The organism is Actinotignum inguinis (assembly GCF_051265835.1).
Taxonomy (GTDB): domain Bacteria; phylum Actinomycetota; class Actinomycetes; order Actinomycetales; family Actinomycetaceae; genus Actinotignum; species Actinotignum timonense.
On sequence record NZ_JBOZDP010000009.1, the window covers coordinates 1 to 57,671 of the forward strand.

The following is a 57,671-nucleotide window of genomic DNA, read 5'->3' on the forward strand; positions in this document are numbered from 1 at the left end:
AGATGTCCGTGGCCTACCCTGACCGGTTTAATAAGTATTTATAAACAATGCTCACACACAAACAACTTGACACACTCGACGAATGAGATAGATAGCATCATCCTGGTACTTCGAAAAATCTGAACGAATTGAGAAAAGATAATTTAGATCCCTACCTTGAATTCCCGTAAGAATAATATTTTCCTCACCTGAGGGATTCGCCTCTTCGACTACCTCATAGCGAATATCCTGAAATCCAATACCCCTCGTCTGCGATTGCAGCTGTGCGAATTGTTTGCCTTTTAGTCGAAATACCGTGCGGCCCCTAGTCCAGAAAGCAAATTCCGCTTTTTTGCTATTCTGATAAGTGCCAGCCTCATCAAACGTCCAGTTCGAGATATCTATAATCGTTATATTCTCCGCATCTCGGAACATCCACCGGAAATTCGCCTTAGTATTAGGCTTCCACCTCGATACATCTGGATTAGCTCCAGCCTCCCAAAACATTTGCGTGAAGTTTGTACAGTTACTAACATCCCAGTTGGAAACCTCTGGATTAGCCCTGTGGGTTTGCGCAAACATTCCCCTCATATTCGTAACACCGCTAGTGTTAATACCGTAAGGCGGAAAGTAAATCTCGGCATTAAAACAGCCCTGAAACAAGATAGAGGAGTCAGCCGGAAAAATAATGTCACTACCCTCTTTCGGAGCGAAAAGTATTTTCCTTGGCTCCGCTTTCCCCTGCGTGGCACAGTGTTGTTTTTTCAGATCCATCCACTGTTTACGGTCGAGTTCGCCGTGGCCAGCTACGGTGAGTGTTTTTGTGGTGGAATCCCAGGTGGCGGTGAGGTTGGGGCCGACGGGGATACCGGCAGCGCGCTCCGTTGCACGCGTTTCTCCCCCATCGGAAGTGTCGGGTGACGCGAGGCTAGGAGCGGCTACCCCCCCCCCGCTAAAACAGCAAGCGCGGCAATAACGGCAGCCGCTCGTTTGATCAGCTTCACTACTAACCCCTCACCAATTGATACCGTTACAGGCAAACATCCCACACCCGTCGCGAAACCATTTTCACGTTCAATAAGGAATAGGAATGAGTACGACTGCATAGTCGCTTTCTTGATTTACCTTAGCTAATTTCTACAGTTTCCACCACGGGTGACGTTCAGGATAATTCCAGCACGAACCACGCAGTAGTCAGACTTTTCCGCTTATTTATGCGGCAATAGGTAGCTACTTGTGACTAAAGTCTCGAGCGGAAACGTCTTTTGTAACCAAAATTCAACAGAGCGAAAACGAGCCCACCATAGCTCGATTACTTGCCGAATACACCGTCGATTTATACATAATAATTAGTTTTCTATGCGGCCTAACAGTGACTATTTCTATCTATTATTTTCACTGTCGCGAAAACTGGAAGCATATACCACCCCGTAAAAATGCTATTTTTTAGCGTTCATGCACCGCCAGACCAAAACGCAGTTCAGCTCCGTGAAGGTATATCCAGAATTCAACGGCGCCACGCCCGCTGGCAGCAGGGGCTTCCGGCCGCCGCCGGCGGATCTCGCTCCCCGCGCGATTCGGCTACCCGCGTGATCCGCTAGGGCACCAGCTACCGCCCGGCTTCGCTGTGGCCTTCCATCCGGGCCATGGCGATGTCCTCCGATTCGGTCACCTGGTCCACCCGCACCCGGTCGATGCGCCGCCCGTCCAGGGACTGTACGGTGAGCTCCACCGCGCCCAGCCGGGTGGAATCCCCTACCTGCGGCATGCGCCCCAGCTGGGCGATGATATAGCCGGCCAGGGTATCGAAAGGCCCCTCGGGGAGCTCCACCCCGAGCATTTTGAGCACCTCGGGACGGGTGGAGAGCCCGTCCATATCCCGCACTCCCCCGTGTACCTGCACCTTGGGGACCTCGCGGTCGTATTCATCGCGGATTTCGCCCACGAATTCTTCCATCACGTCCTCAATGGTGACGATGCCGTCCGTACCCCCGTATTCATCCACCACGATGGCCAGATGAGCGTGGGCTTTCCGCAGATCTGAAAGAGCCTCCAGCACATCCTTACCCGTGGGGAAGAACGTCACCGGGCGCACCAAATCGCTCACCCGTTGAGCCGTGGGAGCGGGAGCGAGCATATCGCGAATGTGTAGGAAGCCGATCACGTCGTCGTCGTTCCCACCGCGGCGCACCGGATAACGCGAGTGTTCCAGGGCCGTAACGAGGGGGCGTGCTTCGTCGAGGGAAAGTTCCGCGTCCAGGAATTCCACTTCGGTGCGCGGCGTCATAACCTCCTGGACGGTGCGGTCCGAAACGGACAGCATCGAGACGACCATATCGCGTTCCTCGGTGCCAATCGTTTCCTGGCTGGCCACGAAGGCACGCAGCTCCGCGACTCCCATTTCTTCGCGCTGCTCTTTCGGGTCGCGGCGCAACAGCCGCAGCACCCCGTTCACGCTCGCGCCTAGGAACCAAATGACCGGGCGCAGCACCGCGGTAATAAAAGCGAGGGGCCGAGCGGCCAGCGTGGAGATAGTTTCCGCCGATTGCAGGGCGATGCGCTTGGGCACCAGCTCCCCGAACACAATGGAAATATAGGAAATCACGAGCGTGGTGAGCACAAAAGCCAGGGTGGTGGCCCCGTTTTCGGACATCCCCCAAGCTCTGAACGTGGGCGCGATCTCCGGGGCGATGGAGGCCGCACCGAAGGAGGCGGAGAAGAACCCGGCCAGGGTCACGCCCACCTGAACTGCGGAAAGAAACTGGTTGGAATCCGAGGTTAGGCGCTGGATCGTTTTCCCGGAGGCGGAGTTCTCCGCCATCTCGTCGATCTGCGTTTGCCGCAGGGAAACCAGCGCGATTTCCGAAGCGGCGAAAAACGCGCCGATCAGCGTGAAAACAACAACCCAGATAATGTTCATAGCTAAGGGACTCACTCCACCAGTATGGACGAGCCCGCGCCCACCAGGCCCACCGCGTCTCAGAAACAAGCGGCAAGCGAACACGGGAGGGGTGCAGTGGCACAGCGACGGCGCAGCGCCTGCGTGGTGGCGTGCCAGGGTGCTGCGGCGTCGTTCTTAAATAACGGGGGGCGTGAGGGCGAAACGCGCAAGGAAAAAGAGGGCTGCGGCCAGGAGGAGGAGGGTGGCGGCGTCGGTGATGCGCGAACGCACCGAGGGGACGTAGCCGGTGGGTAGGGTCAGGCGCGCCACCGCGAGGATCACGAAACTGCCCGCGAGCGCGAGGATGGCTACGCGCGGGTCGGCGAGGAAGGCGAGGGCCACGATGATGCCGATCCAGGCCGCGCAGGCCCAGTAGACCAGCGGGTGGGAAAAGTGCGCATTCACGTGAGCCAGTATAGCCCGCGCCCGGGCGGACGCTCGCGGCCTGCGCGGTGCTACCCCGGGCATGGGGTGCCCAGCCTGCGCGGGCGCCCGCCCGCAGCTACATGGTGAAGAGGTGGAAGAAGGCGCCGATAAAGCGGATGTCTTCAACCGTATGCGTTTTGAGATTGACGGTGAGGAGTAGGGCCACGATCCCCCAGGCCACCGTGAGGCTCACCCAGGCCCAGCGCCGTATCCGGTAGCGGCCTGTGCCGCGCGGCAGGGCGTGGCGGCGGGTATGCAGCGCGTGCCGAGGCACGTAGCGGGGGCGGCGCACCAGGGCTCGCCCGCGCACAATACTCCCCGCGGCCAGCAGCGCGAAGAGCAGATAGGCGCCGGCGACGGTGGTTTTTTGGGTCATCCACCCGCGGGTGGCCACCACGCTTTTCGCTCCGCCCGCCCGATCACCATTCCACCACTCCAGCGCCCCGGGCAGCTGTTTTTTCCAGGTGTCCCAGGAGTGCCCGCCGTTCGGGTCCAGGTGCACGGTGGTTTTCAGGCGCGGGTTCTTGACTTCCTCCAGGCCGCGCGCCAGTTCCACCGGGTCGTTATCGGTGCGGGTGCCGGTGAAGTACATGGACTGCGGCCAGCTCGCTTTTTTCATGAGGTTGGTGACGGTGAATTGTTCGCGCAGGCCGGGGGCTTGGGTCAGGCCGATAACCGGCACGTTGTACCCGGAAAAGGAAATCACCGAGGCGAAGGTTTGCGGGTTGTACAGCCCGAGCACCGGCGCGCACCAGCCCCCGTAGGAGGCCCCGGCAATGGCCCAGTCGCGCCGATCCGCGGAGACGGAAAAATTCTTGCGCACCATCTGCACAACATCGCGGTTCACCCAGGTTCCCACCGCGGGCCGCCCGGATAGATCCACGCAATCGGGCTGCTGGTTATCCACATTGAGGGAGGGGACCACCACGATCGTATCGGGCGCGCTCGCCGGCATCGTATGCTCCAAATCCAGCACTCCCGGAATTTTCTCCGTCTGCGAGGGAAAGCCCTGGATCATGACGATCACGCGGTAGGTGCGCTCCGGGGAATAATCCGGGGGCAGGTACACCCATACGGGCAGCTCAAGGCCGGATTCGGGGCCGCGGAAGACGGTTCCCACCACCCCGTGCCCGGCCGGGGTGAAATCGGCTTTCCATTCTTTGCCTTCCGGCATGGGGATCTCACCGGATTGCCCGGCGTATTTGGGGAGCTCGCTCGTCACCGCGGTCACGGAAGCCTTGCCGCCGCTTTTCGTGAAAATGGTTTTGACATCGCTCCACGTGCTTGCGTACTGCAAGTTGAGGTTCATGCCCACCCCAATAGCGACGACGCCGCATACGGCTGCCACCACCATGGCAAGCACCGGAATCGCGGTAGCCAGGCGGCGGGTACGCGGGATGGTGCGCACCCCCAGCGCCAGGAAAGCCAGCGAGCAGAGGCCGGCAGCCAGGAGCGCCCCGTGCGTATTGGGTTGAAGCATAGGCAAAATTTTAGGCCGCTCGGGCACCTCCGCGCGCCGTTATTTCACTCTATGCCCAGCTCTCCTGTTATTTTTCCTCACTTTTCCCACGCTCCTCCCAGTCAGCGGCGGCCGGCTGAGAAGATGCTGGTTCCGCAGCGGTCGCGGCGGTAGGAGCCGTGACCGCGGCATCCGCTGTGGTGGCGGAAGTGGGCGCTGCGGGGTGGGCGGCGTCGTCGTTCTGCTGCGGGGCGGGGCGCAGGGCGCGCCGTACCCGGTAGCGTTCCCACAAGGCGCGCACCCACGCCCAGAAGTCGCGCGCGCCGTAACCGAGCGCGAAGGGTAGCAGCACCGTGAGCGCCACGCAGCCGGTGAGGAGCGGGGCGCGGGTGCCGACCTCGAGCATGCGGCCCGGGCCGATCCCGCCGGTGGCGAATTGCCCGGCCAGGGCCACGAGCACCAGGAGTTCCAGGGCGCCCACCGCGGCGCTCACCCAGTCGCGCGGGAGCAGCGAGCGGATAATTCCCCAGGCCAGGCCCGTGAGGATGGGGATGATGAGGAGCCAGGCGGGGCGCAGGGCCGGGTCGGGCAGCAGGCCGAACACGGGAAGGCCGGGGATGGGGGCGAAACTGCCGCCCAGGGCCGAGAAGACCGCGCCGCTGCCCACCGTGAAACCGGCGCCGGTCACGTAGGCCAGTGCCCATACCGCCAGCGCGGGAGCGAAAAGCAGCTGGGTGAGGGTGAAGAGAATCGTGCCGGTGAGATCGGTGAGGTAGGCGGCGTGCAGGGCCTGGGCGCGCCCGAAGCCGAGCACCACCGCGGCAAGAACCAGGAGGAGGCTCACTACCGCCAGGGTGGCGGCGAGCGGTGCAATGAGGCGCCAGCCGCGTTCCAGGATGGCCACGCCGGGCCAGGCCGGGCGTTCCAGCCAGGCGCATTGGCTGGCGGCGAAGCCGAGCACCGCCCCGCCCACGAGGGCGTGGAGCAGGGATGATTGCGGGAGGGAGAGTAGGCAGATCACGCCGGCGCTGCCCGCTCCGCTCAGCGTGGCGATGGCTACGTCCCACCAGTCTTCCACCACGATGGCACGCAGGAAACGCACCGTGAGCCAAGCGATAAGTGCGGTGAGGAGCAGGGGCATGAGGCCGATATGCCCGCCCGCGCTCACCAGCGGCGTGCCGAGGGCGAGCAGCCACAGGGAGCCGCCCAGGCGTGCCGCGCCCTGCCAGGTTACGTCCCCGAGCAGCGGGGAGGCCGCGGTGAGGGTGTATCCGAGCAGGCAGATGAGCACCACCGTGATCCAGGTGAGGACCACGGGCTGGATAACGGCCAGGGCGAGCGCCACGCGGCGCGAATACGTTAACATCCCTTCCATGGTGGCGCGCGATGGGTGCCGGGCCGCGGAAGATGGCCCGGCGTGTTGCTCACCGCACCATATCGCGCGGCCGCAGCGTGCTCGCGGCGGGGCTTTCGCTCCGCCGCACGCGCGGAGCCTGCGCTCCGCTACGCGCAGCGGCACCTTCGCGGCGCTTAGCCGAGCGCGCCCTTGAGCTCGCTCACCCGGCCGGCGATATCCGCGGCGATCTGCTCCGCGCCCTTTCCGGCCGCCGCCAGTTCGTGAATCCGGGAAACCAGGGCCGATCCCACGATCACCCCGTCGGAGAGCGCTCCCATGCGGGCGGCCTGCTCCGGGGAAGAAATCCCGAAGCCAATCGCGCAGGGAGTATCCGTGACCGAGCGGATCTTCTTTACGATGGCCCCCACATCGGTGGTGATATTCGAGCGCATGCCCGTCACCCCCATGGAGGAGACCACGTAGAGGAAGCCGCGCGCGGCCCGCGCAATCGCTTCGATCCGGTCCTCGGAGGTAGGCGCGATCAGCGAAATGAGATCAACGTTATGCACAGCCAAAGCCCCCTCGAATTCGGCCTTCTCCTCGAAAGGCACATCGGGGAGGATCACGCCGGAGACCCCAACTTCCGCGCAGCGGCGCGCGAAGCGCTCCGGGCCGTAGGAGAAGACCACATTAGCGTAGGTCATGATGACGAAGGGGCACTCCAGATCCGGGCGCACCTGGCCGATCATCTCAAAAATTTTGTCCGTTGTGGCTCCCCCGCGCAGCGCCCGCTCCGAGGAAGCCTGGATGACCGGGCCCTCGGCGGTCGGATCAGAGAAAGGCACGCCGAATTCGATGAGATCTGCACCGGCCCGGCCGGCCGCGCGGATAATGTGCGCCGTCGTACCTAAATCTGGATCCCCGCAGGTGAAGAACGGAATAAAAGCTTTGCCGCGGGAAAAAGCCCGGGCGATGGGTACCTGTTTAGTCATGGATATCTTCTCCCCGGTAGCGCGCGATGGCCGCGACGTCCTTATCCCCGCGGCCCGAGAGCGTGACGATAATAATCTTGCCCGGCATCTCCGGGGCGATCTTCATGGCGTGCGCGAGGGCGTGCGCCGATTCAATCGCGGGAATGATCCCCTCGGTGCGCGAAAGGTATTCGAACGCATCCACGGCCTCCGCATCGGTGACCGGGACGTATTCCGCGCGCCCGATATCGTGCCAGTAGGCGTGCTCGGGGCCAATCCCCGGGTAGTCCAGGCCGGCCGAGATGGAGTACACCGGGGCGATCTGCCCGAATTCGTCCTGGCAGAAATAGGATTTCATGCCGTGGAAAATGCCTTCGGTGCCGGTGGCGATGGTCGCGGCGGTATCCGGGGTATCCACGCCCCGCCCGGCCGCTTCCGCGCCGATGAGGCGCACGCCCGCATCATCTACGAAGTTGTAGAAAGAACCGGCCGCGTTCGAGCCGCCGCCCACGCAGGCGATGACGGCATCGGGCAGGCGCCCCTCAGCTTCCAGGATCTGGGCGCGGGCCTCGCGGGAAATAACCGCTTGGAAATCACGCACGATCGTGGGGAAGGGATGCGGGCCCATAACCGAGCCGAGGCAGTAGTGGGTATCGCTCACCCGCCCGGTCCATTCGCGGAAGGCTTCGCTGGCGGCGTCTTTGAGGGTGCCGGTCCCGGATTTCACCGCGACCACATCCGCGCCCAGCAGGCGCATGCGGTACACGTTGAGGGCCTGGCGGCGGGTATCTTCCTCCCCCATGAACACCACGCATTCCATATTGAAAAGCGCGGCAGCGGTGGCGGTGGCGACCCCGTGCTGGCCGGCCCCGGTTTCCGCGATGAGGCGGGTTTTGCCCATTTTCTTGGCGAGCAGCGCCTGGCCGAGCACGTTATTGATTTTGTGGGCGCCGGTGTGGTTGAGGTCCTCGCGTTTGAGGTAGATTTTCGCGCCGCCCAGGTCGCGCGTCATCCGCTCCGCGTAGTAGAGGAGGGAGGGCCGGCCCGCGTAGTTATTGAAAAGATCGGTGAGTTCGGCGTTAAATTCCGGGTCGTCGCGGTAGTGCCGGTAGGCGGCGTCCAGTTCTTCGATGGCCGGCATGAGAGTTTCCGGGATGAACTGCCCGCCGTGGATGCCGAAACGGCCCGGGCGCGCGGTAGCGCCGGCCGGCGGCGTGGAGGTTCCCGAGGTGGAGCTTTCCATCGTGTGTCCTTCGGTCATGGTTACTCTTTCTCCTGTGCGGGGGCGACGACGCGCGCCGCGGCCTGGCGCCACTGGGCCAGGACTCCTACTTTATCGGCGCTGCGCATGAGGGCTTCGCCCACGAGCACCGCGTCGGCACCGCCGGCCGCGAGCGCTTCCACGTCCGCGGCCCCGCGCACCCCCGATTCGGCGACGACGAGTGCCGTACTCTCGATACGGGCCCGCAACTGGCCCGCGGTGGCCAGATCAACCGAAAAATCTTTGAGATTGCGGTTGTTGATTCCGATAATGCGGGCACCGGCCGCCTGGGCGGAGTCAATTTCCGCGGCGTCGTGGGTTTCCACCAGGGCCGATAGCCCGAGGGAATGCGCCAGCTGGAGGTACTCGCGCAGGATCGCGGTATCCAGGAGCGAGCAGATGAGCAGCACCGCGCTGGCCCCCAGCGTTTTCGCCTGGTAGATCTGGTAGGAATCCACCACGAAATCTTTGCGCAGGCAAGGGGTAGCAACCGTGCGGGTGATTTCCTCCAGGTAGCTATCCGAGCCGAGGAACCACTGCGGCTCGGTGAGCACGGACATGGCTTCCGCCCCGGCCGCTTCGTAGGAGCGGGCAATATCGAGGTAGGGGAAATCTTCGGCGATGATGCCCTTCGAGGGCGAGGCTTTTTTCACTTCGCAGATGAAGCCGAGCCCGGGGCCGCGCAGGGCGGCCTCGAAGGGGAAGCTGGCCGGATCGCTCCCGGGTTCGCTGCCGGGGGCGGCGGCGAGTGCTTCGGCGGCAGCGGGGGCGGCGGCGCGTGCAGGCGCGGGTGCGGCGGCAGCGGGTGCAGGCGCCGCGGCGAGTGCTTCGGCGAGTTCGCGCATGCGGGCCGCGGGGATCTGTTCTTTATCGCGGGCCACCCGCTTTCGGGTGGCGGCGGCGATCTGCTCGAGAATATTAGGCACGCGAAGCCTCCACGAATTCGTCGATCTTGCGGTAGGCGCTGCCGTCGTCAATGAGGTCGCCGGCCATATCCACGCCCGCGGCAATGGAGCGGGCCTTACCGGCAATGTACAGGCCGGCACCGGCATTGAGCTGGACCACGTCACGCTTGGGGCCGGTGATTTTACCGGAGAGGATATCGCGGGTGATCTGGGCGTTTTCTTCCGGGGTGCCGCCGAGCATATCGGCCGGGGTGGCCCGGTTGAAGCCGAACACATCCGGGGACATTTCGAAGGTGCGGTATTCGCCGTTGCGTACTTCGCATACCGTGGTGGGGGCGGAGAGGGAAATCTCATCGAGCTTATCCTGGCCGTAGACCACCAGGCCGTGGTGGACGCCCAGGTCATTGAGGACGCGGGCGAGGGGCTCCACGAGGTATTCATCGTAAACGCCGAGGACCTGGTATTCGGGGTGGATCGGGTTGGTCAGCGGCCCGAGGATATTGAAGACGGTGCGGAAGCCGAGCTCCTTGCGGATTGCCCCCACGTTCTTCATGGACTTGTGGTAGAGCTGGGCGAACATGAAGCACATGCCCACCTCATCGAGGAGGCGCCGGCAGGTATCCGGATCCTGGTTGATATTCACCCCGAGGGCTTCCAGGCAGTCGGCGGTACCGGACAGCGAGGAGGCGGCGCGGTTACCGTGCTTGGAGACCTTGACGCCCCCGGCGGCCAGCACGAACATCGAGGTCGTGGAAATATTGAAAGAGTGGGCGTTATCCCCGCCGGTTCCCACGATTTCCAGGGTGGGGAAAGGAACCTCGAAGTAATCAGCGTGCTCGCGCATCGCAGTGGCGCAGCCGGAAATCTCATCGGTGGTTTCTGCCCGCGCGTTCTTGGTGGAAAGCGCGGCGAGGAAGGCTGCCGTCTGGGTGGGAGTGCTTTCCCCGCCCATGATCTCGTTCATAACGGTGTAGGCCTCGTCATAGGTGAGATCCTGCTTGGACACAACTTTAATAATGGCTTCTTTAATCATGACAACTCCGTACTTTGGAAAGTTTGTGTGGACTGCGGTGCTGAGCGGGCTGCGCTAGGCGTGCTGTGCTAGGCGGGCCGCGCTGAGCTAGGCGCCGCGCGCCATCGCCCCCGTGCGGCTTTCCACCAGCGGCAGCGCAGCTGGGCGCGGGTGGAGGCAGCCATGGCGGCAGCCGTAGCGGCAGTAGCCGGCGTGGCGGAAGGCGCCATGATGGAGACAGTGAGTGTGGTGGAGTGCCGGCGATGCGTGGATAGGGCATCGGGGACATAGTGCTCAGGTGAATGCGGTAGGTCCCGTTGCACGGGATTCTCCTCTCAAGTGGTTGGGGCGGCGTAGTTGCGCCGCAGGGGAACGCTTCTTAGGCGCGCCACCATCGCCAGGCCGCACCGGCCTGACCCTGTACCTTGAGATCCTGCTGCATAGCTGTGAGCTTAGCCCACCCCGGGTGACGCCCCCGCCCCGGTCCATCATGCGGACAGGTAAGGGCGGCAGCCAGCTAGCGGCGTCGTCGTACTACCAGAAGTGAGCGAGAGTGCCGCAGCTACCAGGCACGCAATTATTCTTATTGACTTTTCACCCAGCAATTCCCGGGATTTTTCGCGACGTTTCGCAGATTTGCCCTAGTGCTTTATGCGTGCATCGGTTAACATATTCAGGTCCCGAGTAAAGAAACCCATACCTTACATGCTTTCGTGATTGAAGAAGGACACCATGAAACATTCTGTTAAGTTGGCCGCGATTGCCGCGGCCGGGGCTTTGGCACTCACATCCCTGACCGGCTGCGCCACCGAAAACAAGGGCGCATCCGAATCGCCGGCCACCGACTCCTCAAAGGCCGCGGGCCTGTCGGTGGTGGCAACTACCGGTTACCTCGAAGATGTTATTCGCAATGTCGCTCCCGAGGCTAACGTAACCACCTTGGTCAAGCCCGGCGGTGATCCTCACACCCAGGAACTGACCACCCAGGATACCCAGGCCATCGAAAAGGCCGATCTTGTGGTGTGGACCTCCCACGATATGGAACACAAGATGATGGGCCAGCTCGAGAAGCTCGGCGACCGCCAGATCGCGGCCGCGGAAGCCATCCCGGAAGATAAGCTCCTCCCCTGGGAAGAAGACGGCAAGATCGAAGGCCACGACCCGCACGTGTGGAACTCCCCGGAGAACTGGCAGTATGTGGTGACGGCCACCGCCGCCAAGCTCGGTGAGATCGACGCCGCGAACGCGGACCTCTACAAGGCCAACGCGGAAGAATACAACAAGAAGATCGCCAAGGCCGCCGATGAAGCCAAGGCCAAGTTCGATAAGATCCCGAAGGAAAACCGCGTGCTCATCACCGGGCATGACGCCTTCAACTACCTGGGCGCTTCTTTCGGTATTGAAATCCACGCCACCGATTTCGTTTCCTCCGAATCGGAAATGTCCGCGGTGGAGCTCAACGAGCTCGCCACCCTCATTGCCGAGCGCAAGGTTCCGGTGATCTTCCAGGACAACCTCAAGAACCCCGAAGTCATTAAGCACCTCCAGGACGCGGTGCGCGAAAAGGGTTGGCATGTTGAGGTCTCCGATAACGAGCTCTTCGCCGATACCCTCAGCTCCGAAGCTCCCACGAATACCTACCTGGGCGCTTTCAGCTACAACGTTGATTCCATCGTCAGCGCGCTTTCGCAGAAATAGGTGATATCTATGGGATCCGCTACCACGCTGGCCTGTCAGATTGACCACCTGAGCGTCGCCTACCAGGATACGATCGCGGTGAGCGATGTTTCGCTCCGCGTCAGTCCAGGCCAGGTGGTGGCGCTTCTCGGCCCGAACGGCGCGGGGAAATCCACCGTCATGAAGGCGGCCCTGCGCCTTGTTCCGGCCCTCGCCGGGGAGGTCACCTTCTTCGGCGAACCACTCCCCCGGGTGCGTTCGCGTATTGCTTACGTGCCGCAAACCGCCACCGTGGATTGGGATTTCCCGACCACGGTGGGCGACGTCGTGCTCATGGGTACGTACGCCCAGCTGGGCTGGCTGCGCCGCCCGGGCGTGCGCCAGCGCGAAGCCGCCGCCGCGGCCATGGAGCGCCTGGGAATTTCCAATCTTGCCCACCGCCATATCAACGAGCTGTCCGGCGGCCAGCAGCAGCGCACCTTCGTGGCGCGCGCCCTGGCCCAGCACGCCGAGCTCTACCTCATGGACGAACCTTTCGCGGGTATCGATATCACCTCCCAGCAGGCGATTATGACGCTGCTGCGCGAACTGGTTGATGAGGGGAAAACCGTGATGATCGTGCATCACGATCTGCAGACGGTCCCCGATTTCTGCGATAGCGTGGTGCTGCTCTCTAGCGGCAAACTGGTGGCGAGCGGAAGCGTGGAGGAGGCTTTCACCGCGGAGAATATCGCGCGGGCGTACGGCCTTTCCATCGCCCTCGAACGCAAGTGAGGGCGCGGCGCAATGATTGATTTTATTTCCCCGCTGGAATTGTGGGGAACCTATATTTTCCGCACCATGCTCATCGGCACCACCCTCATCGGGGTGTTTTCCGGAATCGCTGGTTGCCTGCTCTACCTGCGCCGCCAGTCCCTGGTTTCCGACGTTATCGGGCACAGCTCCATCCTCGGTGTGGTTGCCGCCTTCACGGTGGCCACCCTGCTGGGCATGGATGGGCGCTCGATGGTGGTCCTAGTGCTCGGGGCAAGCGCGGCGGCGATGTGCGCCGTCGTTCTCACCAATATCATCGTGGCGCATTCGAAAGTGAAGGCGGATGCCGCCATGGCCATCTGCCTTTCGCTGTTTTACGGGGGCGGGATGGTGTGCCTGCGGCTGCTCACCCATTCTCACCTGCCCAATCGCGGCGGGATCGACAGCTACATGTTCGGCAATGCGGCGAATGTGCGCGCCGGGGACCTGGTGACCATCGCGGTATTCGGGCTGCTCACCGTTGCGGTGATTCTCGCTTTCTTCAAAGAAATCAAATTGGTGACTTTCGATCCGGTCACGGCGCAATTGCAGGGTTTCAGCCCGCGCGTGCTCACGCCGCTCATGCTGGTGCTCGTCACCATCGCTATCGTGATTGGAATCAAGGGCGTGGGGCTTATTCTCATGGTCGCTTTTGCGATTATGCCGGCCGCGGCCGCGCGCCAGTGGACGCACCGCATGTCCTCGATGATGGTGCTGGCCGGGATTTTCGGTGGGGTTGCGGGCGCGGCGGGCGCGTATCTGTCCGTCTGCCTGGGCAAGGTTCCCACCGGCCCGATCGTGGTGCTCCACCTCTTTGTTATTTTCGCGTTCTCGCTGTTGGCCGCGCCGCGCCGCTCCATCGTGGTGGTGGCCCTGCGCCAGCGCCGCTTACGCGGTGATCTTGCCACCCGGGCGCTGGCTTCCGCGGAGGTTCCTGTTTCTGCGGGCGCGCCAAGATCGGCGACGACGACGGCGCCTGCGGCGCCGGAGGCTCTGGCAGCCGGGGGTGCTTCGGAGAGGAGCGGGCAATGAGTTTCATTGTGGCAGTTATGTTGCTCGCGGTGGTGACCGCGGTGACCTGCGCGCTTCCGGGGGTGTTCCTGGTGTTGCGCGGGCAGTCGATGCTGGTGGACGCGATGTCGCACGCGGTGCTCCCCGGGATTGTGGTGGGCACGATTCTTTCTGGTTCCACGCATTCCCCGATCATGGTGGTGTGCGCGGCGCTCATGGGTTTGGTGGTGGTGCTGGGTGCCCAGCAGCTGGATCGCACCCGGTTGCTGACCGGCGATGCCAGCCAGGGCGTGATTTTCCCGGTGCTTTTCGCCCTGGGTATTTTGCTGCTCTCAACCACCCTTTCTCATGTCCATATTTGCCAGGACACCGTGCTCACCGGGGACCTGAATCTCATGGCTTTGAGCCCGGAACATATCATCATCGGTGGTTACGATATTGGCCCGCGCACCATGTGGCAGTTGCTCGCGGTGTGCGCACTCAACGCGATTTTCATCGCGGTGTTTTTCCGGGTTCTCAAAACCGATACTTTCGACGGTGATTTCGCGGCGACTATCGGCTTCCCGGTGCGGGCGGTGGAGCTGGGGCTCATGATGCTGGTGTCGCTGACCGTGGTGGCGGCTTTCAACGCCGCGGGCGCGATCCTGGTTATTGCCCTCATGGTGGTGCCGGCGGCCACGGCTATTCTTTTCGCCCGCTCGCTGCGCCACCTCCTGGTTCTCACTCTCCTGATTGCGGTGGCCGAGGCGCTCCTCGGCTTCGTGCTGGCCCTGTACCTGGATTTGGCGACCTCGGCGATGATGGCTTTCACCGACGGGGTGGTGTTCCTGAGCGCGCTGGCCTGGTACAAACTGAGCGGGCGCGCGGCGGCGCGTAGCCACCGGCGCACCCTGAGCGTGCCGGCCGCTGCTACTTCTCCACTTTCGTCAGCGGAGCGAAGCGCAACATCAAGCGTTTCGTGACCGAGCCGAAAGCGACCTTCGCGGTGGTGGACTTTCCTCGGCCTTCGAAGCCGAGGATGGTCCCCCGCCCGAAGGAGCGGTGCTCCACGGTGTCGCCCACCGCGAAGCCCTTGGTATCCGCGGCGTCGGCCGCGCCCACCGCGCTAGGTGCGCCCGGGGCGCCTGAGGTGCCTGGGGTGCCGCTCGAACCACCAATCGCGGAACCACCCGAACCGCCGGCCGCTGTATGCGCACTACCGGCGGAATCCGCCCGGGAGGCCGAGTTCGAGGTGGCGGGCACCCCGAGTTTCCCGGGTTTGAATGTACCTGAGCCGATGACAGGCCCGGCGTCGTCGTCAAAGAAAGAAGGTGCGCGCCGTTCCCGGCGCCCCCACCCGTAACCGGAACCAATGCCGGAACCAATGCCACCACCGCGCACCAGATCCTGCGAGGATTGTTCCCGGCGCCAGTCAATAAGTTCGGGCGGGATTTCTTCAATAAAACGCGAGGGCGGGAATTCCTGGGGCGCCCCCCACGAGGAGCGCGCTGCCGCGCGCGAAATATAGAGGCGTTCACGCGCGCGGGTGAAGGCCACGTAGGCGAGGCGGCGTTCTTCGGCGAGTTCGCGCCGGTCATCCAGGGAACGCATATGCGGGAAGGTGCCGTCTTCCAGGCCGGTGACGAAAACAACCGGAAACTCCAAACCTTTGGCGGTGTGAACCGTCATGAGGGTGGTTTCCCCTTCGGATTCGCTCCCCTCGGGAAGCCGATCCGTATCTGAGACCAGCGAAATCTGATCCAGCCACTCCCCCAACCCAGCATCCGGATTCTGGGCGGAGAACTCCACCGCGACCGCGTGTAATTCGGCCAGGTTTTCCACCCGGCTGAGATCCTGCGGGTCTTTGGATTCTTGTAGCACGGCCAGGTACCCGGATTCATCCATGAGGTAATCGAGGATATCCGCGGGTTTGCCGCCCGCGGCGGCATCCTGACGCGCGGTTTCGAGGATACGAGCCAGATCGGCGACGGCGCTGCGGGCCCGAGCCGTCAGCCCCGCAACTTCGCCGCGCTCCCGGTTCGGGGTAGCCACATCGGCCACCGCTGCACCGAAGGAAATATTCCAGCGTTGGGCGTGGGTGGCCAGGTGGCCCTGGGCGGTATCCCCCACCCCGCGTTTGGGTTCATTAATGATGCGGCGCAGCGAAACGGTATCATCCGGATTGGCTACCGCGTGCAGGTACGCGAGGGCGTCCTTGATTTCTTTGCGCTCATAGAAGCGGGTGCCGCCGATGACCCGGTAGGGGATCCCGGAGCGCACGAACATTTCTTCCAGGGCCCGCGCCTGGGAATTGGTGCGGTAAAACACCGCCACATCCCCGTAACGCACCCCGTTATTATCCCGGAGCCGATCAATTTCCGTGACAACGAAATGGGCTTCGTCGCTTTCCGAATCGGCCACGTAGCCGGTGATCTTTTCCCCGCTCCCCGAGTCCGTCCACAGCTTTTTCGGCCGGCGCCCCTCATTATGGGAAATGACGGCATTGGCGGCAGAGAGAATATTTTGGGTGGAGCGATAGTTTTGCTCGAGGACCACGCTGGTAGCATCCGCGAAGTCCTTCTCAAAATCCTCAATATTGCGGATGGTGGCCCCGCGGAAGGCGTAAATGGACTGATCGGCATCGCCCACCACGGTGAGCGCGGAACGTTCCGGGCCCTGCCCGGCCAGGGTGCGTACCAACACGTACTGGGCGTGGTTGGTGTCCTGATATTCGTCCACCAGAATGTGGCGGAAGCGGGTGCGGTAGCGCTCAGCTATATCCGGGTGGGAGGTGAGCACCTCCACCGTGCGCATAATAAGATCATCGAAATCCAGCGCATTGGCGCGCTCGAGGCGATCCTGGTAGGCGGCATAGGCCTGGGCCAGCACCTGGCCGTCCCTATCGGTTGCGGCCGCGGCCTGCGCGGCCGGGGTGACCAGTTCATCTTTGAGATTGGAGACCTGGCGGCTGAGCATTTTGGGCGGGTAGGCCCGGATGTCGATATTTTCTTCCCGGCACACCATGGTCATGAGGCGCTGGGAATCCGCGGCATCGTAAATGGTGAAGGTGGATCGCATCCCGAGCGCGCGGTGTTCGGCCCGCAGAATCCGCACGCAGGCGGAGTGGAAGGTGGAGATCCACATGCCGCGGGCCAGGCCGCCGAGCATCCCTTCCAGGCGTTCGCGCATTTCCCGCGCCGCCTTATTGGTGAAGGTGATGGCGAGGATATTGGCGGGGTGGGCCTGCCCGGTGGCGATGAGGTAGGCGATACGCGAGGTGAGCACCCGGGTTTTACCCGAGCCGGCCCCGGCGACCACGAGCAGCGGGCCGCCGCTGTGAATCACGGCTTCCCGCTGGGCGCTATTGAGGCCGGTGAGAATACGCGCCGCCGCGCCCGAGACCTCCGGCATGCTCGAAACCTCCGGCGCAGCCGCAGCCGCCGCCCCGCCCTGACCTGTAGGCGCGCTTTCAGCAGCCTGAGCCGGCGCGGGCACACCCGGGCGCCGCCCCACGGTAGCCCCGGCTTGTTGAGCGGCCGCCACGCGTTCCCGCAGCCGCGCGATTGTTGCTTTGTACGATTCCTCCATAGCCCTTCTAGGGTACGACACCACCCCGACACAAAAAACGCCCCCGAACTTCGCGTTGCTCTCACTCCGGGCACCGGCGGATGGCATGCGGCACCTGCCTGCCCGGCCGGCCCCGCGCCAACTAAGCTGCGGCGTCGTACCTATCGCGCCGGATGGACGCGCACCGCATGCTCGTTCGTGAAGGCGCGCAAACCCCAGGCGCCCTCCTCGCGGCCGTAACCGGAACGATTAATCCCACCAAAAGGCCAGGTGGGCGCCGATTCGCGGTGCTTATTGATAATGGTCATCCCGGCCGCGAGCCGCGCCGCGAACCGCTGCGCCTTCTCCAGGTCCTGGCTCCACACCGAGGACTGCAAACCGTAGGCGGTGCTATTGGCCAGCTCGAGGGCTGCTTCCTCATCCGCCACCCGGTAGAGCGCCACCACCGGCCCGAATAATTCGTTGCGAGCGATATCGTGGTCGGCGGGAATATCGGTGAGCAAGGCCGGGGTCATATAAGCGCCCGGCCGGTCAATTTTGTGACCTCCGTAATGGCGGTGCGCTCCAGCGGCGACGGCGCTCGCCACCCGCCGCACCACCTCGTCCCTGGCGGCAATCGAGGACAGCGGCCCCATATCCGTGGCCGGGTCGTCATAGGGACCCACCACGATGCTCGCGATCTCCGCGCGGGCCGCCGCGAGGAATTCTTCGAAAACGCTATCCAGCACGATAATGCGCTTATTCGAGGTGCAGACCTGCCCGGCGTTGAACACGCGGGTGCGCACCGCCTCCCGGGCCACCGCTGCGATATCGGCGGCATCCAGCACCACCATGGCATCATTGCCGCCCAGCTCCAGGAGGGAACGTTTCGTGTACTTCCCGGCCAACTGCGCAACCGAGGATCCCGCCCGCTCCGAACCGGTCAGCGATACTCCTTTGACGCGCGGGTCCGCCAGGACTTTCTCCGTATCCGCAATATCCAGGTAGATATTCTGGTACACCCCATCCGGCAGGCCGGCCTCGCGCAGCAGCGCCGCGAACGCAGCCGAGGAACGCGGGCAGATTTCCGCTTGTTTCATGAGAATCGTATTGCCGACCATGAGTTGGGGCAGCGCGAAGCGGGCGATCTGGGAATAGGGGAAGTTCCAGGGCATGATGCCCAGCAGCACGCCCAGCGGCTGGTGGAGCACGTAGGTGGGGATGCCATCGCCGGCATCCAGCGCGGTGGGTTCGAGGTAGCGCGGGGCGTTATCGGCGAACCAGTGGGCGTGCTGGCTGACGGTGGCGAGCTCGGCAGCGCCATCGCGCAGCGGTTTGCCCATTTCCCGCCCGATAATATCTGCGAGCTCCGCCGAGCGCTCCGTGATGAGCTCCCCGAAGCGGTGCAGGATCGCGGCGCGGGTGGCCATCGGGGTATCCCGCCAGCTGGTGAAGGCATCCCAGGAAGCGCTGATCACGCCCGGGATCGCGGCGGCGGGCAGGGAGGGGAAGCGTTCTTCCACCTCGCCGGTATTGGGGTTATGCACGCGGTAGTGAGTCATGAGTCTAGCCTACTGTGTTGCGGCCCACTGTGCCGGGCGAACCCGGCTATCATGGGGACATTAGTCCTAAATTGAGAAAGGAGTGGTGAACGTGGGAGATTTCTTCACCGGGGAAAGCGCCCCGGGAATGATTGATTGGGCGTCGATGCCCACCTACAACACCATTATGGCCATCGCGGCCGGAGTGGGCCTGATCTTGGTTGGCCGGCTGCTGGTGCACTTACGCAGCGCGGTTCCAGCGGGAGCTGTGGGAGCTGGCGCTGCCGCGAGCACAGCTGACACTCCGGGTGCTACCGCCGCCGCGCATGCCGCGGGCGCGGATGCCGCGGGCACCGATGCCGATAAGGCCGTGAGCCTGGACGGCTACACCCTCGGCTTCCTCGTAACCGGCCTGATCCAGACGCTCACCGGCCTGCACATGTCCCTCACCTGGCCGTTGGCCGCCGGCGGCTTCCCCTTCGACAATATTATCTTCGGGGAAACCTGCCTCGGCTTCGGCGTGCTCCTGCTGGCGGCGAGTTTCATCCTGTGGAAGCGCGGGGATCGCATCCTCGCCTCCGCCACCCCATTCAACACTTTCGCGCGGATCGCCCGCCCGGTCTCCATTTTCGCGCTGGCAATGGGCTTGGCGCTGCTGGCGATTATGTGCGCCGGGATGGTCTACCAGTTCTTCGCCGCCCCTCCCCAGGAGCCGATTTCCGGGTCCTTCGCGGCCTACCCCTGGTTGGAGTCGATTGCCCTCTCCGCGGTCTTTGGCCTGGCCGGTGTGGGTGCGATTCTCTTCTTCGCCGCGGTGCGCCCGGACGCCCGCGGGCAGGTGCGCGGCGGCGTGGTCAGCGCCGCCTACTGGTGCCTGGTCATCAGCGGGGTCATCTTCATGCTCTTCGGTGCCATGAACTTCTATACCCATATCGGGCTCGTGGTCAATACCATGTAATACCGCCACGCCGGCGCGCACACAAAAGGGCCGCATCCCTTTCGGGACGCGGCCCTTGGCGTCATCCGTAGCGTTTAGAAAGCCGGGGTGTTCAGCCCCAAGCGCCGGAAGTGCTCCCGCGCTTCTTCCACGGCTTGTGGTGACGGCGGTACGACGTCTTCCAGTTGGTAGTCATAGCCAAGTGAATGCCACTTGTCTCGCCCCATCTGGTGGAACGGCAGAACTTCAACGCGGCTCACCGCGTTCTTCCACCGTGCAACGATCTTCGCAACGTTCTCCACGTTCTCCGGATCGTCTGTCAGCCCGGGCACGAGTACGAAACGTACCCAGATTTCCTTGCCCGCGGCAGCCAATCGATCACCAAAATCAATGGTCGGTTGCAGTTCGCGGCCGGTCGTGCGCTTATATACTTCCTCGGATCCCGATTTCACGTCGAGCAACACCATGTCGATGTAATTCATCATTTCGTCGTCGACGTTGCGGCCGAGATATCCGGAGGTATCGATACACGTATGGATTCCCATTTCCTTGGCGCCGCGAAGCACGGTCTTGAGGAAGGCGGGTTGCATTAAGCATTCGCCACCCGAGATCGTGATTCCGCCGCCCGTCGCCTTGAACATGCGACGGTAGCGCTTCCAGCGCCGCAGCAATTCATCGGAATCCACCGGCTGACCGTCCTTCATAATGAAGGTGTCAGGGTTATGACAGTACAGGCACCGCAGGGGGCACCCTGCCATGAAGACTGTCATTCGGGTCCCGGGCCCGTCCACCGCGGTCACAAGTTCCCACGAGTGGACGGAACCGAGGGTTCCCTCGCGCATCTTGCGAAGCCGTTCTTTGCGTTCGATGTCGTCGAGGACATCGATGCCTCCCAGACCGGCCCCCTGCAACCGACCGGTCGGCGCTTCGAAATCTTGAAGGCCGACCGGTGCTAGTCGCAACTCAGCAGACAATGGTTATGCCGAGTGATGGAAGGTACGCGACAGAACGTCGAGCTGCTGTTCGCGGGTCAGCTTCACGAAGTTCACGGCGTAGCCGGAAACGCGAACGGTCAGGTTCGGGTACTTCTCGGGGTGATCAATCGCGTCCTCGAGGGTGGAGCGATCCAGCACGTTGATATTGGCGTGGTACAGACCCTGCACCCCACCGTTATCTTCGCGAGCAGCCTTCATCGACTCGAGACGCTCTTCGTAGGTCTTAGCCATTTTTTACCTTCTTTTCTTTGTTGGGGGTTGAATCTTAGAGTTTTAGTCTTCTTCAGCCATGAAGCCGGCGTCCATAATTCCGACCAGGTTCTTGACCTGCTCTTCCTTATTGCGGCCGAGGCCAGCCGGCGTAATGGTATTCGTCAAGGAAATACCATCGAGGGCATCCTTGTAATCCAGCTTACCAACGGACATCATGGACGCCACCATACCGTGGGTATCCATGCCGTTCTCCGGGTTCGCGCCCGGGGAGAACGGGGTGCCAGCCTTGTGGCCGGACGGGAAGGAACCCGTGGCCTTGCCGTACACCACGTTGGAGGTAATGGTCAGCACCGACTGGGTCGGGATGGCATCGCGGTACATCGGGATCGCCTTGATCTTCGCCATGATGGTGTGAACCACGGTTGCCGCGATGTCATCAGCGCGGTCATCGTCGTTACCGTAGATCGGGAAGGTGCCTTCCGTCTTGTAATCGACAACGAGGCCGGTTTCGTCGCGAACCGGGTAGACCTTCGCGTACTTGATCGCGGAAAGCGAGTCCGCCACGATGGACAGGCCGGCAATACCGCAACCCATGGTACGGATGATCTCCGAATCGTGGAGAGCCATCTCCACCGATTCGTAGGCGTAGCGATCATGGCAGTAGTGGATGATGTTAAGAGCTTCAACGTAGGTGCCAACCACCCAGTCGAGCATCTCTTCGTACTTCTGCCACACTTCGTCGAAGTCGAGCGGGCCATCGCCCTCAATCGGGCTGAACAGACCCGGTTCGGTCACCTGCTTGCCGGTCATCTCATCGCGGCCGCCGTTGATGGCGTAGAGCAGGGCCTTAGCGGAGTTCACACGAGCCCCGAAGAATTGCATCTGCTTGCCCACCCGCATCGGGGAGACGCAGCACGCGATGGCGGCGTCGTCGCCCCACTGGTTACGAATCTGTTCGTCAGATTCGTACTGGATGGACGAGGTTTCGATGGAAATGGCCGCGCAGAATTCCTTGTAGCCTTCCGGAAGCGCCGGATCCCAGAAAATGGTGATATTCGGTTCCGGAGCCGGACCCAGGTTACGCAGGGTCTGGAGCAGGCGGAAGGAGGTCTTGGTGACGAGGGTACGCCCGTCATCACCGAAGCCGGCATCCGACCAGGTGGCCCAGTAAGGATCACCGGAGAAGATCTGATCGTAATCGATGGTGCGCAGGAAGCGGACGATACGCAGCTTCATGACGAGGTTGTCAATCATTTCCTGCGCGTCGGTTTCCGTAATGGTTCCGGCGGCCAGATCGCGCTCGAAGTAAATATCGAGGAAGGCGGAGAGGCGGCCAATGGACATGGCCGCGCCGTCCTGGCTCTTCACGGAAGCGAGGTAGCCGAAGTACAGCCACTGCACGGCTTCGCGCGAATTCTTCGCCGGGCCGGAAATATCGAAGCCGTAGATCTCACCGAGGGTCTTGAGCTTCTTCAGAGCCTTGATCTGCTCGGCGTGTTCCTCACGGAAACGAGCCCAGTGCTCGGAGAAGGGCTGATCGGCCACGGAATCCTTCATGGCCTGCTTCTCTTCGATGAGCTTATCCACACCGTAGAGGGCCACGCGGCGGTAGTCACCAATAATGCGGCCACGGCCGTAAGCATCCGGAAGACCGGTAATAATGTGCGAGGAACGGGCCGCGCGAATACGCGGGGTGTAAATATCGAAGACCGCGTCATTGTGGGTCTTGCGGTAGCGGGTGAAGATCTTCTTGATCTCCGGGTTGACTTCCTTGCCCGCTTCCTTGATGGCGGTTTCCACCATGCGCCAGCCGCCATTGGGCATCATCGCGCGCTTGAGCGGAACATCCGTCTGCAGGCCGACGACGACGTCGTCGTCTTCGGAAATGTAGCCGGCGGGGAAAGCGTCAATATCGGCCGGGGTGTCGGTGTCGACGTCGTACACGCGACGGCGGCGCTCCTCGGAGAGGTAATTTTCCTCAAGAGACTCCCACAGCCGGGTGGTCTTCTCCGTCGGGCCGGCCAGGAACGAAGCATCCCCTTCGTAGGGGGTGTAGTTCTTCTGGATGAAGTCACGAACGTCAATGGCTTCATTCCAGATGCCGGACGTGAAACCCGCCCAGGCTTCCTCTGTTGGGGTATCGGTAGCAGTGCGCTCCATGTGCGTCTAACTCTCCTTGTGTCGTGTCAGTACCCGTTATTATCCAAGCATAAAGCAATTTGCAAGCGGAACGGATGTTCCGTAAGAAATTGCCGCACGCTTGCGTCCGCACCGTATCCACGCCTTCGCGTGAATCGCTACGGCACCGAGGTAACAAGTCCTGATTCTTTTACCTGTTGTCCGTATCAATCGGTCAGGCACAAGCGACTCTCGATTGTATTGTCCGGCACGGGCGGCGGGCGTATATCACTCGCTGTCCGCGCCTACATTTATCCTAACGCGCTTGCGTGAAAAAACATTCCCAGACACGTGAGATGAGCGGCGCACATTCCCGCGACGCCCCCGGCGGGCGCGCCGATACGCGACTTCACGTCGCCACCCCTCTCACATGTGTGAGGAATCACTTTTTAACTGCGAATGTTACTCCCATTCAATTGTTGCCGGCGGCTTGGAGGTCACGTCCAGAACCACGCGATTAACTTCCGCCACGGAGTTCGTGATGCGGTTGGAGATATGGGCGAGCACATCGTAGGGAACCCGGGCCCAATCGGCCGTCATCGCATCTTCGGAGGAAACCGGGCGCAGCACGATGGGATGCCCGTAAGTGCGGTGGTCACCCTGCACGCCCACGGAATGCACCTCGGCGAGCAGCACCACCGGGCACTGCCAAATCTCAGCATCCAGCCCGGCCGCGGTGAGTTCTTCGCGGGCGATGGCATCGGCTTCGCGCAGGATACGCAGGTTATCTTCAGTGACTTCACCGATCACGCGGATCGCCAGGCCCGGCCCCGGGAAGGGCTGGCGGGCCACGATTTTCTCCGGCACGCCCAGTTCGCGCCCGATGGCACGCACCTCATCCTTGAAGAGGCTACGCAGGGGCTCGATGAGTTCGAAATTCATATCTTCGGGTAGGCCGCCCACATTATGGTGGCTCTTAATATTGGAGGCGCCTTCTCCCCCACCGGATTCCACCACGTCCGGGTAGAGGGTTCCCTGGACAAGGAATTTCACATCTTCCCCGCCGCCGAGCTTATCTACCAGCTGACGCTGCGCGCTTTCGAAGGAGCGGATAAATTCGCGCCCGATAATCTTGCGCTTTGTTTCCGGATCGCGCACGCCGGCCAGCGCGGAGAGGAAGCGCTGGGATTCATCAATGGTGAAGATGCGAATGCCGGTGCTTTCCGCGTAATCGCGTTCTACCTGCTCGCGTTCGCCGGCGCGCAGCAGCCCGTGGTCAATAAAGAAGCAGGTGAGCTGGTCACCAATCGCTTTGTGCACGAGCGCCGCGGCAACCGAGGAATCCACCCCGCCCGAGAGCGCGCAGATCACCTGCGCGGAGCCGACCCGCTCGCGAATCTGAGCCACCTGCTCATCAATGATGGAGGACGGAGTCCAGTTCGGGCTAATTCCCGAGCCTTCGTAGAGGAAGTTTTCCAGAGCGGCCTGGCCGCGCTGGGAGTGGAGCACTTCCGGGTGCCATTGCACGCCGAAGAGCCGGCGCTTGCGATCTTCAAAAGCGGCCACCGGGGTTTCATCGGTGGCGGCCGTGACGGTAAAGCCTTCCGGGGCTTCGCTCACGGCATCCCCGTGGCTCATCCACACGATTTGCTTATCTTCCAGGCCGGCGAAGAGGCAGGAATCGCCGGCGGTGCGGGCTTCGGTGCGCCCGTATTCGCGGGTGCCGGTACGCCCCACGCGCCCGCCCAGGGCCTGGGCCATCGCTTGGAAGCCGTAGCAGATACCGAGGATAGGCACCCCGGCCTCAAAAATGTCCTTATCGATTGCGGGCGCACCTTCCGCGTACACGGATGCCGGGCCGCCGGAAAGGATAATGGCCGCGGGCTTTTTCGCCAGCATATCCGCGGCGGACATGGTGTGCGGAACAATTTCTGAATAAACGTGTGCTTCACGAACGCGCCGCGCGATGAGCTGAGCGTACTGCGCACCAAAATCGACAACAAGAACCGGGGAATTATCGCTGGTATTCACGCTGTTCATTCTAGTGATTAAAACGCGCCGGCGCCTACTGGGAGCCGGCCCGCACCCGGAAGGGTTCTAGGACCTTCGTCACCGGATAGGAACGACGACGCCCACCCGCCCGCGTGGACCTGAGCTGGGCATGCACATCAGCTCGCAAGATGTGAGATTATTTGAAGGGATATCCCGGCGTGGATACGCCTATTTTTTCAAGGGTCCTCACGGGCCGGAAGGATAAGAAAGTGACCTACAGCGTATATTTCACCGCGGTAGAAGGTAATGCGGGCACCCAGGCGGTGGCCAGCGCCTACGTTGATGTACTCACCTCTACTTACAAGAACGTCGGGGTGTTCCGGGCGTTCACCAACGGAAATATCGAAAATGACTCCGCCTTCCTTCAGCTGCTCGACCAGGTTGGCCGCGGCGAGGATCGCGATATTGCTTGGGGTTCGAGCCGGCAGGCCTACGTGGCTGACGAAGAAGAAGCCATGACCCAGCTGGTGAATCGCTACACCGATTACGCCCAGAATTTCGATGCGGTTCTCATTCTCGGCATTCTGGATGGGGATCCCATTAATCCCGGGATGCTTTCGCGTACCGGCCGCACCATCGCCAACCTGGGCACCACCGGCATCGTCGCCGTGTCAGCGGCTCAGCGCAGCGCCGCGCAGGTGGAGGTTGTTGCCCAGCTTTCCGCGAAGGAAATCAAGGATCGGTACGGCACCCTGAGCGCCCTCATTGTTATTGACGCTGATGAGAACGTCCCCACCACCATGCGTGACCTGGGTATTCCTACTATTTATCTACCCGATGGCGAGGCGCGTTCCTTCACCGATAAGGATCGGGCCACCCTCGTTGCCGCGATGGAAGAGGAATCCTCGGTTATTACCCCGCTGTCCTTCCAGGCTTCCCTGGCGGCCCGGGCCCGCAAGGCAAAGAAGCGCATTGTTATGCCGGAGGCCGAAGATGACCGCATTCTGCTGGCCACCGCCCAGATTCTGGCCCGCGATATCGCGGATATTACCCTGGTTGGGGATAAGGATGAGGTTCTCGCCCGCGCCGCTGAGCTTGGCGTGGATGTCTCCGGTGCGGAAATTATTTCGATTGATGATCCGGAGCGGGTGCGCCGCTACGCGGAGAAATTCGCTGAATTGCGCGCCAAGAAGGGCGTGACCTACGAGCAGGCCGTGGAGAAGATGAAGGATCCTTCCTACTACGGCACCATGATGGTCTACATGGGCGATGCCGACGGCATGGTTTCGGGTGCGAACCACACCACCGCAAATACCATCGTTCCCTCCTTCCAGACCATCAAGATGAAGCCCGGCACGAAGACGGTTTCCGGTGCCTTCCTCATGCTCATGGATGATCGCGTCTACGTGTACGCCGATTGCGCGGTCAATACCAATCCCACCCCGGAAGAGCTGGCCGGCATCGCTATTGATTCGGCCCGCACCGCCCAGCAATTCGGTATTGAGCCGCGCGTGGCCATGCTCTCCTACTCTTCGGGTACCTCCGGCAAGGGCCCGGATGTGGATGCGGTGCGCGAAGCCACGGAGCTCGCGAAGAGCCTGGCACCCGAGGGCGTGCTGATTGACGGCCCGCTCCAGTATGACGCTTCGGTGGATGCTGCGGCCGCGAAGAAGAAGCTGCCGAATTCCCCGGTGGCCGGCCGCGCCACGGTTTTCGTTTTCCCGAACTTGAATGCCGGCAATATCGGCTACAAGGCCGTGCAGCGTTCTTCGGGCGCGGTCGCCGTGGGCCCGGTGCTCCAGGGCCTGAATAAGCCGGTGAATGATCTTTCCCGCGGCGCGCTCGTGGAGGATATCGTCAATACCGTGGCGATTACCGCGATCCAGGCGCAGGAATAACCAGCACCAACCGGAAACAACCTGCAATTCGCGGGAATCCGCAGGCATGAGCCGGAACAACCCGTATCCGGCATTACACTGAAGTTATAGGGGTGGGCCTCCACCCGGTCACAGACACAAGGAGATCATTTTGTCCGTTCTCGTAATTAATTCCGGCTCCTCCTCGATCAAGTACAAGGTCGTGGATCCCGAATCGGGTGAGGAACTCGCCTCGGGCCTCGTGGAGCAGATTGGTCTGCCCTCCGGTCACGTCAAGCACGAACACGGCGAGGACGTGCGCGAATGGGAAGGCCCCATTCCCAACCACGAAGTCGGTATGGAGAAGGTGCTCGAGTTCTTCGACGCCGCCGGCCCGTCCCTGCATGATGGCTCCATTCGCGCCGTCGGGCATCGCGTGGTCCAGGGTGGTAAGTACTTCGATGGCCCGGCTCTTATTACCGATGCGGTGCGCCAGAAGATCGAAGAGCTCCAGCCGCTCGGCCCGCTGCACAACCCGCCGGCCCTGGAGGGCATCAAGGTGGCGCAGCGCCTGCTGCCGAATGTCCCGCACGTGGCGGTTTTCGATACCGCGTTCTTCCAGAGCCTTCCGGAAGAAGCGGCACGCTACGGTCTCAACCGCGAGATTGCCGATAAGTATGAGATCCGCCGCTACGGCGCGCACGGCACCTCGCACCAGTATGTTTCCGGTGAGGTAGCGAAGATCCTGGGCCGCGATGATCTCAAGCAGATCGTGCTGCATATCGGTAACGGTGCCTCGGTGTCCGCGGTGGATTCGGGCCGCGCGGTGGAGACTTCCATGGGCCTGACTCCGCTGGAGGGCCTCGTTATGGGTGGGCGCACCGGCGATATTGATCCGGCTGCCGTCTTCCACCTGGCTCGCCAGGCGAAGATGTCCATTGATGAGATAGATAAGCTCTTCAACCGCCAGTCCGGTATGGCCGGTCTGACCGGCTCTTCCGATCTGCGCGATGTGCACGCGATGGTGGAGAAGGGTGATGAGAACGCGAAGGAAGCGGTAGATATTTACGTCCATCGCATCGTCAAGTACATCGGCTCCTACACCGCGATTCTTGGCGGCCTGGATGCCCTGACCTTTACCGCCGGTGTGGGTGAGAATGACGATATCATCCGCAAGGAAGTCCTTGACCGCCTGGCTCCCTTCGGTGTCAAGTACGACGCCGAGAAGAACGCCACGCGCTCGAAGAACGCGCGGGAGATCTCCACGGAGGATTCCACGGTGCATGTGCTCGTGGTCCCCACCAATGAGGAGCTGGCCATCGCCCAGCAGGCTATGACGCTCGTCTAAGCACGCGCCCGTTATTTTCGGGTACGACGACGCAGTGGGGGGAGCAACCGTTCCGGTTTCTCCCCCCACTTATTGGGCTACGTGGTGATTGAGGAGTGATTGCTAGCCGAGGCTGGCCCCCATATCCGGGGCTGAGGCTGGCACCTATTTTCAGGACCGGGGCGACTAACTAGCTATTGGTTTTCGGGGGCCGGGGCTGCGACCCGCTTCCGGATGAGGGTAATGAGCTCGGGAAGCACCGTGTAGAGGTCTCCGACAATTCCGTAATCGCAGAATTCGAACATTTCCGCTTCGGGATCATTATTGATCACCACGATGACTCCGGAATCCGTGACTCCCGCGGTGTGATGCGGCTGGCCGGAAATACCGATGGCGATATACAAATCCGGGGCGATAACCGTGCCCGAGAGCCCCACGTAGGAATCGCGCGGGAGCCAGGCATCCCCTTCGGCCAGCGGGCGGGTTGCGCCTTCCGCGGCATCGAGCACCTCGGCGAGTTCGTGGAAGAGCCGCAGGTCCTCCTTGGCGGCGAAACCGCGGCCGGCACCGACCACCCGGGTGGCGGTGGCCAAGCGCCGTTCGGACACATCTTCCGATTCGGCTGCCGTCAGCTGCCCGCGGGTTGGTTTGCGGCGCTATCGCGCCGCCCGGAGCCGCCACCTCAGCTACCGAGGTGCTGCCAGCACCCGCCGCATCACCAAAGCCCGAGGCAGCTCCAGCACAAGCCGCCGTACCGGGCAGCGAACCGATCACGCCCACGAAGGTTACTCCCGCGCGCGCGTAGGTTTCCAGGGAAATAGCCCCGAAACGCCCGCTGACCACGTGTTCGGCGCTGACTTCGCGCACGTCGGTGAGGATGGGCCAGCCGCGCCGGCCGGCGATCTCCCCGCCCAGCGCGCGTTCGCTTGGCTCATTGGGAACCAGCACAATATCCCCGGGCTGGGCATCCACGAGCTCCGTGAGCGCGGCGCTCAGGGCCTCGGCCGGCGCATCACTCGGGTGCGTGATGACCTGCACGCTGGTGGCATCCGGGAACGCGGGCAGCTGCGCGCTGTCTCCCGCTTCTCCTTCGGGAACGAGGGCGATCACGTGAACCGCGTCGTAGCGACGCAGGGCCGGAAGGAAAGGCGAAATAGTCGCGCCGGCGCTAATAATCCACACCGCGTGTTCCGGAGCCGAACCGGTGGAGGAAGAAGCTTCCGCGCCCGAAGTACCAGCGGCGTGAGGGGCGGCGTCGTCGCCAGAAATAACGGGGGCGCCGGTGCTCGCGTTGCTAGCGATTCCGGTGGCAGCGATTCCGCCGGCAGCGTCGCCAGAAATACCCGTGGAACCGGCGTTCGGCAGCAGGCCGCGCCGATCCAAGATCCCGACGAGTTCAGCCACGGCGCCGGGGCCGTCGAGGATTTGGTGGAGGCGGCGCTGGACGGGCGGAACCGCGCGCGCGATGGGGTCGAGGGTGCGCCCTTCCATATCGCCGAGGTCGGCGGCGGTGAGGAGCTGGGCGGGTTTCTTGGCGGCGTCGAGGATATCTTTCATGGCCGGGACTTTGACGGCCGCGGCGTCGGAGGTGACCGCGATGACCACAGGGCCGGCCACGCGCACCTCGCGGCGCTGCCCGCCGGTGTGCTGGGTAAGGAGGAGTTCCTCCCCTGCGGTGCGAATCGCGGAAACATCCTGGAAAGACGGCCAGCCCAGCGCCCCGGCGATCACACCGGAGACCATTTTCGAGCCTTCGTCGGTGGAACCCGGGCCGGTGATAAGCGCTGTGATGGTGCCGTCGCGCTGCACTACCCGCGCCAGGGCTTCGCCCACCGCGGTGGAATTCCAGCTGGTGGTGGCATCATCACTCACCACGAGCAGGCGGTCCGGGCCTTTGGACAGCGCGTTTTTGCGCAGCGCCGGGGTGCCGATGGAGTCGGGGCCCAGGGTGATACCCACAACCTCGGTGCCCAGGGAGTCGCCGAGTTCCCGCGCTGCCCGCATGGCAACGGCGTCGTCGTCGCTAATGGAGAGGCGCGCGCCGCTCCAATCCACCACACCGGAATCCAGTACGTGCGCTGAACGTGGATCGCCGGCAATTTTGTAGGCAACCGCAATGGTCATAAGTGTCCCCTGACGTAGGCGTTAGGCTTGCACATAATCTTAGCTCTCCCGCGGCGCGGTGGGCTGCGCATCCTCATCGGGCAGGCGCGAGCCGAGCGCTTCGGAGAGCACCTGCGGGGCGGCGGCGCTGCGGCCGGCAAAGAAGAGCGCCACGATCATCATGGCCAGGCCGGTCCACAGGTTGAGGTTGATGCCCGCGGCTTTGGCCAGGTCCTCCTCGGTCACGAAGAAGAGCCCGTAGCCGGCCAGCATCGTTCCGAAAACCCCGAACATGATGGCGATCCAGGTGCGCAGGTCGAAAAGCGAGAGCCGCCCGAGGCGCGCCTCGGGGAGGTGCGGCGCCGGCGCCGAAGCGGACTCGCCGCCCGCTGCACCCGCGTGGCCCGATTGCACGGGCGCCGAAGCTGGCGCGGCGCTCCGCCGAGCTGCGTCGTCGTTCATAGATTCGTATCCCTTCATTTACAGCACCACATTGAGGACCGTGCACACCGCGAGCACCGCGATGCCCAGCGGCACCGGTTCTTCCCACCAGTGCAGTTTTTCGCCGGTGAGGGCGCGTTCGCGGGCTTCGGCCACCCGGGCTTCGTGCAGTTTCGGGGCCGGCTGGGCGCCCTTAATATCCATCTTGACGCGCCCCCACACCAAGCCGTCGAGTTCCTCGATGGGCTTGGGGCGCGTGACCTTCGTGACGAGCACCGACACGATGAAATCGGCAATAAAAGCGACACCGGAAGCCGTGAAGGAAGCCGCCTGGGAAGAATTGAAGTCCAGCAGCCCGTTCGCGTAGCCCAGCTGGATAAACCCGGCTCCGGCCGCGCCGGCCACCAGGCCCCACAGCCCGGCCTGCGGGCTCATGCGCGCCCAGAACATTCCCATAATGAAGGTGGCGAAAAGCGGGGCGTTGAAAATGGACTGCAACATCTGGGTGTAGTCCTGAATATTGGAGAATTCCGCCGCGATAAAGGCCGCCCCGATGGCGATAAGCACCCCGATAATCGTCAGGCGGCGCCCGATTTTAATGTAGTAGGTGTCCTTGCGGCCCGGGCGCACGTACGTTTCCCAAATATCGTAGGTGACCACGGTATTGAAAGAAGAAACATTCGCCGCCATTCCAGCCATAAAGGCCGCGATCAGCCCGGCCAGCGCCATGCCCAGCAGCCCGTGCGGGAGCACCTCCCCCATAAGCGCCGGGAAGGCTTCGTTATGCGTGATCTCGCCGGTGTGCAGCTGCGGGATGAGAACCGCGGCAATCAGCCCGGGCACGATAATAATGAGCGGCAAGAACATTTTCGGGATCGCCGCGAGGATCGGGGTCAGGCGTGCGGAACGCATATCTTTGGCGGACAGCGCGCGCTGCACCTCGGTGAAATTTGTGGTCCAATACCCGAAGGAATTCACGAAGCCCATCCCCAGCAGCAGCGCGATCCAATTCCCGTACGGGTTCGTGGTGTTCCCGAGTCCGGTTCCGCCCCACACATCCAGGCCGTTCGGGCCGAGCACCTGGGTTTCGTTGAGGGCGTTGACCAGCCCGGCCGGTCCGCCCACCCGCGCCAGCCCGGCGATGGTCAGCGGGGTGAGCACCGCAACGATGAGCAGGAATTGCAGCACCTCGTTGTACATGGTGGCGGTGAGCCCGCCCATCACCGTGTAGACCAGCACCACGCCGGCCGCGATAATAATCGAAGCCCACAGCGGCACCCCGATAAGCACATTAATGAGGAGGGCGAGGGCGAAAAGATTGATGCCGGCCACCAGGATGGTCGCCACCGAGAAAATCACCGATTGGTAGAGGTGGGTGGGCCGGTCGAAACGCAAACGCAGGTATTCGGGAACCGAACGGACCCGCGAGCCGTAATAGAAGGGCATCATAATGAGCCCGAGGAAGATCATGGCCGGCACCGCGCCGATCCAGTAGTAATGCACCGTGGGCAGGCCGTATTGGGAGCCGGAGGCCGCCATCCCGATGAGTTCTACCGCCCCGATATTCGCGGAGAGGAAAGCCAGCGCGCAGATCCACGCCGGCAGCGAACGCCCGGAGAGGAAAAAATCCTCCGAGGTAGTGACTTTGCGCCGGGTGACCACGCCGATGACGAGGACCAGCACCAGGTAGAGCACCACGAAGCTGTAGTCGAAAGCGCTCGCGTCGAGCCGCAAATCCATGTTTTAGCCCTCAATTTCGGCCAGGGATACCACGCGGTGCTCGCGTTGCGATAACCGCACGGCTTCCGCGATGCGCAGGGAGGCGACGGCATCGTCCACCGTGGCAGGAATCTCCCCGCGGCCCGCAACCACCTCCAAAAACGCCTCGATTTCGCGTTCGTAGCAGGCGGCGAAACGGGCGATGAAATCCACCCAGGCGGACTCCTCCGGATAGGACACCCCATCCTCGAGGGAGCGCACGGGGAGTTTGCTATCGAAGCCGACCGCGAGGGTCTGCTCGGTGCCGTGCAGCTCCATGCGCACGTCGTAGCCGTGGCCGTTGAAACGCGAGGATTGCGCGGTGGCGAGCACATCGCCTTCCAGGCGCAGCACCGCCGCGGTTTCGCACACATCGCCGAAGTCACGGAAATCGGCCAGGCCCAGATCGGTGCCGAACGCCATGACCTCGGTGACTTCGCGCCCGGTGACCCAGCGCAGCATATCGAAATCGTGGATGAGGCAGTCGATGTAAATTCCGCCCGAGGCCGCCAGGAATTCGCGGGCGGCCGGGGCCTGATCCATGGTTCCCATGCTCAGGCGGCGCAGCTCGCCCAGGCTTTTTTCGCGCACCGCCGCGCGGGCCCGGGTGTAGGCGGTATCGAAGCGGCGCTGGAAGCCGACTTGGATGCGGGCTCCGCGCGCGCGGGCGGCTTCGCGCACTTTCAGGGTCGAGGCCAGCGAGGTGGATACCGGCTTCTCGGTGAACATAGGAATGCCCAGCTCCATGCCGCGCAGCAGCTGTTCGGCATGCACATCCGTGGGGCTGGTGAGGACCAGGGCGTCCAGGGTGACATCCGTGAGGGTAGCCTCCACGCTGGCTTCACTGATGCGGGCGCGAGTTGCAGCCTCACCTTCCAGTTCGGAAACGACGGCGGCACTGCGCTCAGGTTTCGGTTCGGCAATAACAAGTTCATCAACACGGTGGGCGAGAATGCGCGCGTGCATCAACCCGGCGCGGCCCGCTCCCAGTAAACCAATTTTCAACAGGGATTCCTTCCAAACGTGTCATTAGCCTAGATCAATTCCCCCGAGGCGTGCGAGATGTGAGTCATACCTCATAGCACTTGCAGCAGAGTCGGTTCTGTGGTTCATTAGTTATGTAACTAACCAAGGAGGGAGGGCGTGATGGAGTTCAGTTCAGCGGTGCCAATCTATGTGCAGCTGGCCGAAGATCTGCGTCGTCGTATTCTCTCCGGCGAACTCGGGCCCGGAGAAAAGGTCATGTCTACCACCGAATACGCCGCCACCTACCGCATTAATCCCGCCACCGCGAACAAGGCTTTTTCCCTCCTCGTGGAGGAAGGAATCCTGGAAAAGCGCCGCGGGATCGGCATGTTCGTGACCGCGGGCGCCCAGGCAGCCCTGCGCGAGCGCGGGCGCGCCACCTACCTGAGTGACACCCTCGCCCCGGCGCTCGCCGCGGGCCGGGCACTAGGGCTCAGCCCCGCGGAAATATCCGCACTCGTCTCGACCTATTGGGAGGAGAACCAATGATTAGCATCGAGAACCTGAGTTTCAGCTACCGGCGCGGGGCTCGCGCCCTCGATGATCTCAGCGTGGAGATCGGCCACGACACCATCACCGGCCTTTTCGGCCGCAACGGCTCGGGCAAATCCACGCTCGGGATGCTCATCGCCGGGCTCCTCCCGATTCGGCGCACCCGTGGGCGCGCCGCGGGAAGCATTTTTATTGACGGGCATCCGGTGGATGAAAACCCGGAGGTCATGCCGGGGGTGGCCTATATTCCGGCCCGCGTGGAGGTGATTTCCGGTTCCCCGCTCGCCATGACGATGGATCTGTGGCGCATGGCCCGCCCCACCTGGGATGAGGATTTCGCCCGGGAGCTATTCGAGCTTTTCGAGCTGGATCCCACCCGCGTGATTGACGGGCTATCCGTAGGCCAGCGCTCCACATTTTCCGCGATTCTGGGCCTGGCATCCCGCTGCCCCATCACCATTTTCGATGAGGTCCACCTGGGGATGGACGCGGTGATGCGCGAACTGTTCTACCGGGTTTTGCTCAGTGATTTCGCCGAGCACCCCCGCACCATCATCCTCTCCTCCCACCTGCTCGAGGAGGTGGAGAACCTGGTGGATACCGTGGTGTTCCTGCACCGCGGGAAACTGCTCGAGGCCGGGGACGCCGATGAGGTTCGCGCGCGCCACTCCACGGATAGCCTCGCTTCCCTCACCGATGTTTTAGTTACGACGACGCTCTCCCCCGCCCAGCGCGCCCGCCTGGCACAGCCGCTGGGCGCGCAGGCGCCCCGGGCCGGAAGCCTGCTGGCCCCCGCGGCGGCTGCCGGGGAAGGCACCCAGGAAGCCACCGCGGAAGCATCCACCCGCACCCAGATTGGAGTCGATCATGATTAAGCTGTATCGCCGCGCGAACGCTCTTATCTACCTGGCGGCGCGCCGCGCGATTGGGCGGCGCGGACCTTTCTCCTATTTTTATCGCAGCTTCTGGTTGATTGCGGGATGTTTCCTGGTCGTGGCAACACTGTGGCTCCCCTTCACCAATACCGAGACGCATCTACCCATCGGAGGCATCGACAACCCCGTTCTCAACTGGGTTGCGCTGGCATGGTTTGTGCTCAGCGGGAGCCTGATCTTCGGTGGGGTGATATGCACCCTCTCCATGCGGGCGCATCTGCAAGCGGGGAGCACGCGGCGGCAATTCTTTAGCAACCTGACGCGCAGCGCCGCGCGGATGAGCGCCGAATACCTGGCGGTTACCGCCGTGATTATCCTCGTGGTGCTCACCATTGTGCGCCGCCCGGATGGTTCCTGGGCTCTGGATGCCGCGTTTTCCCCTGAAGGTACCGCTATGCGATCGGGCAGTGTGTGGTTCATGTTCCTACCTACCTGGCTCTGCTGTATGGCCGTGTTCTTCGGGGCGGTGCTGGTGACCACCTTCTTGCTGCGCTGGTCGCTGAGCACGGTGGTACTGGCTGTCGCGGTGGTTATCGCTTTCTTCGCCGGGCTCTCCCTGGTGGGCTACCTTGTTGGTATCACCGGGCTGGCCGGATTCATCTACCGGCTCTGGATTCCCCATTGGGAAAGCTTCTACGCCTGGGCCGCCCGCACCGGCACCGATTTCGCGCATTGGGTGGGGCGGGTGAGTGACTCGACCGGCTTCACGGATTTCCTTACCGCCAATCAGGGCTTCATCGGGCTCCTCGCCTTCTCCCTCATCTTCGGCACCTGCGCGGTGATCGCCTGGGCGCTGGCGCGGCGTTCCACCGGCCGCTTGCATCTACTGCGGCTCTAACTGGGAGCGGGACCGTGCTGCGGGGCGCGCGGTGGCGCGGCCCGCAGCGCCGTCGTCGTACTACCTAGGAGCAGCGCGCACGCGCGCCGTAGACTAAGCACATGATTATTGGCGTTCCCACAGAATTGAAGAATAACGAATACCGGGTCGCGCTCACCCCGGCCGGTGCGCGCGAACTGGCCGCGGCCGGGCATACCGTCCTGGTGCAGGCCGGGGCCGGGGCAGCCTCCGGATGCGCCGACGCCGCCTACGCCGCCGCCGGGGCCCGTATCTGCCCGGACGCGGCCGAGGTGTGGGGCGCCGACGCGGTTCTCAAAGTCAAGGAACCCGAAGCCGAAGAATACGGGTATTTACGCGAGGACCTGGTGCTTTTCACCTATTTGCACCTGGCTTCCCAGCCGAAACTGGCCCGCGCGCTCCTGGATGCCGGCACCACCGCCATCGCCTACGAAACCGTGCGGGAACGGAAAGCGCTGCCGCTGCTCGCGCCTATGAGCCGGGTGGCCGGGAAACTCGCCCCCATTGTGGGTTCGCATTACCTCCTCGACGCGCAGGGCGGGGCCGGGATTCTCATCGGCGGAGTGGCCGGAACCCGCAAAGGCAAGGTGACCGTGATCGGCGCGGGTATCGCCGGGGAATCCGCCGCGGTGATGGCCGCCGGTATGGGCGCGAACGTGACGATTCTGGATATTAATATCGAGCGGCTCGCCCAGCTGGAAATGCGCCACGCCGGGATGCTCACCACCCTCGCCTCCACCGCGCAGACCATCGAGGAGCAGGTGACGGATGCCGATTTGGTGATCGGCACGGTGCTGGTGCCGGGTTCCTCCACCCCCAAGCTGGTGACCTCCGCGATGGTGGAGGGTATGCGCCCGGGCAGCGTGCTCGTTGATATTGCTATTGACCAGGGCGGATGCTTCGAGGATTCCCATCCCACCACCCACGATGAGCCCACGTTCACCGTGGACGGCAAGATTTTCTATTGCGTGGCTAATATGCCCGGTGCGGTTCCGCGCACCTCCACGGAAGCTTTGACGACGGCGACACTCCCCTATGTGGTGCGCCTGGCCGCCCAGGGGTGGCGCGCGGCCGCCAGCGCGGATCCGGGTTTCGCTAGCGGCGTGAATATTAGCGGCGGGAAAATCACCCACCGCGGGGTTTTTGATTCGCTGAGCGGGGCGCTGGGACTGCCCGAATCTGAGTTTGACGATTCCTGCGTGTCGAAGGCAATGGCAGACTAGACCCATGAGCGATTTCTCCTCGATTTACAGTCACGGTTACGTGCGCGTGGCCGCCTGCTCCCCGGAAGTGGTGGTGGCCGATCCGCAGCGCAACGCCCAGGCCATTATTGCGGCCGCCCGGGCGGTGAGCGCGCGAGGTGCGGTGCTGGCCGTGTTCCCGGAGCTGAGCCTCACCGGGTATTCCGCGGAGGATCTGTTCCTCCAGGATGCACTGCTGCGTGCCACCCTGGAAGCCCTGGAAACCGTGCGGGCGGCCAGCGCGGAATTCGACGCGGCCCTCATTGTGGGGGCGCCGCTGCACTGGCGCAACCGCCTCTATAATTGCGCGGTTGTGCTCCACCACGGGAATGTGCTGGGCGTGGTTCCCAAGTCCTATATCCCCAACTACCGGGAGTTTTACGAAAAGCGCCATTTCGCTTCCGGGGCGGGACTGCGCAATGCGGATATTGAACTGCCCGGGGTGCGTACGGATGCAGCCTGGAGCACCGGGCTTAGCGAAGAGCAGCGGGCCGAATTCGCCCACACTGAGGAAGCCTGGGCCTATACCCTGGGGCGGAATACTGTTCCCTTCGGGCCGGATCTGATTTTCTCCGCCAGTGATATTCCCGGTTTTGATTTCCACGTGGAGATCTGTGAGGACATGTGGGTGCCGATCCCGCCCTCGGCGCGCGCGGCCCTGGCCGGGGCGCAGGTGCTCGTCAATCTATCCGGCTCCCCGGTCACGGTAGGGCGTGAAGATGACCGCGATCTGCTGATCCGCGGGGCTTCGGCGCGCTGCGCGGCCGCCTATATCTACGCGGCGAATGGCGAATGGGAATCCTCCACGGATCTGGCCTGGGATGGCCAAACCGTCATCTACGAATGCGGGGAGAAAATCGCGGCCGGGCAGCGTTTTTCGGCCGGCCACAGCGCCACCCTGGGTGATATCGACCTGGATCGTATCCGCCAAGAACGCCAGCGCAACGGCTCTTTTAATGACAATGCGCTCACCCAGGGCACCGAGCGCGATGAGTATTCCAACCCGGGCACGGATTCCTTCCGCACTATTAACTTCACCGCCGGCATCCCGGATATGAGCGCGCTTGACGCCGCGGAGCAGCGCCTGCACCGCGAAGTGGTGCGTTTCCCCTTCATGGGCGGCAGCGAACGCAATCCGGATCGCGATTGCTTCGAAGCTTTCTCCATCCAGGTGTACGCGCTCATTACTCGGTTGCGGGCCACCGGCTCCGCCAAGGTGATTATCGGGGTGTCTGGCGGGCTGGATTCCACGCACGCGCTGCTGGTGGCCTGCCGGGCCATGGATCTTCTGGAGCGCCCGCGCACGGATATCCTCGCCTATACCCTGCCCGGTTTCGCCACCTCCCAGCACACCAAGAACAACGCCTATGCGCTATGCGAAGCCCTGGGGGTGCCGCTGGAGGAGATTGATATTCGCCCGGCGGCCCGGCAGATGCTGGCCGATATGGGCCATCCCTTCGCGGCTGGCGAGCCGGTCTATGACCTCACTTTTGAGAATGTGCAGGCCGGGCTGCGCACGGATTATCTGTTCCGGTTGGCCGGTTTCCACGGCGGTATCGTGCTGGGCACCGGGGATCTTTCCGAGCTCGCCCTCGGGTGGTGCACCTTCGGGGTGGGTGACCATATGAGTCACTACAACGTGAATGCCGGGATGCCGAAAACCTTTATGCAGCACGTGCTGCGGTGGATGGCTCGCCAGGACTTCCTAGCCGGCGCGGCGGCGCAATCTCTTATCGATATTCTCAATACGGAGATTTCCCCGGAGCTGGTTCCCGCGGATGCCGGCGGGGCGCTGCAATCCACCCAGGAGAAAATCGGCCCCTACGAACTCCAGGATTTCACCCTTTATTTCGCTTTGCGCTACGGCTTCCTGCCCTCGAAAATTGCTTTCCTGGCTCGGGAAGCCTGGGGGGATGCTTCCCGCGGCTTCTGGCCGGAAGGTATTGAGGGGGATGCCCGCCACGCCTATAGCCTGGCGGAGATCAAGACGTGGATGGAGCTGTTCTACCGCCGTTTCTTCTCCCAGCAATTTAAACGTTCCACTCTCCCCAACGGCCCGAAGATTCTTTCGGGTGGCTCGCTTTCCCCGCGCGGGGATTGGCGCATGCCTTCCGATGCCACCAGCCGGGTGTGGCTGGCCGATCTGGAGAATATCCCCAGCACTCCCACGGAGGACGCATGATTTCCCTGCAAGAAAATGTGACCGAGGATTTCCTGGCTGCCTGCCAGCGCCTCATCCCCCAGCTCTCCTCAAGCAGCGCGCCGCTTTCGCGCGCTGCTGCGGAGGAATTGCTCGCCCAGCCCGGGGTGTACCAATTGGTGTACCGGGTGGAGGAAGGTGCCCCGATCCTCGGGATGCTCACCCTCGTTACTTTCCAGATTCCCACCGGAACGCGGGCCTGGATTGAGGACGTAGTGGTCGACGACGCCGCCCGCGGCCACGGCGCCGGCCAGCAGCTCGTGGAAGCTGCCCTGGCGCACGCTGCCCAGCTCGGCGTGAAATCGGTGGATTTGACTTCGCGGCCCAGCCGGGAAGCCGCCAACCGGCTCTACCGGCGCTGCGGTTTCGAAGCGCGTGATACCAACGTGTATCGGTATCACGCGCAGTAAAGGCGGAGCACAGGAGCGCGCGGCCGCGTGGTGAGTAGCGCCATCGCTGCGAGAAGCGCGCCTAGCGCGGGGTGACCACCAGCTGGGCGCGCTGGAATTCCTTGCAATCGGAGTAGCCGTTAGCGGCCATGGCGTGGCGCAGCGCCCCCATGATATTGGTATGCCCGCGGGCGCTCGAGGTGGGCCCGACCAGAATTTCTTCCAGCGTGCCGGCGGTGCCCACATAAACGCGTTCCCCGCGCGGGAGGCGCGGGTGGCGGGCTTCCGGTCCCCAGTGCCAGCCGCGCCCGGGTGCTTCGCTGGCCCGCGCCAGAATGGTTCCGAGCATCACGCCGTCCGCCCCGCAGGCCAGGGCTTTAATGAGATCCCCGGAGCTGCCCACCGAGCCGTCCGCGATCACATGAACGTAGCGCCCGCCCGATTCATCGAGGTAGTCCCGGCGGGCGGCAGCGATATCGGCTATCGTCGTCGCCATCGGGGCAGCAATCCCCACGGTACGTAACGTCGCAGAAGCGGCCCCTCCCCCGTAACCGGCCAGCACCCCGGCCGCGCCGGTACGCATGAGGTGCAGCGCGCTCTGGTACGTGACCGCGCCGCCCACCAGCACCGGAATATCAAGATCGTAAATAAGGCCGCGCAGGTTGAGCGGTTCGCGGGTGGTGGACACATGCTCGGCGCTCACCGTGGTGCCGCGGATGACCAGGAGGTCCAGGCCGGCATCGGCGGCCGGCGGCACAATTTCTTTGGCGTGGCCCGGCGAACAGGCCCCGGCCACGGTGATCCCGGCGGCCCGCAGTTGCGCTACCCGGTAGCGCACCAGGCCGGTATCGATGGGGCGCTCGGCGTAGATCTGCTGGAGGCGCGCGGTAGCGGATTCGGGCGGCAGCGCGGCAATTTCTTCGTACAGCGGGGTGGGATCCTCGTAGCGAGTCCACAAGCCCTCAAGGTCCGCCACGCCCAATCCCCCGGCCCGCCCCAGGCGGATCATCATATCCGGGGAAGCCACCGAATCCATGGGGGCGCTGAGCACCGGAATATCGAGGTGGTAGGCATCCAGCTGCCAGGCAGTGGAGACTTCGCGAACGTCCCGGGTGCGCCGGGTGGGCACGATGGCGACGTCGTCAAAGGTATAAGCTATCCGCGCGCGTTTGCCGCGCCCAATCTCGATTTCGCTCACGTTCTCCACTTTACCGGCAAAGAAAGGCGCGCGACCGGGCCGCGGCGCACATCCGCGCGGCTAAGGCAGCGAAGCGCGGGGCCGCAACCGTTCTGCGCTGCTCCCGTGTCAAGGTCCTACCGCGTCACGCTCCACCACATCACGCGCTTACCGCGTTTCCGCACCCAGCGCGCGGGCGAGGAAACGCGGCGCGAACGTCTTTTCATAGGTGCCCACAAATTCTTCCACCTGCCCGTTGAGCCAGCGCTTGAAAGCGAGAATATTGGCATCGGCCGCGTCCTCGGAAAAGTCCCCGGAAATGCCGAACGTATTGTAGGTATCCAGGCTCTCATCGCAGGCGTATTTGAACATGGCGCGCTCAACCGGATAATCCCGCGCGTAGGCGGATAGCGTTTTATCCATCCCACCGAGCAGCAAAATCAGTTCGGAACCGACCCGGAATCCGAGCGCCGCGTTGAAGGGAATCTCCGCGTCGCCGCGCTCGGTCAGGGTTTCGCGTGCCATTTCTTCCTGGCCGTCGAGCACTTCCAGGCGCTGGGCGGCCTGCTCAAGTTCGCGCTCCCGCGCTTTCGTTTCTTTACGCCCGCGCAGCACCTCGATCCGCTCGTGTACTTCCGCGCGCTCAATCGCGATCTGATCGAGGTAGCGGCGCGGAGACACATAGGCCACCGCGAGCAGCGCGCGTTCGGGACCCATGTCCGCCATGAGATCGCGGTAGAAACGCACCGCGGAAGCCGAGAGAGCAGGCATGCCGTCGGTACGGTCGCGGGTACTCGCGTAGAGCTGCGCGAATACATCGAAATCTTCCGGCCCGAGGAAACGGGTCTGCACCCCGTAGCGGTTTTCGTTATTGAAACGACGACGCAGCCCCTTGGCGAGAGTTGCTTTGGCTTCTTCGAAGTTCATCCCGGAGATCGTCTTGGTGTAAATCCAGCGCAGTTGAATATCGGAGCGCTCCCCGAATTCATAAGGAAGGTGGCGCCAACCATCGCGTTCCAGAGCTTGGGAGACCGCGCCGGCCACCGGATTGTCCTTGAGCGGCGTAATATCCGTGTACCAGCGCCGTGCCAGAATCGGGTTAATCCGGGCGGTGAGCAAGCGCGGCTGGGAAGCGAAATGCCGGTTGAGCCCGCTGAAGAAAGCGGAAACAACCTCGCTGCGGCTCCAATCCAAGGTGGGCCCGTAGGCGAGGGAAGCCCGTGTGAAGATCTTCTTCCAGGGTTGATACATAACGAGGCCGGCCCCGCAAATATTTCCGGCATTGTTACGCACGCCCACGTATTCCACCCGGTATCCTTCGGCCGCACGCACCCGCCCGTAGCTCACCGTTTGGGAAATGAAACACCGTTGCGTGGTCATGTAGTCGTTGTACTCATTCTCGGATAACACCGCGAACTGCATTGTGTTCCTTCCTGCCGGGCAGCTCAGAGCTGATTCGCCACCTGCCTATTAGAGTAACTTAAGCTGAAACAGCCCTGGAAATGGGGGCGGAAAGCTTCCTCAGTTCGGTGCGAATAATCCGTCTTAGCTAAATGTCACCAATCCGGCTCGGAAGGCCAGGACGATGGCCGCCGAGCGGTCGCGAGCGCCCGTCTTGCGCAGTATTGCGTTGATGTGGCTTTTGAGAGTACCTTCCGAAATATAGAGTTGCCCCCGAATTTCTAGGTTAGTTAAACCGCTACCGATGAGGGTCAAGACTTCTAGTTCCCGTGCGGTCAAATTCTGTAATTCAGGTACCTCACCAGGCGACCGGCCCCTTTCGTGGAGGTAACACTGTACTACGTGGTCTAGGACCTGGCGGTCGAGCACTCTGTTTCCCACCGATACCTGGCGGATTGTCGAGATAATCGTCTCGGATTCGCTATCTTTGAGAAGGTACCCGTCAGCGCCCAGGCTCAAGGCCTTTCGCAGATACAGGTCATCCTGATACATGGTCAGCATGACAATGCGCCCAGGGAAGCCATTCCGTTTCAGCTCCTTGAGTACGTCCAGTCCGTCCATGAGAGGCATGCGAATATCCAGCAGCAGAACGTCAATATCCGTCTCACGCACCATACGGCAGGCTTCCACGCCGTCTCCGGCGCTGCCCACCACGCGAAAGTCCTCCTGCTGCTCGAGGAGAACCGCGAGGCTTTCCCGAAGTAGTCCCTGATCATCTGCAATCGCAATCCGAATCATCATGTGCTACCTCCTCATACATACCGGGTATTACCGTTCTCACTCGGGGTACATGCATAGTTTCCACCCGGCGCCCACTGGCCCGGCGCCCACGACATAGCCGCATTCGGCGGCGCGTTGCCGAAGGTGATCCAAGCCAATCCCGGAGCCGATGATGGGCTGCCAATCCGGTGCCGGCCCCTGATCTACTAGTTCGAGGCTCACGCCCTTGCCTTTTTCTTCAATCTGGAAGGTGACGGTGGTGGGTCCGGCATGGCGGGCGGTATTCGCTAATCCTTCCCGGCAAGTTGCGATGAAGAGCTTACGCAGCTGCGGATTCAGCCTTTGGATAGTTGCGAGCACTTCGGCAGTGCCCCTGAGTTCCATACCGTGCCGTTGCGCTGCCGCAAAAATTTGTTCTAGATCCGGCATCCCGGGAGGACTAATATCACGGCCCTGCAATCGGTCAAGAACGGTACGCATCTGAGCGATAGTTTGCTTATTAGAGTCCCGAATATCACTCAACGCTGCCAATGCTACCGGATCAGTCACTTCTTCGAGAGCCCGGGTGAGTCGCAAATGCTGTAATCCCAAGCCGTCGGAAACTATATCGTGCAACTCCGCGGCGAGAGCTAAGCGATCTCCCGATAGGATTTTTTCAGTTTCCGCCTGTGCTTGTAACTCACTATTGCGTCTTCTTTGCACAAGCCACTGCCAATACCACCACCCCAGCAGCGCCCCGCAGAGCGCAAATATCGCTAGGCGCCACCAGATTTCGTATTTTTCCGGAACTGCCACAAAAACCATAAGTCCCAGAACAAGCAGCGGTAGCACCGCCCTGCCCAGCACTCCCCAGCGGTTTTCCTTCTTCTGCGCCGTGTGACCGGCGGTCACGCGAATGGACGCGGGACGCGATGGAGAGGTGGTAGCGCACATAGCGCATATGCTACCCGTGCAGCGCTCCCATTCCATCGGCCCGCGGGCTGATTTTTCCCTCGGAACCCAGGCTGAGCTAGGGCCGCGAGTATCGAACACGAGGCCGATGTGCTCCGCATGATGAGTCGCCAGCATAGAAGCATGACAACACTTCCCATAGAAACCAAGGATTTATCCAAAATTTATCGTGGTCAAAGTGCGCTCCATAATCTAACGCTGAGTTTCCCTCCCGGCCAGATCGTGGGTTTAGCTGGCCATAACGGTTGCGGAAAATCCACACTCATACGCCTCTTAGTTGGCCTGGAACCACCCACCCATGGACAAGCTCTCATCTTTGGGCATCCCTACCGACAACTGGACTACCCGCTTCGCTACGTGGGAACCCTCCTGGGTGGTTCGGGGGCAACTCGCTCGCGTACTGTGCGCCAGCATCTGGCATGGATCGCAGCGACCCATCACTTCGCGAGCCAGCGCATTGACGAGGTACTGCATACGGTTGGTTTGGATCGCGTGGCCACTCGAAAAGCCGGAAAGCTCTCTCTGGGCATGAATCAGCGTCTCGGTTTAGCGGCCGCGCTTCTCGGCGACCCTCCTGTGCTGCTACTAGACGAACCTTCCAATGGTCTTGACCCGCAAGGAATCGAGTTACTGGCGCAGCTGATTGCAATGTGGCGGCGTGAGGGAAAAACGGTTGTGCTCTCCAGTCATCTGTTGGATTTCCTTGCCGATACCTGTGATCGTCTGGTGGTCCTGGAACAGGGCAGCGTGGTGTACGACGGCGCAGCCACGTTGGCTCACGGCAACCTGGCATCCGGCCGATGGCCGTCCCACCCGAATACAACCGAAAAGGCTACCGGAGCCGCGAAGCACGAAGGAGACACAGATGCTTAGGTCATTTTCGCGGTTAGTGCGCGCACAATGGGTACTCTGGTGGACCTCACGATCTGTCCGAATCGCATTGTTGGCATGTTTCCTGCCTGCGGCATTGTTCTTATTCGTACAGTACAGCGACGGGAAACTCTGGCACGCCGATTATTCTCTATTCTCGCAGGCGCTCCTTATGCTCTCCCTTGCCCCCATTATTTCCGGGGTGGGATCCATCTCCGAAAACTTGGTTCCCCTGGAGCCCCACCACGCTTCCACCCGAACTCTCATCGCGGTAGCGGTGCCACGTCGTTTCGCCTGGGCGGCTGCTCATCTACTGGTAGGTTTCTTCTTTGTCGTCATCTACCTCAGCCTTGCCCTGCTTGTCGGCTTTGGCGTGGGTGCCTTCCAGTGGAGCAGCTTCAATGTACAAGCTTTATGTGGCCTCCTCATCTACTGGAATGTACTGTGCTGGTTAGCCTCCTTCCTCGCCTCAGTATTCCAATCCGGGACGATCCCTCTTCTCTTCCTCCTGCTCAATCAGTCAGTTGTTCCACTGTCGTTCCTTTTATCTCGGGTAACGCCCCTCGCCCGTTGGAGTCCGGACCTGGCTGCTTACGGCCTTATTTTGCAGGGTGATATGCTCGCCAATTCGGCTATGTCACCAGAACTTGCTGCGGATGTAGCCGCTCATTGGAGCACAAATATCTTCGTTCTGCTCGCGTGGATGATTGTCATTGCACTCGGATTTTTCTGGTCCGAACGCCGTAAGGCCGCGGCATGATTAGCTCTTTGCGTGCCCACGATAGGGCGATCTGGCACCTGCGCGGTGCGCTCATTCAGGTGGCTTCACAGGTACGAATCGGTGTCGTTCTCGGGCTGTGTGTAGTTGCCGGGAACATGATGACCGCACTGCAACTACTCCCCCGCGCCGGCGAACTTCCCGCTGGTTGTGCAGGTTTATCTACCGCCATCGCGGTCAGCATTGTTTTTGCGCAGCCCATTGCGGCTGTCCTACCGTGCGTGTTGCTAAATTTCGATGATCAACCGCGTTACCGCGATATCACTACCTTGGTTCTCCCCGCCACACCACTGACCCTGCTCGCCCGAGCCATATGCAGTGGCGTGACTGTGTGTTTGTGGGGATCGGGTCAGGCCATTGGCGCCGTGGTGATGTATAGATTTCTGGCACCGCGCGGTATAGATGCCTCAACTCTAAGTGCCACAGAGTATCGCGAGCTGTTGTTAGCCTCGCTACCTTCGGTAGGCGCGGTACTCGTGTATCTTGCCACCCTGTGCATATTCTGCGTGAGTATCTGCCTTATTTTCCGATCCCGATATTCCAGCGTGGCCGTTCTGCTCACGATTGTGGCGATTATCGCTCCGCTTGTCCAAACCCTTCTTCCCGAGGTAGGAAAGTACCTTCCCGGAATTGCCGGTATCAGTATCCTCAGGGGTGACGATTCCGGGAATATGCTTCCACCCGGAATCGGGCTTCTCGTACTGCTCTTCTCCAGCTTGCTGCTCATCGGTGTCGCCGCGTTGAAACATTGGATACCCTTACGCCGCGGACGTAGCCGCAGATAGGAACCGGTACGTTTTCGTGTCGTAGGGGCGGATTAGACTACGAAGCACCAGCACAGAAGCGCGGCGCGGGCCGCGGAAAGGATGGGAACCGTGTGGACCACGCTGCCGCTTATCGGCTTTGATACAGAAACAACCGGGGTGGATCCCCGGCGCGATCGCCTCGTCACCTGCTCGCTCGTGCGGGTGGATAGTGAGGGAACCTCGCGGCGGTATTGGCTGGCGGATCCCGGGGTGGATATTCCGGAAGCAGCCAGCCAGGTGCATGGCATTACCACGGAGCAAGCCCGCGCGGAGGGCCAGCCCATCGCGGAAGTCCTCGGTGAGATCGCGGATATTTTGGGGGCGCAACTAGCGGCCGGCCAGCCGGTGGTGGCTTTTAATGCCTCCTATGATTTCACCCTGCTCGAAAGTGAGCTGGCCCGCCACGGGCTGCCCACCCTCAACCAGCGCTTGGGCGGTGAGATTTTCCCGGTTATTGATCCCTATCTGCTGGATCGCGGGGTGGATCGCTACCGCAAGGGGAAGCGGCGCTTGGAAAACCTCGTTATGCATTACGGGGTTTTCCAGGATGATTCTTTCCACAATGCGGAAGCTGATGTGGTGGCCACGCTGCGGGTACTCGGGGCCATGTTGGAGAGATTCCCCCAGCTGCGGGAAAAGGAACTGCGGGAAATCGTGGATATTCAGATCGCGGCCGAACGCGAATTCCAAGAGTTTTTGCGCAAAGTAGGCCGCTCGGATGGCCCCAAGGAAGGCTGGCCCGTCCCGCGCAACTAGTACTCGCTAGTTACGTTGCTGGTCCGGCTGGGCGAACCCAAGCGGACAACGCATCATCCAGTATGCGCATAAACCCAGCCACGCGGGAGCCGGGCTGCGGCGTCGTACTTTGCGGTACATAGCGAAAGGCCGGGAACGCGCTCTTACGTTCCCGGCCCTCGTTACCACCCCAGCGCTGCCACGCGTGGCAGCGAGCTAAAGGAGATTATGAGTAGGAATATTTAGGACTTGAGCCCGGAGTAATTCGGGGCTTCCACGGTCATTTCCACGTCGTGGGGATGCGATTCCTTGAGGCCGGCGCCGGTCATGCGGACCATGCGGCCCTTTTCCTTGAGCTCGGCAATGGTGGAGGCACCCGAGTAGAACATGGTCTGGCCCAGGCCGCCCACCAGTTCGTAGAGCACGGAGGCCAGCGGGCCGCGGAAGGGAATCTGGCCTTCGATGCCTTCCGGAATGAGCTTCGCATCGGAGGTGACGTCGGCCTGGAAGTAGCGGTCCTTGGAGTAGGACTTCTTGCCACGCGAGCTCATCGCACCCAGGGAGCCCATGCCGCGGAAGTGCTTGTACTGCTTGCCGTTCACGAAAATGACTTCGCCGGGGGTTTCCACGCAGCCAGCAAGAAGCGAACCGAGCATCACGGTATCAGCACCGGCCACGATGGCCTTGCCGATATCACCGGACCAGTGCAGGCCGCCGTCCGCAATCAGCGGGATACCGGCCGGCTTGCAAGCGCGCGCCGCATCCACAATCGCGGTCACCTGCGGTACGCCCACGCCGGCCACCACGCGGGTGGTGCAGATGGACCCGGGGCCCACCCCGACCTTGACCGCGTCCACCCCGGCGTCGATGAGTGCCTGGGCGCCGGAGCGGGTGGCGATATTGCCACCGATAATCTCCACGCCGTCAAAACCGGAATCGGCACGCAGGCGACGAATCATATCGAGGGCGAGCTTCGCTTCCCCGTTCGCGGAATCAATCACAAGCACGTCCACGCCGGCATCGGCAAGCATCCCGGCCCGCTCCCAGGAGTCGGTCAAGTACCCAACGCCCGCGCCCACGAGAAGGCGGCCCTGGGAATCCTTGGAAGCATTGGGGTACTGCTGGGTTTTGACGAAATCTTTGACGGTGATAAGGCCGGTGAGGCGCCCATCCTCATCAATAAGGGGAAGCTTTTCAATCCGGTGGCTCTTGAGGAGCGCCCGGGCATCCGCGCGGGACACACCCGTGGGTGCGGTCACCAGCGGCATGCGGGTCATCACATCCTCGACCCGGGTGGTGGCGTACTCATCTTCCGGAACGAAACGCAAATCACGGTTGGTAATAATGCCGAGCAGGTGCTTCTGCTCATCCACAACGGGAAGGCCAGAGACCCGATACTGCCCGCACAGGGCATCAAGCTGGGCGATCGTGGCATTCGGGGCTACGGTCACCGGGTCGGTGATCATGCCGGATTCGGAACGTTTGACCTCGCGAACCTGCTGGGCCTGATCTTCCGGGGAGAGATTGCGGTGAATAATCCCAATACCGCCCTGGCGTGCCATCGCAACAGCCATATCGCGCTCCGTGACCGTATCCATAGCCGCGGAAGCCATGGGGGTTTTCAGCACAATATTGCGGGTCAGGTGGGAAGAGGTATCGACTTCGGAAGGAATAACATCAGTTGGTTGCGGAACAAGCAACACATCGTCATAGGTTAGAGCAAGAGGAGCAAAATCGTTCACGAAATCCATTTTCCCATGTTATCGCGCCAAGCTGATAACTCCAATGTGGCCGGCACGCGAAAATCGACACAGCTCGCGCGCGCATACCCAACCGGCAGGCACATATACATAAGCCCAGCTCACAGGCCCGTGACTAGCAAGTCACCCGTGTGCAACTAGCCCGCACGCCGCACGGCTCACTCATGAGCACGGCAGCATGCGGGCTAGCGATGCACAGCACTACCGGCAAATATTGCTCAGCGGCGCTGCGCCGGAATTCCTTAGCGAACCCTCCGCAGAATCCTTAGCGGACCCGGTGGACGGCCGGAGTATCGACGCCGTCGCCATTCCAGTCACCCAGGAGGTGCGTATCGGTGTGCTTCCCGAAGGAGTACACCGCGCTGGCCGGCCCGGAGCTCAAGGAGCCGGCAACGTAGTAGGCGTTACCGCGGACCACCACGATGGTGTCCTTCCCGTCCCCATCGGTATCACCGGCAAGGGCAATATCCGAGGCACGGCCGAAGGAGAAGGCGGCACCGGCAGCCCCGCCCAGGGAGTCCTGGACGAAGAAAGTATTGCCGCGCTGGACCGCTACTTCGTCACGGCCATCGCCGTTGAAATCACCAGCCAGGTAGGTATCCCCGTGGCGTCCGAAGGTGAAGACGTGGTCCGCCGCGCCGCCGCGCAGGGAATCCACCGCATAAATGGTGTTTCCGCGCACCACGGCCACGGTGTCCTTACCGTCCCCGTTCCAGTCGCCGACGAGTACCCGGTCACCGGCCTTCCCGAAAGCGAAGACCTCGGTGGCATTCCCGGCAAAGCCGTTGCTCAGGAGGAACTGGTTACCGCGCACGACGCCGAGGCTATCTACGCCATCGCCATCCCAATCCCCGTAAATGAAGCTTTCGCCAGCGCGCCCGTAGGCGGCATCAATGCTGCCAGCACCCGAGTTCCAGTTATTGGTGGCGATGAAGCGGTTACCCGTCGGAGCGCCCGGCTTCGCGGGTTGTTCCGGGGTGGGGTTCGGGGTTCCGGGCTCCGTGGGTTCCGGTTTGCCCGGTTCCGTAGGTTCCGGCTTACCAGGCTTACCCGGCTCCTCGCCCGCACCCGGATCCGGCGTCACCGCTGCGGGAGCAACGGCCACCTGGAAGGACAGATCGGTGGGCCCGGCCACCACCCGCAGCACGGAATCCGCGGGGGCATCGGCAGGCACCGTGACCTTCACGGTGGCACGGCCGGTGTTATCCAGCGAGGGCGTCACGGTGGTATCCAGCGCGCCGCTGCCCACTTCCACCCCGTTGAGGTACACGGTGACTTTCTCACCCTTGGGCTCGGTGGAGGTGTGAGCCAGCGAGGAGAAGCTCAGCTCCGCGCTTTCCCCAGCCTTGAGAGCCTCTTCCCCGGTGATACCCACCGAGGTCTGGTTATAACGCACCTGATAGCCGGGGTTGGCCTTGAGGAAAGCGTTGAACACATCGTTATCGATCAGCCCGGTATCGGCGTAATTGCTACCCTCGCCGAGCACCGTGAAACCGTCACCACCGGCCAGGATGAACTGGTTGGAGGCCACGGTATAGACCTTCTCCCCCGCCCGATCCAGTTTTTCACCGTTGATGTACACGGCCTTGACGCGCTGGCCCGGGGTGGCATCCGCGGCGGCGTCGAAAACGTAATGCATATTGTAGGAAAGCCCGAGGCGCAGCATGGGCCGGGAGGCGCCTTCCTTGTCATTCCACTGCTGTTCGAGCATGGTGTAGATCTGCGCTTCGGTCAGGTCCACAGTGGCGTAGGAATTCCCGAAAGGCTGCACTGTGTAGGACTCTTCCAGGGTGACGATGCCGTCGCCGTTGGGGTCCAGATCCGCGCGAATACCGCCCGGGTTAATAATCCCGAAATCGGCCTTCTTTTCCATGCCCTGGGAGTACTGGTAGAACGCTTCGGCGATCATATTGCCGGCCGAGGATTCGGTCCCGCGATTCGCCCCGGTATCGGTGCCGTTATTGGTGCCGCGGTTCGCGATTCCCTTAATGGTTCCGATCTGCTGGGCGCCCAATTCCTTCGCTTTCGTTTCGGCAGCCTGGTACATCGCCTCAATATCGGCGGACTTGGGGGCCTGGGCATTCTTGTAGTCAATAGCAACGTTGGCGGCGGTGGCGCTCACGAGCTTCTTAGCTGCGGCGTCGTACACAAAAGTGTAACGGCCGTACGTGCGCCCGTATTCGCCCACTTCCAGAACCGGTGCGCCCGAAGGCGTGGTCACGCTATCCACGGTGAGGTGCGTATGACCTGCGACGACGGCGTCCACATCGCTTCCGAGCGTTGCCGCTACCGCATTATTGGCATGCATGAGGGCGACGACGATATCCGCCTCGCCGTTGCTTTCGTCCCCATCCTTGAGCAGGGCAGCCTGCGCATCCACGGCCTTGACGGGATCCTTAATATCCAGGCCGGTGATCGCGGTGGGAGACACCAGGGTATTGAGCTCATCGGTCACGCCGGATACGAAAGCCACCCGTACCCCGCCCACGGTTTTCAAGGCGTAGGGGGTGATCTTTGCAGTGTCGATCCCGCCCACGCTCGCCAGGGTCCACGGGAATTCAGAGGCCGGGACGATGCGGTTTTCGAAATCCTTGACGCCCTGGTCGAATTCGTGATTGCCCGCCCCGGAGAGGTCAAGCTGCATGGCGTTGAGAATATCGAGGGTGGGCTGGTCGTTCGCGATGGAGGACACGTAGGCCGAGCCGCCCACCAGATCGCCGTTCCCCACGAAAATGGTATTCGGGTTGGCCTTGCGCAGCTCATCGATCTGGTAGTCGAGGGCAGCCGCGTTCTCGATATGGCCGTGGAAATCGGAGATCGCCGCGATATCGATAGTGACGTGGTCGGCTGGCGCGGCCTGGGCCGGCGTGGTGAGCACGCCCGCGCCCAGCACCGCGACCGCACCGAAAGCGGTCATGCGCCGCAGGGAAAATATGGTCATGGTGTTCCTTCATCCGAGGGAAATAGGACACCGTCACCATAGGAAGCGCGGGTAAACACCCGGCTAATTGAACGTGACTGGAAAGTGAGCGCGGGGTGGCGCGATTATTCGACCGTCACGGATTTGGCCAGGTTGCGCGGTTTATCAACGTCGTAGCCGCGCACCGCCGCCATCTCCGAGGCGAAAATCTGCAGGGGGATCACGGTGACGAGCGGCATCATGAGGGTGGGCGTGCCGCGGGGTGCCCAGAATACCGAGGTGGCGAAATCGCGCACGGCGTCGTCGCCCTCCTCCGCAACCACAATGGTGCGTGCCCCGCGCGAACGGACCTCTTGCAGATTCGACAGCGTTTTCGCGTGCAGCTCGGGGCGGCGCGGGGTGGGGACGATCACGAAAATCGGCAGGTTGTCGGTCACGAGCGCGATGGGGCCGTGTTTGAGTTCCCCGGCGGCGAAACCTTCGGCGTGCACGTAGGCGATTTCTTTGAGTTTGAGGGCGCCTTCCAGGGCGATGGGGAAACCGACGTGCCGGCCGAGGAAAAGCACCGAGTTTTCGCCCTTGAGTTCGCGGGCCATGGCGCGGATTTGCGGTTCTTGGGCGAGCATTTTTTCCATGCGCGCCGGCATTTTTTCGAGTTCGTCGAGGTAGCCGGTGATTTCGTCGCGGAATTTATTGCCGCGGATTTGGGCCAGGTAGAGCCCGAGCAGGTAGGACGCGGTGATCTGGGCAACGAAGGCCTTCGTGGAAGCCACCGCGATTTCGGGGCCGGCGTGGGTGTAGAGCACCGCGTCGGATTCGCGTGCGATGGTCGAACCGTAGGTATTGACGATGGCGAGGACTTTCGAGCCCTGTTCGCGCGCGTGGCGCACCGCCATAATCGTGTCCATCGTTTCCCCGGATTGCGAAATGGCGACGACGAGCGTCTTCTCCCCCACCACCGGGTCACGGTAACGGAATTCGGAGGCGAGTTCCACCTCCACCGGGATGCGGCACCAATGCTCGATGGCGTAGCGCGCCACCTGCCCGGCGTAGGACGCGGTTCCGGCGGCGATCACGATGATTTTATCGATGGTGCGCAGCACCGCTTCGCTGATGCGCATTTCGTCGAGTTGGAGGGAATCATTGACCACGCGCCCGCGCAGGGTATCGGCGACGGCGCGCGGCTGCTCGTGGATCTCTTTGTCCATGAAGGTGGTGTATCCGCCTTTGACAGCGGCCGAGGCGTCCCAATCCACCGTGAATTCCTTGCCCGCGCGCGGCGAACCGTCGAAGCCGAGGAGCCGCACGGTATCCGCGCTGATTTCCACCACGGTATCCTGCGGGACTTCCAGGGCGCGCTGGGTTTCGGAGATGAAGGCGGCCACGTCGCTACCCAGGTAGTTCTCCCCCTCGCCCAGGCCGATGACCAGCGGGGAGTTCCGCCGGGCCGCCACCACGGTATCGGGGTGATCGCGGTCGATAGCGACGAGCGTGAAGGAGCCGTCAATGATATTCGCGGTGGCGAGCATGGCGCGGAAGAGGGCGGAGCCTGAGCCGGGCTCCGTGGTGGTGGCGGTGCTGGCCGCAGCACCGGCCGCGGCGTCGTCGGAACCGGACTCCGCAACGCTCGCATCAACCGTGGCGCCATCTTGTTCAACCGCAGCATTCGCATCAACCGCGGCGAGCTGCTGGGCGAGGATATGCGCCGCGATTTCCGAATCGGTATCGGAAACGGGCGTAATGCCCGTGGCCGCGAGGCCCTCCGCGAGTTCGCGGTAGTTTTCGATAATGCCGTTGTGGACGATAGCAACCCGGCCATCAAAAGAAACGTGGGGGTGGGCATTGGTATCCGAGGGCGAACCGTGAGTCGCCCAGCGAGTGTGCCCGATAGCCACCTGCGCGGGCGGCAGCGGGGTGTCCTGCAGGGCCTGGCGCAGGTTATCGAGGCGCCCGGCGCGCTTGACCGCACGCAAGCCCTCCGGCCCGGCCACCGCCACCCCGGCCGAGTCATAGCCGCGGTATTCCAGGCGGGCTAGGCCTTCGAGCACCACCTGCAATCCGCGTTGCGTGGCGCCGGTCGAGGCGCCCGTGGTGGCTTCGTTTGTGGCGCTGGTGCCTGCCGTTTCGGCGCCGTTCGTTCTTCTCTGTTCTGCTCGCGAGCGCGGGCCCGCGTACCCAACAATTCCGCACATGGAAGTTAAAGTACTGCGCCGGCGGCTCCGAGAAAAGAGTCAACACCCGCACAGCGCGCACATTTGCGCAGGTCAGACAAATTTCGCTCACGGCCCCCGGGGTCTTTTCGAACGACGACGCAGCTACATGCCTTCCCCGCCACCACACAACCCGAGTGTATTTCACCTCACAAAAAGTTGTCAGACTTTAGGACCAAAAGGCACTTACTCCCGCCCGGCCACGCTCCTAGTATGTTCAGAACAAGAACCGGTGATCTTGTACACGAGCACGGCAACCCCTGGCCTGGGTTGCAGCGGAAGCAATGTCGCGGAAGCTCCGTGCTCAGAACTGTCAAATTCATCGAAAGCGAATAGTGGTGAAACGTTTATACCAATTTATATCTGTTGCCGGTGCGTTACTCCTTACCTTGCCGGGCGGCGGTACCCTCATCGCCCACGCATCACAGGCAGCTACCCCCATTCATAAGTACACCTTCGATACGGATCTCGCGGATTCCGCGGGGCAGCGCAATCCAGATCAGGCACAGGCGCCGCTGGTGGATGGCGTGTCCGGCACTGCCTTGCGGGTGGAGAATGGCCACGGCCTCAGCTTTTCCCAGCCGATATCGATTTCTGAAAATGACCCGTGGTCGGTGAGCTATTGGGTGCGCTCGGATGCAGCACCCCGGGAGCGCACCTCGGTGCTCATGGATAACAAGAAGGATTTTTCTTTCGATCTAAAATTGGCTGCGAACCGCCAGGCTGGATTCCATGTAGGTAAGGGCCGCGGCGATGTGCTGACCTTCAAATACGATTTTTCCGGTGGTACCTGGTATCACCTTGCGTGGACGCAATCGAAAACCGCTGGGATGACGATGTACGTCAATGGCCAGGCTGTTGATAAGAATTCCTGGACGAAGAACCATCGCGTGCTCATCCCCGCGGATGTTATTGGTGGAACTGGTTTCACCGGTGCCATTGACGAACTGGCCGTCTACAACTCCGCGCTGAGCGCTGCTGAGGTGAAAGCTCTCTACGATAAGGAACGGCCGCAGGATTCCGCGCAAGGCAATCCGGACCAGGGAAAGCCGACTCCCGGCCAGCCCGGTCAGCCCGGTCAGCCCGGTCAAGATACCCCCGGCAAGGGCGAGCCCGGCAAAAACGAACCCGCCCAGCCCCAGCTCCCCCTACGCAATACGATCCCGGAATACAAGCTCGATGATGCCAATATCAGCACGGTGATGCGCCAGCCGGGTGGAAATCGCCAGTATTTGGGGCAACCCGATCTGGTGCAAACAAAAACCGGGCGGCTGATTTCCGCGTTCCCGGCCGGGCACGGCAAGGGCCCGCTGGTCATGATGATCTCGGATGATCAGGGGAAAACGTGGACGGAAAAGACCGATACCCCGAAGTCGTGGACGGGTTCGCAGGAAACTCCTACCCTGTATTCCCTCATCCGGGAGGATGGCGCGGAGCGTCTCATGCTTATCACCGCTAATCCGGGGTGGGGTGTTGATAATGCCGGCCACCGTTACGGGTGGAATACCTCCTATTCGGATGACAATGGCGAGACGTGGAGCGAGTACACCAATTTCCACCCGGTGCGTCAGCATGATGGGAAGGATAATGCCGCGATTGTTGCCATGGCTTCCCTGGTGCAATTGCGCGACGACGCCGGCCAGCCAATCCAAAAATGGATGGGTGTCTATCACGATTACGATTTCGTCAATTACAAGACCTACCTCACTTTCGAGGACGGCGTGGAGAAGTGGTCTGATCCGGTTCCCTACCTGGCCGAACACCGCGATATCGAAAAGTCCCATCAAATGTGTGAGATCGGGATGTTCCGTTCTCCGGATGGCAAGCAGATTGTTGGTTTGGCGCGCAGCCAGTCCCATGCACATCTGCCCACGATGATCGTGTCCAAGGATGAAGGCAAGACCTGGTCGAAGCCGGTGGAGCTTCCCGGTTCCCTTGCCGGCGAGCGGCATAAGCCGGCCTATGATCCCGTCTCTGGCCGGGTGGTGGTTCCCATGCGGGAAATCCGCTATGACCTCAATGGCAATGGCCGCCACGATGGTGCCAGTGATTGGAAGGCCGGGAACTGGGTGGCCTGGGTCGGCACCTTCGATGATTTGATGCACCAGCGCCCGGGCCAGTATCGCATCCTGCTGGAGCGGGACTGGTCGAATAATCGTTACGGCGGGGATACCGGGTATACGGGTATCACCGCACTGCCCGATGGCACGTTCATCATGCACTCGTATGGCCACTGGGATAAGGACTTCTCGCATTCCTGGAAGGGAACGGCCGGGCGCGGGTACGATGTGCGCACCGATCTTGCGTATATCAAGCAAGCGAAATTTACCTTGGCCGGCCTTGAGCAATCGGCAGGTATTGCGCAGCAAGATCCAAAACCCACTCCTTCAGTAACGACGACGCCCACCGAGAAACCGGCCCCTTCGCCACAGCCCGTTCCCACGGCCACGCCCACTCCCCCGGTGAAGCCGACGCCAACGACCGAGCCGACGCCTACGGCCGAGCCGACGCCAACAGTAAAGCCAGCGCCTACTGAAAAACCGGATCCGACAGTGCAGCCAACTCCTACGGTGGCCCCAGATCCGACACCGGCGCCTACCCCGAGCACAACTAACGTTCCGGCGAAGCCGGGTAACACCGGCAATACGTTCTATCTATCCAACGATTGGGACTCCATAGCAACCCAACCCGCTTTTTCCTACGGGCGAGCCGGTGACGAAGTCCTGGCCGGGGACTGGAATGGTGATGGTCAGCAAACCTTGGCTGTCCGCCGCGGTAACCAGATCTTCATTCAGAACAGCCTCACCGGTGGAGTGGCCGATGAAGTGATTTCCTTCGGGCGCGCTGATGACACCATCGTGGTTGGTGACTGGGATGGCGACGGTAGGGATACCTTCGCGGTACGCCGCGGCAACCAGGTATTCGTCCTCAACTCGATCCGTTCGGGGGATGCCGACCAGGTATTCAGCTTCGGGCGCGACGGTGATGTGTTGCTCTCCGGTGATTTCGACGGGGATGGCAAGTCCAGCTTCGCTCTCCAGCGTGGGAATGTGTTCTTCGTGAATAACACCCTCGCGGGCGGCAAGGCTGAAACGTCCTTCTCCTACGGCAAGGCCGGTGACCAGATCTTCGTTGGTGATTGGGATGGCGATGGTAAGGATACCTTCGCGGTCCGCCGTGGTAACCAGGTGTTTGTGGCGAACTCGCTCAAGAGCGGGAACGCTGATATCACCTTGCATTATGGCCGGGCTGGTGACCAGATGCTGGTTGGTGACTGGGACGGGGATGGTGTTGATACCCCCATCGTCCGCCGCTAACACAGCACTGTTTGCAACCCGCTAACAAGTAACGCCCGCGGGATCCTGGCCCACCGGCCAGTATCCCGCCCCGGGCAAGCGAAAGGGGAGGCCCCGGAATTTCCGGGCCCTCCCCTTCCTTCATTTCAGCCGGGAAACAAAGTGTGCGCGACAGACAGTTTTCCTCTGTCGTTCTGCCTTGCCGCCGCGTGCTTGCTAAATATCCCCGTACCAGATTACTTATTCTTACCCAAATGCTCGATTCCCTTAGT

At 62.2% G+C, this 57,671-nt stretch carries 43 protein-coding genes and 3 pseudogenes; 17 read left to right on the top strand and 29 right to left on the bottom strand.

What is annotated here, in order from left to right:
• Nucleotides 1-51: 51 nt before the first annotated feature.
• From ACRQFC_RS05710 to ACRQFC_RS05755, 10 genes are all read right to left on the bottom strand, one after another.
• Nucleotides 52-753, bottom strand: coding sequence for a BspA family leucine-rich repeat surface protein (locus ACRQFC_RS05710; protein ID WP_087071226.1), 702 nt, complete (start codon nucleotides 751-753; stop codon nucleotides 52-54).
• Nucleotides 754-1,588: 835 nt separating this feature from the next.
• A complete protein-coding gene (locus ACRQFC_RS05715; protein WP_234984483.1) occupies nucleotides 1,589-2,914 on the bottom strand; it encodes a hemolysin family protein in 1,326 nt (441 codons plus the stop codon).
• Between the two features lie 141 nt (nucleotides 2,915-3,055).
• Nucleotides 3,056-3,325, bottom strand: a complete 270-nt coding sequence (locus ACRQFC_RS05720; RefSeq protein WP_026428220.1) for a DUF3017 domain-containing protein — start codon at nucleotides 3,323-3,325, stop codon at nucleotides 3,056-3,058.
• Nucleotides 3,326-3,422: 97 nt separating this feature from the next.
• Complete coding sequence (locus ACRQFC_RS05725; protein ID WP_087070588.1) at nucleotides 3,423-4,826, bottom strand: alpha/beta hydrolase; 1,404 nt, start codon at nucleotides 4,824-4,826, stop codon at nucleotides 3,423-3,425.
• Nucleotides 4,827-4,893: 67 nt separating this feature from the next.
• On the bottom strand, nucleotides 4,894-6,171 hold the full coding sequence (locus ACRQFC_RS05730) for a cell division protein PerM (protein WP_101595408.1): 1,278 nt from the start codon (nucleotides 6,169-6,171) through the stop codon (nucleotides 4,894-4,896).
• 164 nt (nucleotides 6,172-6,335) lie between these two features.
• A complete protein-coding gene (gene trpA, locus ACRQFC_RS05735) occupies nucleotides 6,336-7,133 on the bottom strand; it encodes a tryptophan synthase subunit alpha (protein WP_087070586.1) in 798 nt (265 codons plus the stop codon).
• Nucleotides 7,126-8,373 (bottom strand): tryptophan synthase subunit beta, encoded by a 1,248-nt coding sequence (trpB, locus tag ACRQFC_RS05740; protein ID WP_320753138.1) that lies wholly within the window; start codon nucleotides 8,371-8,373, stop codon nucleotides 7,126-7,128. Before trpB ends, trpA begins: the two co-directional genes overlap by 8 nt.
• Nucleotides 8,374-8,375: 2 nt before the next feature.
• Nucleotides 8,376-9,299 carry an indole-3-glycerol phosphate synthase TrpC gene (trpC, locus tag ACRQFC_RS05745; protein ID WP_101595405.1) on the bottom strand — a complete coding sequence of 308 codons (924 nt, stop codon included), beginning with the start codon at nucleotides 9,297-9,299 and terminating at the stop codon, nucleotides 8,376-8,378.
• Nucleotides 9,292-10,311, bottom strand: coding sequence for an anthranilate phosphoribosyltransferase (gene trpD / locus ACRQFC_RS05750; protein WP_101595402.1), 1,020 nt, complete (start codon nucleotides 10,309-10,311; stop codon nucleotides 9,292-9,294). The genes trpC and trpD overlap by 8 nt, the downstream gene beginning before the upstream one ends.
• Nucleotides 10,312-10,379: 68 nt before the next feature.
• Nucleotides 10,380-10,613 (bottom strand): hypothetical protein, encoded by a 234-nt coding sequence (locus ACRQFC_RS05755; RefSeq protein WP_284883163.1) that lies wholly within the window; start codon nucleotides 10,611-10,613, stop codon nucleotides 10,380-10,382.
• A 409-nt stretch (nucleotides 10,614-11,022) separates the two neighbouring features.
• On the opposite strand from ACRQFC_RS05755, the gene ACRQFC_RS05760 reads away from it, so the two are divergent.
• The 4 genes from ACRQFC_RS05760 to ACRQFC_RS05775 are packed head-to-tail and all read left to right on the top strand — an operon-like array spanning nucleotide 11,023 to nucleotide 14,732.
• Nucleotides 11,023-11,988: a metal ABC transporter substrate-binding protein gene (locus ACRQFC_RS05760; RefSeq protein WP_087070585.1), complete on the top strand. Its 966-nt coding sequence runs from the start codon at nucleotides 11,023-11,025 to the stop codon at nucleotides 11,986-11,988.
• A gap of 9 nt (nucleotides 11,989-11,997) precedes the next feature.
• Nucleotides 11,998-12,741 (top strand): metal ABC transporter ATP-binding protein, encoded by a 744-nt coding sequence (locus ACRQFC_RS05765; protein ID WP_087070584.1) that lies wholly within the window; start codon nucleotides 11,998-12,000, stop codon nucleotides 12,739-12,741.
• Nucleotides 12,742-12,753: 12 nt separating this feature from the next.
• Nucleotides 12,754-13,791 (top strand): metal ABC transporter permease, encoded by a 1,038-nt coding sequence (locus ACRQFC_RS05770; RefSeq protein WP_284883164.1) that lies wholly within the window; start codon nucleotides 12,754-12,756, stop codon nucleotides 13,789-13,791.
• Nucleotides 13,788-14,732: a metal ABC transporter permease gene (locus tag ACRQFC_RS05775; RefSeq protein ID WP_284883165.1), complete on the top strand. Its 945-nt coding sequence runs from the start codon at nucleotides 13,788-13,790 to the stop codon at nucleotides 14,730-14,732. Before ACRQFC_RS05770 ends, ACRQFC_RS05775 begins: the two co-directional genes overlap by 4 nt.
• On the opposite strand, the gene ACRQFC_RS05780 is transcribed toward ACRQFC_RS05775, so the two are convergent.
• Both ACRQFC_RS05780 and ACRQFC_RS05785 read right to left on the bottom strand, forming a co-directional pair.
• A complete protein-coding gene (locus tag ACRQFC_RS05780) occupies nucleotides 14,680-17,337 on the bottom strand; it encodes a UvrD-helicase domain-containing protein (RefSeq protein WP_284883166.1) in 2,658 nt (885 codons plus the stop codon). The two genes, ACRQFC_RS05775 and ACRQFC_RS05780, sit on opposite strands and share 53 nt — an antisense overlap.
• 140 nt (nucleotides 17,338-17,477) lie before the next feature.
• Nucleotides 17,478-18,857, bottom strand: a complete 1,380-nt coding sequence (locus ACRQFC_RS05785) for an aldehyde dehydrogenase family protein (protein ID WP_284883167.1) — start codon at nucleotides 18,855-18,857, stop codon at nucleotides 17,478-17,480.
• An 85-nt stretch (nucleotides 18,858-18,942) separates the two neighbouring features.
• On the opposite strand from ACRQFC_RS05785, the gene ACRQFC_RS05790 reads away from it, so the two are divergent.
• Nucleotides 18,943-19,794, top strand: coding sequence for a DUF981 family protein (locus tag ACRQFC_RS05790; RefSeq protein ID WP_410374513.1), 852 nt, complete (start codon nucleotides 18,943-18,945; stop codon nucleotides 19,792-19,794).
• A gap of 74 nt (nucleotides 19,795-19,868) precedes the next feature.
• Here the strand turns inward: ACRQFC_RS05790 and pflA are convergent, their stop codons facing one another.
• The 3 genes and pseudogenes from pflA to guaA all read right to left on the bottom strand — a co-directional run bounded on the left by pflA (nucleotide 19,869) and on the right by guaA (nucleotide 25,139).
• Nucleotides 19,869-20,747 carry a pyruvate formate-lyase-activating protein gene (gene pflA, locus ACRQFC_RS05795; RefSeq protein ID WP_087070580.1) on the bottom strand — a complete coding sequence of 293 codons (879 nt, stop codon included), beginning with the start codon at nucleotides 20,745-20,747 and terminating at the stop codon, nucleotides 19,869-19,871.
• Nucleotides 20,748-20,750: 3 nt separating this feature from the next.
• A pseudogene (gene pflB, locus ACRQFC_RS05800) lies at nucleotides 20,751-23,141 on the bottom strand (formate C-acetyltransferase).
• A gap of 420 nt (nucleotides 23,142-23,561) precedes the next feature.
• On the bottom strand, nucleotides 23,562-25,139 hold the full coding sequence (gene guaA / locus ACRQFC_RS05805) for a glutamine-hydrolyzing GMP synthase (protein ID WP_087070578.1): 1,578 nt from the start codon (nucleotides 25,137-25,139) through the stop codon (nucleotides 23,562-23,564).
• 221 nt (nucleotides 25,140-25,360) lie between these two features.
• On the opposite strand from guaA, the gene pta reads away from it, so the two are divergent.
• Both pta and ACRQFC_RS05815 read left to right on the top strand, forming a co-directional pair.
• On the top strand, nucleotides 25,361-26,989 hold the full coding sequence (pta, locus tag ACRQFC_RS05810) for a phosphate acetyltransferase (RefSeq protein WP_180948664.1): 1,629 nt from the start codon (nucleotides 25,361-25,363) through the stop codon (nucleotides 26,987-26,989).
• Nucleotides 26,990-27,119: 130 nt separating this feature from the next.
• Nucleotides 27,120-28,295, top strand: a complete 1,176-nt coding sequence (locus ACRQFC_RS05815) for an acetate/propionate family kinase (protein WP_026428236.1) — start codon at nucleotides 27,120-27,122, stop codon at nucleotides 28,293-28,295.
• Nucleotides 28,296-28,468: 173 nt separating this feature from the next.
• On the opposite strand, the gene ACRQFC_RS05820 is transcribed toward ACRQFC_RS05815, so the two are convergent.
• The 6 genes and pseudogenes from ACRQFC_RS05820 to ACRQFC_RS05845 all read right to left on the bottom strand — a co-directional run bounded on the left by ACRQFC_RS05820 (nucleotide 28,469) and on the right by ACRQFC_RS05845 (nucleotide 33,581).
• Nucleotides 28,469-28,609, bottom strand: a complete 141-nt coding sequence (locus ACRQFC_RS05820; RefSeq protein ID WP_435734654.1) for a hypothetical protein — start codon at nucleotides 28,607-28,609, stop codon at nucleotides 28,469-28,471.
• A 78-nt stretch (nucleotides 28,610-28,687) separates the two neighbouring features.
• Nucleotides 28,688-28,882, bottom strand: a pseudogene (locus tag ACRQFC_RS05825) (FAD-binding protein); the annotation flags it as partial.
• A 241-nt stretch (nucleotides 28,883-29,123) separates the two neighbouring features.
• Nucleotides 29,124-30,398 (bottom strand): annotated as a pseudogene (locus ACRQFC_RS05830) (hypothetical protein); the annotation flags it as partial.
• 39 nt (nucleotides 30,399-30,437) lie between these two features.
• The gene (locus tag ACRQFC_RS05835) at nucleotides 30,438-30,857 is read right to left on the bottom strand and encodes a hypothetical protein (RefSeq protein WP_087070575.1); all 420 of its coding nucleotides are present in this window, start codon (nucleotides 30,855-30,857) and stop codon (nucleotides 30,438-30,440) included.
• Complete coding sequence (locus ACRQFC_RS05840; RefSeq protein ID WP_087070574.1) at nucleotides 30,858-32,558, bottom strand: sodium:solute symporter family protein; 1,701 nt, start codon at nucleotides 32,556-32,558, stop codon at nucleotides 30,858-30,860.
• A gap of 3 nt (nucleotides 32,559-32,561) precedes the next feature.
• Nucleotides 32,562-33,581, bottom strand: a complete 1,020-nt coding sequence (locus ACRQFC_RS05845; protein WP_087070573.1) for a Gfo/Idh/MocA family protein — start codon at nucleotides 33,579-33,581, stop codon at nucleotides 32,562-32,564.
• A gap of 141 nt (nucleotides 33,582-33,722) precedes the next feature.
• Here ACRQFC_RS05845 and ACRQFC_RS05850 point away from each other — a divergent pair, with 141 nt between their 5' ends.
• The 6 genes from ACRQFC_RS05850 to ACRQFC_RS05875 all read left to right on the top strand — a co-directional run bounded on the left by ACRQFC_RS05850 (nucleotide 33,723) and on the right by ACRQFC_RS05875 (nucleotide 39,736).
• Entirely contained in the window at nucleotides 33,723-34,091 is a 369-nt protein-coding gene (locus tag ACRQFC_RS05850) for a GntR family transcriptional regulator (RefSeq protein WP_026428239.1), read from the top strand.
• Nucleotides 34,088-34,969, top strand: coding sequence for an ATP-binding cassette domain-containing protein (locus tag ACRQFC_RS05855; RefSeq protein ID WP_087070571.1), 882 nt, complete (start codon nucleotides 34,088-34,090; stop codon nucleotides 34,967-34,969). Before ACRQFC_RS05850 ends, ACRQFC_RS05855 begins: the two co-directional genes overlap by 4 nt.
• Nucleotides 34,962-35,867, top strand: a complete 906-nt coding sequence (locus ACRQFC_RS05860) for a hypothetical protein (RefSeq protein WP_087070570.1) — start codon at nucleotides 34,962-34,964, stop codon at nucleotides 35,865-35,867. The genes ACRQFC_RS05855 and ACRQFC_RS05860 overlap by 8 nt, the downstream gene beginning before the upstream one ends.
• Before the next feature lie 101 nt (nucleotides 35,868-35,968).
• A complete protein-coding gene (ald, locus tag ACRQFC_RS05865) occupies nucleotides 35,969-37,108 on the top strand; it encodes an alanine dehydrogenase (RefSeq protein ID WP_087070569.1) in 1,140 nt (379 codons plus the stop codon).
• 4 nt (nucleotides 37,109-37,112) lie between these two features.
• Nucleotides 37,113-39,308 carry an NAD(+) synthase gene (locus tag ACRQFC_RS05870; protein WP_087070568.1) on the top strand — a complete coding sequence of 732 codons (2,196 nt, stop codon included), beginning with the start codon at nucleotides 37,113-37,115 and terminating at the stop codon, nucleotides 39,306-39,308.
• Nucleotides 39,305-39,736: a GNAT family N-acetyltransferase gene (locus ACRQFC_RS05875; protein ID WP_087070567.1), complete on the top strand. Its 432-nt coding sequence runs from the start codon at nucleotides 39,305-39,307 to the stop codon at nucleotides 39,734-39,736. The genes ACRQFC_RS05870 and ACRQFC_RS05875 overlap by 4 nt, the downstream gene beginning before the upstream one ends.
• A gap of 61 nt (nucleotides 39,737-39,797) precedes the next feature.
• Here the strand turns inward: ACRQFC_RS05875 and ACRQFC_RS05880 are convergent, their stop codons facing one another.
• The 4 genes from ACRQFC_RS05880 to ACRQFC_RS05895 form a co-directional block, all read right to left on the bottom strand.
• Complete coding sequence (locus tag ACRQFC_RS05880) at nucleotides 39,798-40,913, bottom strand: GuaB3 family IMP dehydrogenase-related protein (RefSeq protein ID WP_087070566.1); 1,116 nt, start codon at nucleotides 40,911-40,913, stop codon at nucleotides 39,798-39,800.
• Between the two features lie 147 nt (nucleotides 40,914-41,060).
• A complete protein-coding gene (locus tag ACRQFC_RS05885; RefSeq protein ID WP_087070565.1) occupies nucleotides 41,061-42,314 on the bottom strand; it encodes a lipid II:glycine glycyltransferase FemX in 1,254 nt (417 codons plus the stop codon).
• 123 nt (nucleotides 42,315-42,437) lie between these two features.
• Nucleotides 42,438-43,094 (bottom strand): response regulator, encoded by a 657-nt coding sequence (locus ACRQFC_RS05890; protein WP_087070564.1) that lies wholly within the window; start codon nucleotides 43,092-43,094, stop codon nucleotides 42,438-42,440.
• Between the two features lie 36 nt (nucleotides 43,095-43,130).
• A complete protein-coding gene (locus ACRQFC_RS05895) occupies nucleotides 43,131-44,006 on the bottom strand; it encodes a sensor histidine kinase (protein WP_159455010.1) in 876 nt (291 codons plus the stop codon).
• A gap of 141 nt (nucleotides 44,007-44,147) precedes the next feature.
• On the opposite strand from ACRQFC_RS05895, the gene ACRQFC_RS05900 reads away from it, so the two are divergent.
• Both ACRQFC_RS05900 and ACRQFC_RS05905 read left to right on the top strand, forming a co-directional pair.
• On the top strand, nucleotides 44,148-44,897 hold the full coding sequence (locus tag ACRQFC_RS05900) for an ABC transporter ATP-binding protein (RefSeq protein WP_159455009.1): 750 nt from the start codon (nucleotides 44,148-44,150) through the stop codon (nucleotides 44,895-44,897).
• 94 nt (nucleotides 44,898-44,991) lie between these two features.
• A complete protein-coding gene (locus ACRQFC_RS05905) occupies nucleotides 44,992-45,654 on the top strand; it encodes a hypothetical protein (RefSeq protein ID WP_143231863.1) in 663 nt (220 codons plus the stop codon).
• A gap of 470 nt (nucleotides 45,655-46,124) precedes the next feature.
• Here the strand turns inward: ACRQFC_RS05905 and ACRQFC_RS05910 are convergent, their stop codons facing one another.
• Nucleotides 46,125-46,421: a hypothetical protein gene (locus tag ACRQFC_RS05910; protein ID WP_087070560.1), complete on the bottom strand. Its 297-nt coding sequence runs from the start codon at nucleotides 46,419-46,421 to the stop codon at nucleotides 46,125-46,127.
• Between the two features lie 126 nt (nucleotides 46,422-46,547).
• Here ACRQFC_RS05910 and ACRQFC_RS05915 point away from each other — a divergent pair, with 126 nt between their 5' ends.
• The gene (locus ACRQFC_RS05915; RefSeq protein ID WP_087071180.1) at nucleotides 46,548-47,234 is read left to right on the top strand and encodes an exonuclease domain-containing protein; all 687 of its coding nucleotides are present in this window, start codon (nucleotides 46,548-46,550) and stop codon (nucleotides 47,232-47,234) included.
• Nucleotides 47,235-47,455: 221 nt separating this feature from the next.
• Here the strand turns inward: ACRQFC_RS05915 and guaB are convergent, their stop codons facing one another.
• The 3 genes from guaB to glmS all read right to left on the bottom strand — a co-directional run bounded on the left by guaB (nucleotide 47,456) and on the right by glmS (nucleotide 54,085).
• Nucleotides 47,456-48,964, bottom strand: a complete 1,509-nt coding sequence (gene guaB / locus ACRQFC_RS05920) for an IMP dehydrogenase (protein ID WP_026428247.1) — start codon at nucleotides 48,962-48,964, stop codon at nucleotides 47,456-47,458.
• Between the two features lie 274 nt (nucleotides 48,965-49,238).
• Nucleotides 49,239-51,914 (bottom strand): 5'-nucleotidase C-terminal domain-containing protein, encoded by a 2,676-nt coding sequence (locus ACRQFC_RS05925; RefSeq protein ID WP_087070559.1) that lies wholly within the window; start codon nucleotides 51,912-51,914, stop codon nucleotides 49,239-49,241.
• A gap of 104 nt (nucleotides 51,915-52,018) precedes the next feature.
• A complete protein-coding gene (gene glmS, locus ACRQFC_RS05930) occupies nucleotides 52,019-54,085 on the bottom strand; it encodes a glutamine--fructose-6-phosphate transaminase (isomerizing) (RefSeq protein WP_284883077.1) in 2,067 nt (688 codons plus the stop codon).
• 353 nt (nucleotides 54,086-54,438) lie between these two features.
• On the opposite strand from glmS, the gene ACRQFC_RS05935 reads away from it, so the two are divergent.
• Nucleotides 54,439-57,420 carry a LamG-like jellyroll fold domain-containing protein gene (locus tag ACRQFC_RS05935; protein ID WP_159455008.1) on the top strand — a complete coding sequence of 994 codons (2,982 nt, stop codon included), beginning with the start codon at nucleotides 54,439-54,441 and terminating at the stop codon, nucleotides 57,418-57,420.
• Nucleotides 57,421-57,671: the final 251 nt, after the last annotated feature.

Excerpts from the sequence above, each read along its gene's own strand:
- ACRQFC_RS05900 (WP_159455009.1), top strand. The coding sequence starts at position 44,148 with ATGACAACACTTCCCATAGAAACCAAGGATTTATCCAAAATTTATCGT.
- ACRQFC_RS05875 (WP_087070567.1), top strand. The coding sequence starts at position 39,305 with ATGATTTCCCTGCAAGAAAATGTGACCGAGGATTTCCTGGCTGCCTGC.
- ACRQFC_RS05925 (WP_087070559.1), bottom strand. The coding sequence starts at position 51,914 with ATGACCATATTTTCCCTGCGGCGCATGACCGCTTTCGGTGCGGTCGCG.
- ACRQFC_RS05895 (WP_159455010.1), bottom strand. The coding sequence starts at position 44,006 with ATGTGCGCTACCACCTCTCCATCGCGTCCCGCGTCCATTCGCGTGACC.
- ACRQFC_RS05770 (WP_284883164.1), top strand. The coding sequence starts at position 12,754 with ATGATTGATTTTATTTCCCCGCTGGAATTGTGGGGAACCTATATTTTC.
- ACRQFC_RS05910 (WP_087070560.1), bottom strand. The coding sequence starts at position 46,421 with ATGTTTCAACGCGGCGACACCGATGAGCAGCAAGCTGGAGAAGAGCAG.
- ACRQFC_RS05785 (WP_284883167.1), bottom strand. The coding sequence starts at position 18,857 with ATGACTCACTACCGCGTGCATAACCCCAATACCGGCGAGGTGGAAGAA.
- ald (WP_087070569.1), top strand. The coding sequence starts at position 35,969 with ATGATTATTGGCGTTCCCACAGAATTGAAGAATAACGAATACCGGGTC.
- ACRQFC_RS05855 (WP_087070571.1), top strand. The coding sequence starts at position 34,088 with ATGATTAGCATCGAGAACCTGAGTTTCAGCTACCGGCGCGGGGCTCGC.
- trpD (WP_101595402.1), bottom strand. The coding sequence starts at position 10,311 with ATGATTAAAGAAGCCATTATTAAAGTTGTGTCCAAGCAGGATCTCACC.
- guaB (WP_026428247.1), bottom strand. The coding sequence starts at position 48,964 with ATGGATTTCGTGAACGATTTTGCTCCTCTTGCTCTAACCTATGACGAT.
- ACRQFC_RS05765 (WP_087070584.1), top strand. The coding sequence starts at position 11,998 with ATGGGATCCGCTACCACGCTGGCCTGTCAGATTGACCACCTGAGCGTC.
- trpB (WP_320753138.1), bottom strand. The coding sequence starts at position 8,373 with ATGACCGAAGGACACACGATGGAAAGCTCCACCTCGGGAACCTCCACG.
- trpA (WP_087070586.1), bottom strand. The coding sequence starts at position 7,133 with ATGACTAAACAGGTACCCATCGCCCGGGCTTTTTCCCGCGGCAAAGCT.
- ACRQFC_RS05760 (WP_087070585.1), top strand. The coding sequence starts at position 11,023 with ATGAAACATTCTGTTAAGTTGGCCGCGATTGCCGCGGCCGGGGCTTTG.
- ACRQFC_RS05725 (WP_087070588.1), bottom strand. The coding sequence starts at position 4,826 with ATGCTTCAACCCAATACGCACGGGGCGCTCCTGGCTGCCGGCCTCTGC.
- ACRQFC_RS05840 (WP_087070574.1), bottom strand. The coding sequence starts at position 32,558 with ATGGATTTGCGGCTCGACGCGAGCGCTTTCGACTACAGCTTCGTGGTG.
- ACRQFC_RS05730 (WP_101595408.1), bottom strand. The coding sequence starts at position 6,171 with ATGTTAACGTATTCGCGCCGCGTGGCGCTCGCCCTGGCCGTTATCCAG.
- ACRQFC_RS05885 (WP_087070565.1), bottom strand. The coding sequence starts at position 42,314 with ATGCAGTTCGCGGTGTTATCCGAGAATGAGTACAACGACTACATGACC.
- ACRQFC_RS05780 (WP_284883166.1), bottom strand. The coding sequence starts at position 17,337 with ATGGAGGAATCGTACAAAGCAACAATCGCGCGGCTGCGGGAACGCGTG.
- ACRQFC_RS05775 (WP_284883165.1), top strand. The coding sequence starts at position 13,788 with ATGAGTTTCATTGTGGCAGTTATGTTGCTCGCGGTGGTGACCGCGGTG.
- ACRQFC_RS05835 (WP_087070575.1), bottom strand. The coding sequence starts at position 30,857 with ATGAAGGGATACGAATCTATGAACGACGACGCAGCTCGGCGGAGCGCC.
- ACRQFC_RS05860 (WP_087070570.1), top strand. The coding sequence starts at position 34,962 with ATGATTAAGCTGTATCGCCGCGCGAACGCTCTTATCTACCTGGCGGCG.
- glmS (WP_284883077.1), bottom strand. The coding sequence starts at position 54,085 with ATGTGCGGAATTGTTGGGTACGCGGGCCCGCGCTCGCGAGCAGAACAG.
- ACRQFC_RS05850 (WP_026428239.1), top strand. The coding sequence starts at position 33,723 with ATGGAGTTCAGTTCAGCGGTGCCAATCTATGTGCAGCTGGCCGAAGAT.
- ACRQFC_RS05870 (WP_087070568.1), top strand. The coding sequence starts at position 37,113 with ATGAGCGATTTCTCCTCGATTTACAGTCACGGTTACGTGCGCGTGGCC.
- ACRQFC_RS05710 (WP_087071226.1), bottom strand. The coding sequence starts at position 753 with ATGGATCTGAAAAAACAACACTGTGCCACGCAGGGGAAAGCGGAGCCA.
- ACRQFC_RS05890 (WP_087070564.1), bottom strand. The coding sequence starts at position 43,094 with ATGATGATTCGGATTGCGATTGCAGATGATCAGGGACTACTTCGGGAA.
- guaA (WP_087070578.1), bottom strand. The coding sequence starts at position 25,139 with ATGAACAGCGTGAATACCAGCGATAATTCCCCGGTTCTTGTTGTCGAT.